At 69.7% G+C, this 57,671-nt stretch carries 52 protein-coding genes (1 of these 52 running past the window's edge); 25 read left to right on the top strand and 27 right to left on the bottom strand.

Annotated elements, in window-relative coordinates; genetic code table 11:
- Window positions 1-602 carry the 5' portion of a proteasome assembly chaperone family protein gene (locus tag J2S35_RS00260; RefSeq protein ID WP_309848535.1) on the bottom strand. Its footprint begins 346 nt before the window's first position, so only the first 602 of its 948 coding nucleotides appear in the window; its start codon is at window positions 600-602; its stop codon lies beyond the left edge, outside the window.
- Window positions 603-639: 37 nt separating this feature from the next.
- On the opposite strand from J2S35_RS00260, the gene J2S35_RS00255 reads away from it, so the two are divergent.
- The 15 genes from J2S35_RS00255 to J2S35_RS00185 all read left to right on the top strand — a co-directional run bounded on the left by J2S35_RS00255 (window position 640) and on the right by J2S35_RS00185 (window position 19,098).
- Window positions 640-1,335: an HAD family hydrolase gene (locus J2S35_RS00255; protein ID WP_309848532.1), complete on the top strand. Its 696-nt coding sequence runs from the start codon at window positions 640-642 to the stop codon at window positions 1,333-1,335.
- Entirely contained in the window at window positions 1,332-2,492 is a 1,161-nt protein-coding gene (locus J2S35_RS00250; protein WP_309848531.1) for a site-2 protease family protein, read from the top strand. The genes J2S35_RS00255 and J2S35_RS00250 overlap by 4 nt, the downstream gene beginning before the upstream one ends.
- A complete protein-coding gene (locus J2S35_RS00245; RefSeq protein WP_309848529.1) occupies window positions 2,489-3,595 on the top strand; it encodes a tRNA (adenine-N1)-methyltransferase in 1,107 nt (368 codons plus the stop codon). Before J2S35_RS00250 ends, J2S35_RS00245 begins: the two co-directional genes overlap by 4 nt.
- Window positions 3,592-5,283 carry a proteasome ATPase gene (gene arc, locus J2S35_RS00240; protein WP_309848527.1) on the top strand — a complete coding sequence of 564 codons (1,692 nt, stop codon included), beginning with the start codon at window positions 3,592-3,594 and terminating at the stop codon, window positions 5,281-5,283. Before J2S35_RS00245 ends, arc begins: the two co-directional genes overlap by 4 nt.
- The gene (locus tag J2S35_RS00235) at window positions 5,280-6,992 is read left to right on the top strand and encodes a proteasome accessory factor PafA2 family protein (RefSeq protein ID WP_309848524.1); all 1,713 of its coding nucleotides are present in this window, start codon (window positions 5,280-5,282) and stop codon (window positions 6,990-6,992) included. The genes arc and J2S35_RS00235 overlap by 4 nt, the downstream gene beginning before the upstream one ends.
- On the top strand, window positions 6,989-7,195 hold the full coding sequence (locus tag J2S35_RS00230; protein ID WP_309848521.1) for a ubiquitin-like protein Pup: 207 nt from the start codon (window positions 6,989-6,991) through the stop codon (window positions 7,193-7,195). The genes J2S35_RS00235 and J2S35_RS00230 overlap by 4 nt, the downstream gene beginning before the upstream one ends.
- 3 nt (window positions 7,196-7,198) lie before the next feature.
- Window positions 7,199-8,578: a Pup--protein ligase gene (pafA, locus tag J2S35_RS00225; RefSeq protein ID WP_309848518.1), complete on the top strand. Its 1,380-nt coding sequence runs from the start codon at window positions 7,199-7,201 to the stop codon at window positions 8,576-8,578.
- Window positions 8,579-8,684: 106 nt separating this feature from the next.
- A complete protein-coding gene (locus J2S35_RS00220; protein ID WP_309848516.1) occupies window positions 8,685-10,028 on the top strand; it encodes an FKBP-type peptidyl-prolyl cis-trans isomerase in 1,344 nt (447 codons plus the stop codon).
- Window positions 10,029-10,061: 33 nt separating this feature from the next.
- A complete protein-coding gene (locus J2S35_RS00215; RefSeq protein WP_309848513.1) occupies window positions 10,062-10,457 on the top strand; it encodes an FKBP-type peptidyl-prolyl cis-trans isomerase in 396 nt (131 codons plus the stop codon).
- Window positions 10,458-10,552: 95 nt separating this feature from the next.
- Entirely contained in the window at window positions 10,553-12,604 is a 2,052-nt protein-coding gene (locus J2S35_RS00210; RefSeq protein ID WP_309848510.1) for a helix-turn-helix transcriptional regulator, read from the top strand.
- Window positions 12,601-12,900: a Sec-independent protein translocase subunit TatA gene (gene tatA / locus J2S35_RS00205; protein WP_380083555.1), complete on the top strand. Its 300-nt coding sequence runs from the start codon at window positions 12,601-12,603 to the stop codon at window positions 12,898-12,900. Before J2S35_RS00210 ends, tatA begins: the two co-directional genes overlap by 4 nt.
- Window positions 12,901-12,905: 5 nt before the next feature.
- Entirely contained in the window at window positions 12,906-13,706 is an 801-nt protein-coding gene (gene tatC / locus J2S35_RS00200) for a twin-arginine translocase subunit TatC (protein WP_309848508.1), read from the top strand.
- Window positions 13,707-13,784: 78 nt separating this feature from the next.
- Entirely contained in the window at window positions 13,785-16,553 is a 2,769-nt protein-coding gene (locus J2S35_RS00195) for a DEAD/DEAH box helicase (protein WP_309848506.1), read from the top strand.
- 46 nt (window positions 16,554-16,599) lie between these two features.
- Window positions 16,600-18,264 (top strand): amidohydrolase, encoded by a 1,665-nt coding sequence (locus tag J2S35_RS00190; RefSeq protein WP_309848504.1) that lies wholly within the window; start codon window positions 16,600-16,602, stop codon window positions 18,262-18,264.
- Between the two features lie 78 nt (window positions 18,265-18,342).
- Complete coding sequence (locus J2S35_RS00185) at window positions 18,343-19,098, top strand: polyprenol monophosphomannose synthase (RefSeq protein WP_309848502.1); 756 nt, start codon at window positions 18,343-18,345, stop codon at window positions 19,096-19,098.
- A 198-nt stretch (window positions 19,099-19,296) separates the two neighbouring features.
- Here the strand turns inward: J2S35_RS00185 and J2S35_RS00180 are convergent, their stop codons facing one another.
- Together J2S35_RS00180 and J2S35_RS00175 are read right to left on the bottom strand one after the other, a co-directional pair.
- Window positions 19,297-19,662 carry an RNA polymerase-binding protein RbpA gene (locus J2S35_RS00180; protein WP_309848500.1) on the bottom strand — a complete coding sequence of 122 codons (366 nt, stop codon included), beginning with the start codon at window positions 19,660-19,662 and terminating at the stop codon, window positions 19,297-19,299.
- A 63-nt stretch (window positions 19,663-19,725) separates the two neighbouring features.
- Window positions 19,726-20,628 carry a methyltransferase domain-containing protein gene (locus J2S35_RS00175; RefSeq protein WP_343825744.1) on the bottom strand — a complete coding sequence of 301 codons (903 nt, stop codon included), beginning with the start codon at window positions 20,626-20,628 and terminating at the stop codon, window positions 19,726-19,728.
- A 23-nt stretch (window positions 20,629-20,651) separates the two neighbouring features.
- On the opposite strand from J2S35_RS00175, the gene J2S35_RS00170 reads away from it, so the two are divergent.
- Window positions 20,652-21,158, top strand: coding sequence for an HIT family protein (locus tag J2S35_RS00170; RefSeq protein ID WP_309848495.1), 507 nt, complete (start codon window positions 20,652-20,654; stop codon window positions 21,156-21,158).
- A 77-nt stretch (window positions 21,159-21,235) separates the two neighbouring features.
- Complete coding sequence (locus J2S35_RS00165) at window positions 21,236-21,739, top strand: DUF3054 domain-containing protein (protein ID WP_309848493.1); 504 nt, start codon at window positions 21,236-21,238, stop codon at window positions 21,737-21,739.
- Here the strand turns inward: J2S35_RS00165 and trpD are convergent.
- On the bottom strand, window positions 21,723-22,784 hold the full coding sequence (gene trpD / locus J2S35_RS00160; RefSeq protein WP_309848491.1) for an anthranilate phosphoribosyltransferase: 1,062 nt from the start codon (window positions 22,782-22,784) through the stop codon (window positions 21,723-21,725). The genes J2S35_RS00165 and trpD overlap by 17 nt on opposite strands.
- A gap of 139 nt (window positions 22,785-22,923) precedes the next feature.
- Between trpD and ctaE the strand changes: the two genes are divergently transcribed.
- From ctaE to qcrB, 4 genes are all read left to right on the top strand, one after another.
- A complete protein-coding gene (ctaE, locus tag J2S35_RS00155; RefSeq protein ID WP_309848489.1) occupies window positions 22,924-23,565 on the top strand; it encodes an aa3-type cytochrome oxidase subunit III in 642 nt (213 codons plus the stop codon).
- A 37-nt stretch (window positions 23,566-23,602) separates the two neighbouring features.
- Entirely contained in the window at window positions 23,603-24,400 is a 798-nt protein-coding gene (qcrC, locus tag J2S35_RS00150; RefSeq protein WP_309848486.1) for a cytochrome bc1 complex diheme cytochrome c subunit, read from the top strand.
- An 80-nt stretch (window positions 24,401-24,480) separates the two neighbouring features.
- Window positions 24,481-25,500, top strand: coding sequence for a cytochrome bc1 complex Rieske iron-sulfur subunit (gene qcrA / locus J2S35_RS00145; protein ID WP_309848481.1), 1,020 nt, complete (start codon window positions 24,481-24,483; stop codon window positions 25,498-25,500).
- 6 nt (window positions 25,501-25,506) lie between these two features.
- Window positions 25,507-27,183, top strand: coding sequence for a cytochrome bc1 complex cytochrome b subunit (gene qcrB / locus J2S35_RS00140; protein WP_309848479.1), 1,677 nt, complete (start codon window positions 25,507-25,509; stop codon window positions 27,181-27,183).
- A 602-nt stretch (window positions 27,184-27,785) separates the two neighbouring features.
- Here the strand turns inward: qcrB and J2S35_RS00135 are convergent.
- The 6 genes from J2S35_RS00135 to J2S35_RS00110 form a co-directional block, all read right to left on the bottom strand.
- Complete coding sequence (locus J2S35_RS00135; RefSeq protein WP_309848475.1) at window positions 27,786-28,556, bottom strand: GntR family transcriptional regulator; 771 nt, start codon at window positions 28,554-28,556, stop codon at window positions 27,786-27,788.
- Window positions 28,557-28,915: 359 nt separating this feature from the next.
- A complete protein-coding gene (locus J2S35_RS00130) occupies window positions 28,916-29,320 on the bottom strand; it encodes a cytochrome c oxidase subunit 4 (protein ID WP_309848471.1) in 405 nt (134 codons plus the stop codon).
- Between the two features lie 3 nt (window positions 29,321-29,323).
- Window positions 29,324-31,018: an aa3-type cytochrome oxidase subunit I gene (ctaD, locus tag J2S35_RS00125; protein ID WP_309848469.1), complete on the bottom strand. Its 1,695-nt coding sequence runs from the start codon at window positions 31,016-31,018 to the stop codon at window positions 29,324-29,326.
- An 11-nt stretch (window positions 31,019-31,029) separates the two neighbouring features.
- Window positions 31,030-31,887, bottom strand: coding sequence for an aa3-type cytochrome oxidase subunit II (gene ctaC / locus J2S35_RS00120; RefSeq protein WP_380083544.1), 858 nt, complete (start codon window positions 31,885-31,887; stop codon window positions 31,030-31,032).
- 249 nt (window positions 31,888-32,136) lie between these two features.
- Window positions 32,137-32,499, bottom strand: a complete 363-nt coding sequence (erpA, locus tag J2S35_RS00115) for an iron-sulfur cluster insertion protein ErpA (RefSeq protein WP_309848467.1) — start codon at window positions 32,497-32,499, stop codon at window positions 32,137-32,139.
- Between the two features lie 69 nt (window positions 32,500-32,568).
- Window positions 32,569-33,999: a dipeptidase gene (locus J2S35_RS00110; protein WP_309848464.1), complete on the bottom strand. Its 1,431-nt coding sequence runs from the start codon at window positions 33,997-33,999 to the stop codon at window positions 32,569-32,571.
- A gap of 37 nt (window positions 34,000-34,036) precedes the next feature.
- On the opposite strand from J2S35_RS00110, the gene J2S35_RS00105 reads away from it, so the two are divergent.
- Window positions 34,037-34,702: a DUF3043 domain-containing protein gene (locus tag J2S35_RS00105; protein WP_309848462.1), complete on the top strand. Its 666-nt coding sequence runs from the start codon at window positions 34,037-34,039 to the stop codon at window positions 34,700-34,702.
- A gap of 87 nt (window positions 34,703-34,789) precedes the next feature.
- Here J2S35_RS00105 and J2S35_RS00100 read toward each other — a convergent pair whose 3' ends face one another.
- The 12 genes from J2S35_RS00100 to hrcA all read right to left on the bottom strand — a co-directional run bounded on the left by J2S35_RS00100 (window position 34,790) and on the right by hrcA (window position 47,729).
- Window positions 34,790-35,854: a quinone-dependent dihydroorotate dehydrogenase gene (locus J2S35_RS00100; protein ID WP_309848460.1), complete on the bottom strand. Its 1,065-nt coding sequence runs from the start codon at window positions 35,852-35,854 to the stop codon at window positions 34,790-34,792.
- Window positions 35,855-35,902: 48 nt separating this feature from the next.
- Window positions 35,903-36,691 (bottom strand): isoprenyl transferase, encoded by a 789-nt coding sequence (locus J2S35_RS00095; protein WP_309848459.1) that lies wholly within the window; start codon window positions 36,689-36,691, stop codon window positions 35,903-35,905.
- Entirely contained in the window at window positions 36,688-37,425 is a 738-nt protein-coding gene (recO, locus tag J2S35_RS00090) for a DNA repair protein RecO (RefSeq protein WP_309848458.1), read from the bottom strand. The genes J2S35_RS00095 and recO overlap by 4 nt, the downstream gene beginning before the upstream one ends.
- Window positions 37,426-37,434: 9 nt before the next feature.
- Complete coding sequence (leuA, locus tag J2S35_RS00085) at window positions 37,435-39,192, bottom strand: 2-isopropylmalate synthase (protein WP_309848457.1); 1,758 nt, start codon at window positions 39,190-39,192, stop codon at window positions 37,435-37,437.
- Between the two features lie 166 nt (window positions 39,193-39,358).
- Window positions 39,359-40,924, bottom strand: coding sequence for an LCP family protein (locus tag J2S35_RS00080; RefSeq protein WP_309848454.1), 1,566 nt, complete (start codon window positions 40,922-40,924; stop codon window positions 39,359-39,361).
- A gap of 14 nt (window positions 40,925-40,938) precedes the next feature.
- Complete coding sequence (gene era, locus J2S35_RS00075; protein ID WP_309848453.1) at window positions 40,939-41,931, bottom strand: GTPase Era; 993 nt, start codon at window positions 41,929-41,931, stop codon at window positions 40,939-40,941.
- Window positions 41,928-43,229, bottom strand: coding sequence for a hemolysin family protein (locus J2S35_RS00070; protein WP_309848451.1), 1,302 nt, complete (start codon window positions 43,227-43,229; stop codon window positions 41,928-41,930). The genes era and J2S35_RS00070 overlap by 4 nt, the downstream gene beginning before the upstream one ends.
- Complete coding sequence (gene ybeY, locus J2S35_RS00065; RefSeq protein WP_309848449.1) at window positions 43,226-43,699, bottom strand: rRNA maturation RNase YbeY; 474 nt, start codon at window positions 43,697-43,699, stop codon at window positions 43,226-43,228. The genes J2S35_RS00070 and ybeY overlap by 4 nt, the downstream gene beginning before the upstream one ends.
- Entirely contained in the window at window positions 43,696-44,706 is a 1,011-nt protein-coding gene (locus J2S35_RS00060) for a PhoH family protein (RefSeq protein WP_309848447.1), read from the bottom strand. Before J2S35_RS00060 ends, ybeY begins: the two co-directional genes overlap by 4 nt.
- Window positions 44,699-45,547 carry a 16S rRNA (uracil(1498)-N(3))-methyltransferase gene (locus J2S35_RS00055; RefSeq protein ID WP_309848445.1) on the bottom strand — a complete coding sequence of 283 codons (849 nt, stop codon included), beginning with the start codon at window positions 45,545-45,547 and terminating at the stop codon, window positions 44,699-44,701. Before J2S35_RS00055 ends, J2S35_RS00060 begins: the two co-directional genes overlap by 8 nt.
- Entirely contained in the window at window positions 45,544-46,692 is a 1,149-nt protein-coding gene (gene dnaJ / locus J2S35_RS00050) for a molecular chaperone DnaJ (protein ID WP_309848443.1), read from the bottom strand. The genes J2S35_RS00055 and dnaJ overlap by 4 nt, the downstream gene beginning before the upstream one ends.
- Window positions 46,689-47,729, bottom strand: coding sequence for a heat-inducible transcriptional repressor HrcA (hrcA, locus tag J2S35_RS00045; protein WP_309852930.1), 1,041 nt, complete (start codon window positions 47,727-47,729; stop codon window positions 46,689-46,691). Before hrcA ends, dnaJ begins: the two co-directional genes overlap by 4 nt.
- 172 nt (window positions 47,730-47,901) lie before the next feature.
- Between hrcA and J2S35_RS00040 the strand changes: the two genes are divergently transcribed.
- Together J2S35_RS00040 and J2S35_RS00035 are read left to right on the top strand one after the other, a co-directional pair.
- Window positions 47,902-48,768: a DUF3097 domain-containing protein gene (locus tag J2S35_RS00040; protein WP_309848440.1), complete on the top strand. Its 867-nt coding sequence runs from the start codon at window positions 47,902-47,904 to the stop codon at window positions 48,766-48,768.
- 86 nt (window positions 48,769-48,854) lie between these two features.
- Window positions 48,855-49,268, top strand: coding sequence for a DUF4870 domain-containing protein (locus J2S35_RS00035; RefSeq protein WP_309848437.1), 414 nt, complete (start codon window positions 48,855-48,857; stop codon window positions 49,266-49,268).
- On the opposite strand, the gene hemW is transcribed toward J2S35_RS00035, so the two are convergent.
- Both hemW and lepA read right to left on the bottom strand, forming a co-directional pair.
- Window positions 49,265-50,497, bottom strand: coding sequence for a radical SAM family heme chaperone HemW (gene hemW / locus J2S35_RS00030; RefSeq protein ID WP_309848435.1), 1,233 nt, complete (start codon window positions 50,495-50,497; stop codon window positions 49,265-49,267). The two genes, J2S35_RS00035 and hemW, sit on opposite strands and share 4 nt — an antisense overlap.
- A gap of 5 nt (window positions 50,498-50,502) precedes the next feature.
- Window positions 50,503-52,362 (bottom strand): translation elongation factor 4, encoded by a 1,860-nt coding sequence (gene lepA, locus J2S35_RS00025; protein WP_309848432.1) that lies wholly within the window; start codon window positions 52,360-52,362, stop codon window positions 50,503-50,505.
- A 280-nt stretch (window positions 52,363-52,642) separates the two neighbouring features.
- Between lepA and rpsT the strand changes: the two genes are divergently transcribed.
- A complete protein-coding gene (rpsT, locus tag J2S35_RS00020; protein WP_309848430.1) occupies window positions 52,643-52,903 on the top strand; it encodes a 30S ribosomal protein S20 in 261 nt (86 codons plus the stop codon).
- A 106-nt stretch (window positions 52,904-53,009) separates the two neighbouring features.
- Here rpsT and holA read toward each other — a convergent pair whose 3' ends face one another.
- The 3 genes from holA to J2S35_RS00005 form a co-directional block, all read right to left on the bottom strand.
- On the bottom strand, window positions 53,010-53,987 hold the full coding sequence (gene holA, locus J2S35_RS00015; protein ID WP_309848427.1) for a DNA polymerase III subunit delta: 978 nt from the start codon (window positions 53,985-53,987) through the stop codon (window positions 53,010-53,012).
- 185 nt (window positions 53,988-54,172) lie between these two features.
- Window positions 54,173-56,515, bottom strand: a complete 2,343-nt coding sequence (locus J2S35_RS00010) for a ComEC/Rec2 family competence protein (RefSeq protein WP_309848424.1) — start codon at window positions 56,513-56,515, stop codon at window positions 54,173-54,175.
- A gap of 73 nt (window positions 56,516-56,588) precedes the next feature.
- On the bottom strand, window positions 56,589-57,341 hold the full coding sequence (locus tag J2S35_RS00005) for a ComEA family DNA-binding protein (protein WP_309848421.1): 753 nt from the start codon (window positions 57,339-57,341) through the stop codon (window positions 56,589-56,591).
- Window positions 57,342-57,671 lie beyond the last annotated feature (330 nt).

The following is a 57,671-nucleotide window of genomic DNA, read 5'->3' as shown; positions in this document are numbered from 1 at the left end:
GGGACGCCATGGCGTGCGAACGTCGAGCTCAGCACGCCGAGCATGCCTGTGGGGCCCTCGTACGTGGAGGCATCGAGGCCCATGAGCGTGCCGAGGCGCTCATCCTCCGTCGTCATGATGGTCGGGAACGGCCGCGAGTGCGGGACGTCCGCGAGCATCGCACCGAGGAGGACCACAGCATCCACGCCCTCGGCCGCCGTGAAGGCCATGACGCGCTCGGCGAACGTCCGCCATGCGAAGCTCGGCTCGTGCCCGTAGGCGACGATGACGCGGTCGCGCCCGGCGCCCGTGCCCACGTCGTAGAACCGGACCCCGGGCCAGCGGATGCTGCGCTCGCCCGAGGACGAGCGCGAGACGCGGGGCCGCAGCACCTGGTAGTCATAGAATCGCTCGTCCGTCACGGCTGAGACGAGGGGCGCGTTGGCTGCCGTGCGCGCCCTGCGAAGAACGCTCGAGGCGGCCTCGCCCGCGTCATTCCAGCCGCGGAACGCGATGAGGAGGACCGTCTTCGCCGCGTCCGGGTTCTCTCCCCGAGAGGCGGCCATGGTCCCCAGGGCGCGCATCAGGGTGGCGGGCTCGTGGCGGTCAGGGGTGTCGGTCATACACTCCAGCTTAGGTGCGAACCGTAGACTGGGTTTCATGTCTGCTTCCCCTGATGCCGCGCCGACCACTCGCCTCCCTGCCGCGATTCTGTGGGACATGGACGGAACCATCATCGACTCGGAGCCGTATTGGATGACGGCCGAGCGGGAGCTCGTCGAGCGCTTCGGGCTCACGTGGACCTCCGAGGACGCGATCCAGCTCGTGGGTCAGGCCCTGCCGACCTCCGCGGCGATCCTTCAGAGACACGGGATCGACCTGTCCGTGCGCGAGATTATCGACACCCTGACGAGGCGCGTCGTGGAGCAGTGCGCGGCCGGCGTCCCGTGGCGCCCCGGGGCGCGGGAGCTCCTCGCAGAGGCCCGCGAGCTCGGGATCCCGTGCGCCCTCGTGACGATGAGCGAGGGCCCTTTCGCGGAGGTCGTCCTCGCGCAGATGCCGGCAGGCGCGTTCCAGGCCGTCGTCACGGGGGACCGAGTGGCGCAGGGCAAGCCGGCCCCGGACGCGTACGAGCTCGGCTTCCTCGAGCTCAGCGAGACCGCCCCCGGTTTGGCCAAGGACGAGTGCGTGGCCATCGAGGACTCCTGGCCCGGCTACTGCTCCGCGACCAGCGCGGGGCTGACCACCGTGGCCGTGCCCCTCCACGCGGCCCTCCCCGAGGGCGAGGTCCGGATCGAGTGGGACGGCCTCGAAGGCCGCACCTGTGCGGACCTCGGACGGGCACTGACGCCATGACGCCCCCCGACGAGCCACAGCGCCCCCGAACGCCGCCGCACGCGCGGACGGAGCCCGGCATCACGGCTGGCCGGATCGGGGGCGTGCCCGTCGTGCTCGGGTATTCCTGGCTCGTCCTCATCGCCATCGTCCTCGTCGTCCTCGGCCCGCGGTTGGCCGCCTCGATGGGAGCCGCCGCCGGGTACGGGCTGGCGGCGGGCTACGCCGCGGTGCTTCTTGTCTCGGTCCTCATCCATGAGGCGGCGCATGCCGTCGTCGGAAACCGCGTGGGGCACCGCAGCGAGCGGATTGTCCTGACGTTCCTCGGCGGGCACACGAACCTCGCGGGACCCGCGAGCCGACGGCCGCGCAACCGGGACCTCCTGTTGATCGCCCTCGCAGGCCCGGCCGTCAACCTCCTCGCGGCACTCGCCGGGTGGCTCGTGCTCTGGGCGCTGGGGTCCGGGGCCCCCAGCCTGGGCGCCGACCTTCTGTGGGCGTTCGTCTGGTCCAATCTTCTCCTCGGCGTGTTCAACCTTCTGCCCGGCATGCCTCTCGACGGCGGCCAGATCGTCGAAGCGGCGGTCTGGCGGGCCACGGGGCGCCGCCGGACCGGAACCGCTGCCAGCGCGTGGGCCGGGATCGTCATCGGCTCCGGCATCCTCGCCGCGAGCCTGACGCTGCTCCTCGTCGGCGCGCCGATGTCGATGTTCCTCGGTGCCCTGGCCACAGGAGGGTTCATCGCCTACTCGGCGTTCTCGCAGCTCCAGAGGATCCCCGTCCTCGACTTCGTGGAGCGATGGGACGTCTTCGCCCGGACCCGCCCCCTCGCCGGCACCGTGCGGGTCACCGACCGAGTCCCGTCCGCCCGCACCGGCGCCCTCCTCGTCGTGGACGAGTCGGGGGCCCCGGTCGGCTGCCTCGACGAGTTCGCGGCTCCCGGCGCCCTCGCCTCTGACGAGATGCGCCTTGTCGGGCCGAGCGTCGAGCGATCCGCCGGAACGCCCGCAGCCGTCGAGGCGCTCACCCGGGAGGCCGTCTGGGCCATCCCGGTCGCAGAGGGCGGGCGAATCGTGGGAATCTTGACTCACGAGGACCTCGCCATCACGTCCGACGACGTCCGAGCCGCCACACACACCCCCGCGACAGCGAACCCAACCACGGAGAACCGCCGATGAGCCACGATCCCCAGTCCGCGTCTGTCCCCACCGACGGCGTCCCGGCCCCGCATGGGGCGGCCACGAGGCGGGGCCCGTTCCGGCCCGGGGACCGGGTCCAGCTCACGGACGAGAAGATGCGCCTGGCCACGATCACCCTCACGCCGGGCGGCGGCTACCACACGCACCGCGGCGTCCTCCAGCACGACGACATCCTCGGGCTGCCCGAGGGCTCCCGCGTGACGAACTCGGAGGGCTTCGCCTACCTCGCCATGCGGCCGCTCCTCAGCGACTTCGTGCTCTCCATGCCGCGAGGCGCCGCCGTCGTCTACCCGAAGGACGCGGCGCAGATCGTCACGATGGCGGACATCTACCCGGGGGCCCGGGTCGTCGAGGCGGGCGTCGGCTCCGGCGCGCTGACGCTGTCCCTCCTCCGGGCCGTCGGGGACGGGGGCCACGTGCACTCGATCGAGCGCCGCGAGGAGTTCGCGGACGTGGCCCGAGGCAACATCACGACGTTCTTCGGGGGCGAGCACCCCTCGTGGCGCCTGAGCATCGGCGACTTCCAGGACCGCGTCGTCGAACTCGAGGCGCCTCGCAGCGTGGACCGCGTCGTCCTTGACATGCTCGCTCCGTGGGAGTGCACGGACGCGGTCGCCACGGTCCTGGCGCCCGGCGGCGTCTGGATCAACTACGTGGCCACCGCGACCCAGCTCTCCCGCACGGCGGAGGCGATCCGCGAGGACGGCCGCTTCACGAACCCGGTGTCCTGGGAGTCCATGGTCCGCGGCTGGCACGTCGAGGGGCTCGCCGTGCGCCCGGACCACCGCATGGTGGCGCACACGGGCTTTCTCCTGGTCACGCGGCGACTCTCCGACGGGGCGAGCCCCATGTACCCCGCGAAGCGCTCGTCGAAGAGCGACTTCTCGCCGGCGGACGTCGAGACGTGGACCCCGGAGCGAGAGTGGGGCAATGAGGAGCTCGGCGAGCGCGGCGTCTCCTCGAAGAAGCTCCGCCGCGCGGCCAAGGACGCCGCCTCGATGGTCCAGCGAGGCTCGCTGCCCGCGACGGACCCGGACGCTGTTGGGGAGCACCGCCTGCCTCGCGGCGGGGCGAGCGAATGAGCCCCGCCGAGGCGGCGGGGGCCGCACAGGGCGCCCGGACGGGCCGTGACGGTGCCACGCCTTCCGAGAGCCAGATGGAGCGCCGCGTGGCCCTCCTCCAAGACCGCATCCGCCAGCTGGACCGCCAGCTCGCCCAGGCCACGACCTCCAACGAGCGTCTTGTGTCCGCGCTGGGCGTCGCACGAGACGAGCTGCGGCGCATCCGCGCCTCCCTCGAGCCGGACGACGACGCCACGCTGAGCTATGGCACCGTCGTCGCGGTCCGCCCCGCCGTGCCCGCGCCCCTCAACGGCCCGGTCACCCAGACGCAGGCCGCTCGTCGGCCCGGGGTGGACGTCATGCTCAACGGGCGCAAGATCCGCGCGCGGATGTCCCCGCTGCTCGCCCTCGAGGTCTGCAAGGACGGGGACGAGGTGCTCCTCGACGAGTCGCTGCAGATCGTCGCCGTGTACCCGGCCCCCGCGACGGGCCAGGTCCTCACCGTCAAGGAAGTGATGGGGGCCCGGAGCCTTCTCGTGGCGACGCGCTCGGACGAGGAGCGGGTGGTCGCCCGGGCCAGGAGCCTCGTGGGGGAGAGCATCCGGGTTGGCGACGGCGTCGTCGTCGACCTCAAGACCAACACCGCCTCGAGCCGAGTGGAGCGCCAGGAGGTCCAGGACCTCATCATGGAGGAGACACCGGACGTCAGCTACGCGGACATCGGCGGTCTCGGCCCGCAGATCGAGCAGATCACGGACGCGGTCGAGCTGCCCTTCCTCCACGCCGACGAGTTCCGGGCCCACCGTCTCACGCCGCCCAAGGGCATCCTGCTGTACGGCCCGCCGGGCTGCGGCAAGACGCTCATCGCCAAGGCGGTGGCCCGCTCGCTCTCTGACCGGGCCCGGGAGGCGGGGCGAGCGGAGGCGTCGCAGAGCTGGTTCTTCAACATCAAGGGCCCCGAGCTCCTCGACAAGTACGTCGGCGAGACGGAGCGCCACATCCGGACGATCTTCGCCCGCGCCCGGGAGCGGGCAGCGAACGGCAACCCGGTCATCGTCTTCTTCGACGAGATGGACTCGCTCTTCCGCACCCGCGGGTCCGGCGTGTCCTCGGACGTCGAGACGACGATCGTCCCGCAGCTCCTCGCCGAGATCGACGGCGTCGAGCGGCTCGACAACGTCATCGTCATCGGTGCCACGAACCGCGAGGACATGATCGACCCGGCGATCCTGCGCCCAGGGCGGCTCGACGTCAAGATCCGCGTCGAGCGCCCCACGCGGGCCGGTGCCCGAGAGATCCTCGGCAAGCACCTGACGCCCGAGGTCCCGCTCGCAGCGGGCCTGACGCGGGACGAGCTCATCGATGCCGCCCTCGAGTCCATCTACCGTGAGGGGCCGGACCGGGACCTCGTGGAGGTCGTCTTCGCGGGCGGGACCCGCTCCATCCTGCGTTTCTCCGACTTCATCTCCGGCGCCGTCCTGCGCAACGTCGTGGACCGGGCCAAGACGGCCGCCGTCAAGGACGTGGTCCGCGGCGCCGCGCGCGGCCTCACGGTCGAGCACATCCGCGGGGCAGTCGACCAGGAGTGCCGCGAGATCGAGGACCTGCCGAGCACGAGCAGCCCGGACGAGTGGGCCCGCGTCCTCGGGCGGCGCGGCGAGCCCATCGTCGCCCTGACCAACCTCGCCCACGCGGCGGAGCGGTCATGAGCGTGCGGCGCCCCATGGGCGGCGAGACCGAGTTCGGGCTGACCAGCGCCGGGCTGACGCAGTCCGCCCACACGTACCTCTCCGCGATCCTCGTGTCCGCCTACGCGGACGCGGAGGAGGAGCGAGCGGCGGCCGAGGGGCGGCCCGGCTTCCTGCCCTCGGGCGGCTGGGACTACTCGACGGAGCGGCCGCTTCGGGACGCCCGCGGGTTCACGGTTCCGCGCCGCCAGGCGCACCCGAGTCAGCTGACGGACGCGCCAGCCGTCGTCGACGCCCTGAGCGTGGCCGCCGCCGGGACGCCCCGCTCCTTGCGCTCCCAGCGCGCCCTGGCCGCGCGCGGGCGCGACGAGCTCGTGACCAACACCGTCCTCACGAACGGCGCGCGGTTCTACGTGGACCACGCCCACCCTGAGTATTCGTCTCCGGAGGTCATGACGCCGCGGGAAGCCGCGGTGTGGGACCTCGCCGGGGACGTCGTCGCCATGCGCGCCGCCGCCGCAGCCGAGGCCGCGGGCGCCCCGAGGATCGACCTCTTCAAAAACAACACGGACTCGAAGTCCAGCTCCTACGGCACCCACGAGAACTACCTCGTCGACCGTGCCGTGCCGTTCGAGTCGCTCGCCGAGGGGATCATGGCGTTCTTCGTCACCCGTCAGGTGCTCTGCGGCGCAGGCCGCGTCGGTGTGGGCGTCCCGGGCGGGCCCGTGGAGGCACGGCCGGGCTTCCAGATCTCCCAGCGCGCGGACTTCATGGAGGAGCTCGTCGGCCTCGAGACCACCCTGCGCCGCCCCATCGTCAACGCCCGGGACGAGCCGCACTCGGACGAGTCCCGCTTCCGCCGCCTCCACGTCATCGTGGGCGACGCGAACCTGCTCCCGTCCTCCATCACGGTGCGCTTCGCGGCCACCTCCCTCGTCCTGCGTCTCATCGAGGACGGGATCTGCCCGGACGTACGGCTTGAGGACCCCGTGGACGCAATCCGCTCCCTGAGTCACGACATTCCCCTCGAGGCTCCCTCGACTGCCGCGGCCCTCGCCGGCGCGTTCCGCTCGCCTCTGCGCTTGGATACCGGGGGGACGACGACGGCCCTGGCGGTCCAGCGGACCTATCTCGACGCGGCGCGGCGGGCCTACTCGGGTGCCGACGCCGAGACGGACGAGGCCCTGACCCTGTGGGGCCGTCTTCTGGACGGGCTGGAGACTGACCCGCTCTCGCTCGCTGCCGACGTGGACTGGATCGCCAAGTTCCGCCTCGTGGACGGGCTGCGCCGCCGGGATGGGCTCGCGTGGGACGACGTCAAGCTCCAGGCCGTCGACTTGCAGTACGCGCTGCTCGACGCGAGGCGCGGCCTCGGCCAGCGTCTGCGCGCCGCCGGCTCTGCGGCATCGCTCGTGTCGGTCACGGACGAGGAGGTCCTCGAGGCGGTCCACCGGGCTCCTGCCTCCACCCGTGCCGCCGCCCGCGGCCACGCCGTGAGCTCGTTCGCTGACTCGCTCGTCTCGGCCTCGTGGGACACGCTGACGTTCAGCTTCGCCTCCGCGTCCGCCCCTACGCGGATCGTCCTGCCCGACCCGTCGATCGGCGGCGCCGCGCTGGCGCCGGCCTTGGGGGCCGCGGATGCCGAGTCGTTCGCCGAGTCTCTCGCACGGGCTGTCGCCGCGCACACCACTGCCCTGTCTGCCGACCACCACGAAAGGAGCGCGCCATGAGCCGCACATCCATCAACGAGTCCGCCTCCGAGCACGAGGACGGCCCGTCGGCCGGAGACGTCTTCCCCGCCGAGGGCCGCGCCTCGCAGTCCCAGTCCGTCGATGCGGGGGGCCTTGACGACCTCCTCGCCGACATTGACTCGGTGCTCACCGCGAACGCCGAGGAGTTCGTCTCCGGGTTCGTCCAGAAGGGCGGTCAGTAGCCCGTGCAGCGCAGGATCTTCGGGCTGGAGACGGAGTTCGGCCTCGCCCACATGCCGTCGCGAGGCCCCCGCATGCTCCCCGAGGAGCTGGCCCGGGTCCTGTTCCGCCCCGTCATCGCGTGGGGCCGCAGCTCCAACGTCTTCCTCGACAACGCTGCGCGGCTCTACCTCGACGTGGGATCCCACCCCGAGTACGCCACGGCCGAGTGCGACTCAGTGCGCCAGCTCATCGCCCAGGACCGGGCTGGCGAGCGGATCGTCCACCGCCTTGCCCAGGACGCCGCCGCAGCCCTTGAGGCAGACGGGTACGAGCCGCGGGTCTACCTCTTCAAGAACAACGTGGACTCCGCCGGCAACTCGTACGGCAGCCACGAGAACTACCTCATCAAGCGCAGCCTGGAGATGACGCGCCTGTCCTCGTGGCTGGTGCCCTTCCTCGTCACACGGCCGCTGATCGCAGGCTCCGGCGGCGTGACGGCGGGGGAGCACGGCTCCGGCTTTGTTCTCTCGCCGCGCGCCGAGCACCTGTGGGAGCCGGTCTCCGGGTCCACGACGCGCTCGCGCCCCATGATCAACACGCGAGACGAGCCCCACGCGGACGCCTCCCTCTACCGGCGCCTCCACGTCATCTCGGGGGACTCGTCCATGGCGCAGGGGACCACCTTCCTCAAGATCGGGACCGCCTCTCTCGTCCTGCGCCTCATCGAGGCGGGGGAGCGGCTGCCGGACGTCTCTGTCGCCAATCCTCTTCGCTCACTCCGCGACGTTTCCGTGGCCGTGGACTCCCCGGCGCCTCTCGGCCTGGCGGACGGCAGGACCGCCACGGCCCTCGAGCTCCAGCGCACGTTCTACGCGCACGCCGCCGCCTTCTGCGAGCGGGAGGGCGCCACGGACGAGGAGCGGGACGTCCTCACTCTGTGGGACGCCGTCCTCACGGACCTCGAGGAGGGCACGGACACGGTCCTCTCCACGCATGTGGACTGGGCGGCGAAGCGCTCCCTCCTCACCGCGTACGCCGCGAAGAACGCACTGGAGCCGGGCGACGCCCGCCTGCGGCAGCTCGACCTCGCCTACCACGACATCGCCCCCGGCCGCGGACTGGCCTCGATCCTTGAGGCCTCCGGCCGGTTGGCCACCTTCGTCCCCGAGGCCGAGATCGAGGCGGCCGTGGAGCAGCCGCCGTCGACAACGCGCGCCGCACTCCGCGGGGCGTTCCTCAAGGCGGCCCGTGCGGGGGAGGTCCTCACGACTGTGGACTGGGTCAACCTGCGCGTCAACGCGGACCCGCACAGCCAGGTCGCGCTGAAGGACCCGTTCGAGACCGCGCCAGCCGCCGTCGCCCCCCTCATGGAGTCTGTGAGCCGGCTCAGCACCGCCTCCTGATCCCCCGGGGGAACCCATCTGCGCGCCGTCAGGTGCGACAATCGCGGGGTTGACCTGCGAGGATGGAAGATCGAGACCCGAGATTCCCAAGCAAAGGATTCCTTTCGTGCGCAAGAAGATCATCATCGCCACGGTGCCGCTGGCCCTGTTGCTCGCGGCCTGCTCCGGCCCGTCCACCCCCGTGGGAGACAAGGACGGCGTGAGCTCCCTCAAGGTGGACGTGAAGGCGGATGATCAGGTGCCTGACGTCAAGTTCGACACCCCGATCAATGTCAAGGAAGACACCGTCCAGATCGTCAAGGAGGGCTCGGGGGACAAGATCGCCGAGGGCGACCGCGTCATGTACCGCCTCGCGGCCGTCGACGGCAACACGGACAAGGTCGTCAACGAGACGTACACGAAGAAGAAGGACGCCCCCCTCATCTTCGGTCCCCAGCTCAAGCAGCAGGCCAGCGCGCTCTACGAGGGCCTCAAGGACCAGAAGAAGGGCGCCACGATCGCCTTCATCCCGAAGGCCGAGTCGGACGACCAGCGCGGCGTCATGGTCTTCACGATCACCGATGTCCAGAAGCCGCCGACCTACACGGACATGGCGCCCGGCGCGCAGTTCGGGGACAAGAGCGTCACAGACAAGATCGGCGTCAAGTGGGGCGCGGACAACTGGGCCCCGCAGGTCAGCATCGACAAGGCCCTCAACCCCACGAAGGCCGGCGCCCGCCTGTACGGCAGCCCCAAGGAGGACGGCGCCGTCATCACCGATGACATGAAGCTGTCCGTCAACACGGCGATCATCGACATCGCGACGGGCAACCAGACCCAGGACACGTACTCCCTCGACACCCCGACGAAGCCCATCATGGCGGACCTCAAGACCGAGATGCCGGTCCTCTACGAGGCTCTCAAGGGACAGAAGGTCGGCCAGACGGTCGTCTACGTGCCCAAGACGGCCCAGGGCCAGCAGGCCACGGCCCTCGTCATGACGGTTACGGGCGCCGAGAAGTACCACACGCCCACCCTCATGAAGCAGGACCAGGTCAAGAAGCTCCGCGACGAGGGGAAGCTCCCCACGGTCAAGGAGCAGGGCGCCAAGAAGGTCCCGGCCATCACGTTCCCGAAGGACACGAAGGCCCCCCAGGACCTCGTCTCGGAGACGATCAAGGAGGGCACGGGCCCCACGGTCAAGGACACCGACACGGTGACCGTGACCTACTCGGGCTGGGCGTGGGACTCCCACAAGAACTTTGACGAGAACTTCACCAAGAGCCCCATCCCGATGAGCCTCGACGGCGTGATCAAGGGCTGGAAGATGGGCCTCGCCGGCAAGAAGGTCGGCTCGACCGTCATGCTCGTCGTCCCGAAGGACCTCGCCTACGGCGAGACGCCCCAGGGCGACGCCGAGGGAGACCTCGTGTTCTACGTGAAGATTGAGAAGACGGCCGCCGCAAAGTAGGCGGCACATCCCCAACGTCACCCAGGAGGAGACATGTCCTTTGGACAGCGCGACTTTGATCGCACCAAGCCCGAGATCGACTTCCCCGGAGATGAGGCCCCCACGGACCTCGTCATCGAGGATCTCATCGAGGGCACGGGCACGGAGGCCACGGCCGGCAAGACGGTGTCCGCTCACTACGTGGGCGTCGCCCACTCGACGGGCGAAGAGTTCGATGCCTCGTGGAACCGCGGCGCGCCGCTCGACTTCACGGTCGGCGTCGGCCAGGTCATCCAGGGCTGGGATCAGGGCCTGCTCGGCATGAAGGTGGGCGGCCGTCGCAAGCTCGTCATCCCGCCGCACATGGCGTATGGGGATCGCGGCGCTGGCGCGGCCATCAAGCCGGGTGAGACGCTCATCTTCGTCGTCGACCTCATGGGCGTGCGCTGACGCCTCGCCTCCGCGTGGGGCGAGCGAGGGGCCCGTCGATCCTTCTGGATCGGCGGGCCCCTGCCGTCTCTGCGCGCGTCTTCTAGGCTTGAACCATGAACGTGGAGTCGGAGATGGCCGACGACGGCGCGCTGGCGCGGTCAGAGCCCGTCGTGGAACGGTCGATCGCGCTGTGGCGCGCCCTCCGGGCGGCACCGGACGGGCTGACCTGGCCCGAGATCGCTGCCGCCGTCCCGGGCTACGAGCTCACGCAGGCGAGCCGCAAGGCGTTTCAGCGGGACCGTGCAGGGCTCGAGCGCGCTGGCATCCGCTTTGTCCCGGGCGACTTCTCCGCGCCGCAGTACGTGTACGCCCTCGAGGCGGCTGGACCCCTGCCGGAGCTGACGCGGGACGAGCGGGCGGCGGTGTCCCTGGCGGCGTCCGCTCTCGGCCGCTCGTCTGCGGGACGCCAGGCCCAGCGCGCGGCGGAGCGCCTCGCCCTCACGCCGGACGAGCTCGAGGCCGCCCCGCGCCGCGCCTGGTCGCCGCTTCTGCCGCCGGATGGCGGCCTGCTTGGTCTGCTCTCGTCGGCGGCGGTCGAGCGACGGGCGGTGACTCTGAACTACGTGGACGCGGCGGGTGCCGCGACCTCCCGGACCGTGTGGCCCTGGACCGTTGTGGCCCGCGGCGGCCGGTGGGTCGTCATCGGGTACGACGAGCTCCGGGCCGCCGTGCGCTCGTTCAGGCTGGACCGGATCGAGACCCTGAGTCAGGCGGTCGCCGCGCCCGGGGGCGACCCTGTGCCCCTTGAGCAGCGTGCGTCTCACCTGTCCGAGCATGCCCTGGCCCCTGGTGGCCCTCGGGAGTGCGAGGTCGCGGTGCGCCCGGGCGCCGGCGCGTGGCTGCGGGCGGTGTCTGTCCCCTCGCCCTCCGGGCCGGCCGCGGCGCCGAGTGAGGCCGGAGCGTCGTCGCCCGCATGGGACCGGGTGCGGGTCCCGAGCCGCCTCTGGGAGGAGGCCGTTGCCGAGATCCTTGCCGCGGGAGGGGACGCCGTGCCTCTCGCCCCGGCCGCGTTTGTCGAGGACGTCGAGACGGCCGCGGCGGAGCTCGAGCGGCGGCACACCGGCCCCGCCCCAGCGGCTGCCACGGCGCCCAGGGCCCGCCGGGAGCGCATCCGCCCGGACGCCCACGCCCGCGTCTCCCGGGCCCTCGCCCTGCTTCGGCTGCTCGACGACGGCACGCCCCGGGAGGTCGCCGAGCTCGCCGACGCCCTCGGCAAGCCGGCCGAGACAGTCCTCGAGGAGGTCCTCGCCCTGAGCCTCGCGCACGGTGAGGACGCGGGGGAGGAGGGACGGGTCCATGTCTCGGAGGACGGCCGGTGGGCCACGCTCGCGGGAGGATCCGGCGTCACGGTGCCCGCCCCGACGCCCGAGGACGTCCTGCCGCTCCTCGTCGCCCTGAGGGAGTTGGAGGGCGTGCTCGGCCCCGACCACCCCGAGAGCGAGCCGCTCGCCGGCGCTCGCCTGAAGCTTCTCGCCTCGCTCGGGGACCCCGAGCTGGCGGCGACCCTGGAGGCGACGAGCCGCACCGAGGCCCCGGACGCGCAGGTCCGCACCGTCATGCGGGCGCTCGCCTCCGGCGGCTGGCTCACCTTTGTCTACGTCAAGGCGGACGACGACGCGCGCCGCCGCACGGTGCGGCCGATTCGCCTCATGGACGCAGGCGGGCGCCGGTACCTCGTGGGGGACGAGGCCGCGGCGCCCGGTGAGCGCGGCACCGAGAAGCACTTCCGGCTGGAGCGGTGCCACGAGCTCGAGGTGTGCGAAGCGCCAGGCACGGCCGCCGGCGGCGCTGCAACCCACGGCGAGACCCGCCTGCCGCGGTGGGGGACCGCCCGGACCTCGGGGCCCACGGCCGTGATCCTCGCTCTCGCGGGCCGTGCCCGCATGCCGGACGAGCGCCTCGACGACTTCGATGCCCGGGATCGCCGGCAGCTCGCCGACGGCGTCGCCGGAACCGTGACGCTCTTTGGGGACCGAATTGTGGGCGAAGTGCTGCGCTCCGCCGGGGACCTGGCCGTCCTGGAACCGCAGGCGGCCCGGACCGCGGTCGCCGCGGCCGCGGGACGAGTGCGACGATCCACAGGGTCCATGCGTAGAATCATGTGAGTACCCTGTTCTCACGAAAGGACAAGCACATGGGCTGGGCTCAGCCGTCCCACATCCTGATCGTCGTCGTTCTCGTTCTTCTCCTCTTCGGTGCCCCCAAGCTTCCTCAGCTTGCCCGCAGCGTCGGCGAGTCGATGCGCGTCTTCCGTTCCGAGGTCAAGCAGCTGAAGAACGAAGAGGAAGAGGACGAGGACAACCCCAAGACGCCGGGAACCGGCGCAGGCGCCACCGGCACGGGCTCGACCTCGGCCGACACCCCCGTCACCGGCCGCGTCATTGACGGGAACTCCAAGTAATCCCTATGGCCCGAGCACGTCGTAAGGACAACCCCGAGGGAAACATGTCCCTCGGGGAGCACCTGAAGGAAGCGCGAAACCGGTTCTTCGCCTCGGCTATTGCCATCGTCGTCTGCTCCATCGCGGGAGGCTTCTTCTGGAAACCCTTTGTCGGGCTCCTCACGGCCCCCGTCAAGGAGGCCGCCGGCGACAGGGGCACCATCAACTTCGGTACCCAGACGCAGGCCTTTGACCAGCTTCTCCAGGGGTCCCTCTTCCTCGGGTTCGTCGCCTCCAGCCCGTTCTGGCTGTACCAGGCCTGGGCCTACCTCCAGCCGGCGCTGACGAAGAAGGAGCAGCGCATGTCGCTCGGCTTCCTCTTCGCGGCCATCCCGCTGTTCCTCGGCGGCGTCTACCTGGCCTGGCTCATCTACCCGCACGCTGTGCGGGCGCTCTACGCGTTCGTCCCCGAGGGGTCCACGTACTACCTCGCCGCCGCGGAGTTCATCCAGTTCGTCCTCCGCCTCCACCTCGCGTTCGGCTTCGCCTTCCTCGTGCCCCTGCTCCTCGTCGGTGCCAACATGCTCGGGTTCGTGACGGGCAAGCGCGTCGCCAAGGCCTGGCGCATCGTCGTTTTCGTGTGCGTGGCGTTCGCCGCCATGGCCGCGCCGGGACCGGACCTCTTCCCGATGTTCGCCCTGGCTGCCCCGATGCTCATTCTCTTCTTCGTTGCAGTGCTCGTCTGCATGGTCAATGACAGGCGTCGGGCTCGTCGCACGATCGCGCACGCGACGACCGACGAAGTCCGCCCAGTGTCCGCGATCTGATCTGCCTGATCTGCGCGCCGCGAAAAGAAGGCCCCACGCCGCCCGGCCGGGGCCTTCTTGCTGTGTATCGTGGGATTCATGACCACCCCGGCCGAGCGCTACGAAGCGATGAGAATCCGACACGCCGAAGCAGCGACGGAGCTCAGCCGATTCGCAGCGGCGCAGCCGTTCCCCCTCGACGAGTTCCAACGCGAGGCCTGCCGAAGCATCGAGGCCGGCCGCGGTGTGCTCGTAGCGGCCCCGACGGGCGCCGGCAAGACGATCGTCGGCGAGTTCGCCGTCCATCTCGCCCTCGCTAGGGGCCAGAAGGCCTTCTACACCACGCCCATCAAGGCGCTCAGCAATCAGAAGTACCACGACCTCTGCGAGGCGCTCGGCAGCCACAGGGTGGGTCTCCTGACGGGGGACACCTCGATCAACGGTGAGGCGGACGTCGTCGTCATGACGACTGAGGTCCTCCGCAACATGCTCTATGCGGGCTCGAGCACCGTGGCTTCCCTCGGGTTCGTCGTCATGGACGAGGTCCACTACCTGGCAGACCGCTTCCGCGGTGCCGTGTGGGAAGAGGTCATCATCCACCTGCCCGAGTCGGTCACGGTCGTCTCCCTCTCGGCCACCGTCTCCAACGCCGAGGAGTTCGGGGCGTGGCTTGGCACGGTCCGCGGGGAGACCGACGTCGTCGTCTCGGAGCACCGCCCCGTCCCGCTGACCCAGCACGTCATGGTGAGGGACCGCCTCGTGGACCTCTTCGAGGGGCACGTGGCCTTCGACGAACTCGCGCAGTCCGGCGGGACCCCGCATGTGAACCCCGAGCTCATCAAGTTGGCGCGTTCGAGCGGGCCGAGCGGATTCGGGCGGGGACGGCGCGGCTCCGGACCCCGTGGCAAGCGGCCCTCCCACTCGGGCCACGGCGGCGGCGGGCCCTCGCGCGCCTCACGGCCCAGGATCATCGCGAGCCTCGCTGAGCAGGGTCTCCTGCCGGCGATCGTCTTCATCTTCTCTCGCAAGGGCTGCGAGCAGGCGGTTCGGCAGTGCGTCGAGCACGGGGCCGTCCTGACGACGGCGAGCGAGCGCACCGAGATCCAGCGCGTCGTGGACCAGGTCGCTTCCCTCCTGCCGCCTGAGGACCTCGATGTCGTGGGATTCTGGTCGTGGCGCGAGGGCGTCCTCAAGGGCTACGGCGCCCACCACGCCGGGATGCTGCCCGTGGTCAAGGAGGCCGTCGAGGCGCTCTTCGGGGCGGGCCTCATCAAGGCGGTGTTCGCCACGGAGACGCTCGCGCTCGGCGTCAACATGCCGGCGCGCAGCGTCGTGCTGGAGAAGCTGGACAAGTTCAACGGCGAGTCTCACGTGGCCGTGACCCCGGGGGAGTACACGCAGCTCACGGGCCGCGCCGGCCGGCGGGGCATTGACGTCGAGGGCCACGCCGTCGTCCTCTGGGACCGGGATGCGGACCCGGCGCAGATCGCGGACCTCGCGTCGACGCGCACGTACCCGCTCAACTCGAGCTTCGCGCCGACCTACAACATGAGCATCAACCTCGTGGCCCGCTTCGGCCTGGACCGGGCGCGCAGCGTCCTCGAGTCCTCGTTCGCGCAGTTCCAGGCGGACCGGGGCGTCGTCGGTCTGGCCCGCCAGGTGCGGGAGCGCGAGCGCGCCCTCGCCGGGTTCGAGGAGTCCATGCGCTGCGAGCGGGGGGACGTCGCGGAGTACCTGCGGCTGCGCAGGGAGCTCAGCGAGGCCGAGAAACGGGCCCGTCGCCACTCGCGCAAAGCCCAGTCGTCCGCCGTGGCGGCGTCCCTCGAGCGCCTTCAGATCGGCGACGTCATCGAGGTCCCGTCAGGCCGCCTCAAGGGCAAGGGCGTCATCATCGATGCTGACGCGGTGAGCCTCCACCCGCGCCCCTCGATCCTCACGCTCCAGCGCACCATCCGTCGCATCTCGGTGGATGACCTTGCCGAGCCGGTCGAGGTCGTCACCACGATGAAGGTCCCGCGGCGCTTCACTGGCCGCTCGCCGAAGGAGCGCCGGGACCTCGTCTCGGCCCTCAAGGCCGCGCTGGACCGGGCCGGCTCCGCGCCTCGTCGGAGTCCTCTCTTCTCCACCGCCAAGGGGGAGGACGACGCCTCGCCTGCGGCCGAGGTGCGCCGCCGGCTTCGCGCCCACCCGGTTCACGGCTGCCCCGAGCGGGACGAGCACGTCCGCTGGGGAGAGCGGCACGCGAAGCTCGCCCGTGAGACCTCGACCCTTCGGGCCAGGATTCGTGGCCGCACCAACACGATCTCCCGCCAGTTCGACAAGGTCTGCGACGTCCTCCGCGCCACGGGCTACCTGACGGAGCAGTCTGAGGTCACGCCCCAGGGCGCGGTCCTCAGCCGCATTTACGGGGACCGGGACCTGCTCACCGCGCAGATGCTCAACAGCGGAGAGCTCTCGGGGCTGGAGCCCGCCGAGCTGGCGGCCCTTGTCTCCCTCCTCGTCTACCAGGGCAAGCGGGAGCACACGCCGGGGCACATCGTGATGCCCACGGAGGACCTGCAGGAGCGCTACCGTTCCCTCGTGCGGATCTGGTCCCGCGTCACGGACGAGGAGGAGCGCGCCGCCGTGCCTCTGACGCCTGATCCCGACCCGGGCCTCATGCGCCCGGTCTGGAGATGGGCTCAGGGGGCTACCCTCAGACGGGCCCTCGAGGGCTCCGACCTCGCGGCGGGCGACTTCGTGCGCTGGGCCAAGCAGGTCGTGGACTCCCTCGACCAGTTGCGCGCAGCGAGCGGCGACCCCTCGGTGCGAGGCTGCGCCGAGGAGGCCATGGACGCCCTGCGCCGCGGCGTCGTCGCCGCCGGCTGAAGCCGCCCTGAACTCTTCTTGACCGCACTTTCGACAAAGGACCATTGTGCCCAGCACCCTCTATCTCAACGGCCCCATCTACTCCTCCGCGTCCCCGGCGGCGGACGCCATGCTCGTCACCGACGGCCTCGTCGAGTGGGTCGGGGATTCGAGGTCGGCCCCACGGCCGGCGGGAGCGAGCATCGTCGATCTCGACGGCCGCTTCGTCGGCCCCGGCTTCGTCGACTCCCACACGCACGTCATCGGCCTGGGCCGCACGCGCGTCGAGGTGGACCTCCGTCACGTCAGGAGCGCGGGGGAGCTGCTCGATGCCCTCGCCGCCCGGGCAGCGGGCCTTCCAGAGACGGAGCTTGTGCGGGCCTGCGGGTGGGACGAGACCCTGTGGGCCGACCCGGCCCTGCCGACGCTCGCGCAGTTGGAGCGCGCCGCCGGTGGGCGGGCTGTCTACGCAGCACGCGTGGACAGCCATTCGGCGCTTGTGACGCGCGCGGCGTACGCCTACGCGCAGATGCAGGTCCCCCTCGACGCGGAGCCGGACGAGCCGTGGCTCATCGACGGACAGGCCCGTACGGACATGGCCGCCGTCGTCAACGCTCTCTCGAGCCGCGAGGCGGCGGAGGCCGCTCGGCTCGGCCTGGACGAGTTCGCGCGGACGGGCCACGTGGCCGTCGTCGAGAACGCGGCACCGCACCTGGGCGGCGTCTCGGACGTCGTCACCCTCAAGCAGGCCTCGCTCGATGCCGCCTCGCCTGAGGTGTTCGTCCTCTGGGGCGAGCTCGTGGACACGGCCGAAGCGGCCCTGGCGCGAGTGGCGGAGATGGAGGGCGGCCTGGACGGCGGGGACGTCGACCCCTGGGTCCTCGGTCTCGCGGGCGACCTCAACGTCGACGGGTCCATCGGGTCCCGGACCGCGGCGCTGCGCCAGCCATACGACGACGACCCTGCCAGCGGGACTGGCATCGCCTATCTCTCGCCGGAGCAGGTGCGGGACCACTTCGTGGCGACGACGAACGCACGGCTCCAGGGCGGCTTCCACGTCATCGGAGACCGCGGCATGGACATCGCGCTGGACGGCGCCCAGGCCGCCGTGGAGATCGTCGGTGCCCGGGCTTTCGCGGCGCGCGGCCATCGCCTCGAGCACGCGGAGATGACGGACGACGACGCGCTGGCGCGGATGCGGGACCTCGCTCTGACGTCCTCGTCCCAGCCCGGATTCGACGCAGCCTGGGGCCGGGAGGGGGAGCTCTACGGCGTCCGCCTCGGCCATCGCCGGCTCGGCATGAACCGCTTCGCCACGATGGCGCGTCTCGGCGTGCCGCTCGCATTCGGCTCGGACGCGCCCGTCCTGCTGCCGGACCCCTGGTGGCAGGTCGCGGCGGCCATGAATCACTCCAACCCGGCCGAGTCCCTCACGGCTCGAGGGGCGTTCACGGCCCACACGCGCGGGGCGTGGCGCGCCCTCAACAGGCACCGCTCCGGCGGGCCGCGCCACGGCGAGGGCCAGCTCATCCCCGGTGCTCCCGCCTCGTTCGCCGTCTGGGAGATCGAGGAGCTGGCCATCCAGATCCCGGATCCGACGATCAGCGCCTGGTCCACCGACCCGCGCGCCCGCGTCCCGATGCTCCCGGCCCTCGACACCGAGGTGCCGCCGCGGGCCGTGCGCACCGTCGTCAACGGTGACGTCGCCTTTGATTCAGGCGACCTCGCTTAGAATGTTTCAGAGCAAGGTAAGGGGGCTGCCCGTGGGAGCGGTCCGAGATGCGTGTCCCACGCTGGCGAGAGGCTTCAAGTGCGAGTACTGACGATTATCCCGACCTACAACGAGATTGAGTCTCTGCCCAAAACGGTGGCGCGCCTGCGCGCGGCCGTGCCGGATGCGGACGTGCTCGTGGTCGACGACGCCAGTCCCGACGGCACCGGCCAGTGGGCGGATGAGGCCGCAGCTGCCGACGAGCGCGTCCACGTCCTCCACCGCACGGGAAAGAACGGCCTCGGCGCCGCCTATATCGCGGGCTTCGAGTGGGCCCTTGAGCGAGACTTCGAGATCATCGTCGAGCACGACGCCGATGGCTCCCACCAGCCCGAGCAGCTCCCTCTCCTCATCCAGGCGGTCGAGGACGGGGCGGACCTCGCGATCGGCTCCCGCTGGGTCCCGGGCGGCCGCGTCGTCAACTGGCCGCTGTCCCGCAAGCTCATCTCGCTCGGCGGGTCGTTCTATTCGCGGACCATGCTCGGCATGCCGCTGAAGGACATCACGGCCGGCTACCGCGCGTATCGGCGCACTGCCCTCGAGGCGCTGGACTTCTCGCAGATCGAGTCTGTGGGCTACGGGTTCCAGGTCGACATGACCTTCCGCATGCACAAGCTCGGCATGAAGATCGTCGAGGTGCCCATCACGTTCATTGAGCGCGAGCTCGGAACGAGCAAGATGAGCGGCGGGATCGTCCGCGAGGCCATGCTCAACGTGACCAAGTGGGGTCTCGCCGAGCGCGCGTCCCAGGTTCGCGGCGCGGTGGACTCCCTCCGCGGGCGGCGCCAGCGCTAGGCGCCAGCCGACGTCGTCGGCCGCTGCTGCGGCGTGACAGCCCGCTGCAGCCTGACAAGCACAAAACGCCCGGCGCGTGGCCTCCAGGGGGAGGGCACGCGCCGGGCGTTCGCGTCAGGGGCAGGCGGGGGACGCGCAGGGCCGCCGCGCTGTCACAGCGGGCGGGCTCGCGTCTGGCCTGAACCGGGGGAGCGGAGGCTACTTCTTCTTCGCCTTGCCGGTGGAGACGGACTCTCCGCGGCGCTCGCGCAGGACGGTGAGGCGGTCCTGGAGGATCACCTCAAGCTCTTCGACGCTGCGGCGCTCAAGCAGCATGTCCCAGTGGGTGCGCTGCGGCTTCTCGTTGCCCGCCTCGGGCTTCTCGCCGTTGACGATGACGGCTTCCTTGCCGGTCTTCGTGGTCCACACCGGGGGGACGTCAGCTTCGGTTGAGAACGTCACAAAGACAGACTCGCCGTCTTCCGTGCGGTACTCGATGTGCTGGCGGGGCGCGGGCTCAACGCCGGCCTCGGTCTCCATGGACTGCGATCCGAGTCGCATTCCTCGCAAGCTGCGATCACTCACGTCATCCTCAATTCGTCGTGCGGATCGGGTGCGGGCGCAGTTGACACGCCCAAAATCATTATTCTATCGCGTTGCGGCCGGAGCGGGGGACCCGAAGACGGCGAGATCGAAGACGGCCGTGACCTGGCCCCGCTCCGGCTGCGAGGCATGCGCACGCCCGCGGGCCTCCTCGAGGGTCATGTGGTGGCCCGCGGGCCCCATGAACGCGAGGTCGGCGACATCGTCGGGGGAGAGGCTGAGGCTGAGCTGCAGCGTCTCGCGGTGCGCCAGCTCGAACCCAGCCCGCGCGGCCTTCGCGTCCAGCGCCTCGCGCTTGCCGGCGGCCTGCCCCAGCGTCAGCCCGGCGTCGGCCAGCTCTCTCAGGTGCCCCTTGCCTGAGGTGACGACGACGATGGAGCCGCCCGGCTTGAGTACGCGGGCGAACTCGTCCATGTTGTGGGGCGCGAAGACGTTGAGGACCGCCTCGACGGACGCGTCGGCCAGCGGCAGGGGGCGCCAGGCGTCCCACACGAGGGCCAGAGTCCGCGGAAGACGGGCCGCTCGGCGTGCGGCGGCAGGGGAGAGGTCGATGGCCACAAGTTCCGAGTACTCAGATCCGGCGGAGTAGTACCCGGTGCCGCAGCCGACGTCGACGACCGTTCGGGACGAGAGGAACTCAGTGAGCCGGCGGGCGAGCGGCGCGTAGTGACCGGCGGACTGGAAACGCTCCCTGGCGAGGATCATCGCCGAGGTGTCCGGCGTAAAGGGTGTCCCGGCGCCCACGAGGAGGTTGACATAACCTTGACGCGCGGCATCGAAGCGGTGGGACTCGCGGCAGACGAGGGGGCCAGAGCCGGGGCCGTCCGGGCGCGACACAGGGCTCCCGCACAGCGGACACAGGACGCAGCCTTCGTCAAGAAGACTCAGGGATGATGGAGACACGCGTGCAACGTTACCCGTGGGCCGACCGAGCCCGCCGGGGCGCATGCCGCAGGCGAGAGGAGAAACACGTGACCGAGACCCACGCAGCCCAATCAGGCGACGACTGGAAGGCCGACCGGATCGGCGCCGCGATCATCGGAGCGAATCCGATGGTCATGGCGCGCCTCCCGCAGTCATTCGCCGTCATCGGCGACGTCCAGTGGCTGCCTGGCTACAGCGTCCTGTTGACCGACACGCCAGGCGTCGAGCGCCTCACGGATCTCGAGCGGACCGAGCGGCTCGAGTTCCTCAGCAGCCTGGACCGGCTCGCGGAGGCGGTCGAGGCGGCGTGCTCCGAGGCCGACAGCGACTTTCTTCGCGTCAACATCGAGATCCTCGGCAACAAGGATCCCTTCCTGCACGCCCACGTGTGGCCGCGCTACGCCTGGGAGCCGGACGATGTGCGGGCCAAGCCCGTGTGGCTGTACCCGCCGACGAACTGGAGCGAGCCGGCGCACGCGTACGGGCCCGCCAGTGCAGGCCTCCGTGAGGCCATCACGCGGCGCCTCAACGCCCCTCTCGGCCATGACGGATAAAGCGCCGATAATATACATTATGTCAACTAACTCTTCGGGGGCCGTCCCCCGGGGCCGATCCAACCCTCAAGGAACCCATGAGTCACCAGAACGCCGAACGCACGACCGCACACCCGGGCACTCAGCAGGACGCCGCGACCACTGCACCGCGCGAGTCAGACCCGCGCCGCGGACAGCAGCAGCCCACTCCGGCCCAGCGATCGAAACGCGACTCAGACGCCCGGCGCTCAACCCCCGCAGCCCAGGCCGTCCTTGACGCGGCGCTCGTGGTGGCGTTCGCCGTCGTCGGACGCGCATCCCACAGTGAATCGCTCGACCCGGCCGGAGTGCTGACGACGGCCTGGCCGTTCCTCGCCGGGCTGGGTCTCGGATGGCTCGCGGTGCGCGCGTGGCGGCACCCGCACCGGCTGGCGCCTCAGGGGCTCATCGTCTGGGTCGTCACCGTCGCCGCAGGCATGGGCCTGCGCGTCGGCACCGGCGGCGGATTCGCCGTCGCGTTCCTCGTCGTCGCCTCCCTTTTCCTGGCGCTGACGATTCTCGGAGGGCGCGCAGCCCTCGGTGCCGCTACTCGGCGGAGGTGAGCTGAACCCAGCGGTCCAGGCGCTGGGCAGCGGCGCCGCTGTCAATGGCCTGGGCCGCCTGGGCAATGCCTGCCGTCAAGCGCTCGACGACGCTGCCGTCCGCAGCGGACGAGAAAGCCACGAGACCGGCCGCTGCGTTGAGGAGCACCGCGTCGCGCGCCGCACCGGGCCGACCCTCGAGGACCGACCGCACAACGCTCGCGTTGTGGTGCGCGTCCCCACCCGTCAGGTCCGCCACCGTCCACCGCCGCAGGCCGACCTCCTCCGGGGTGACCGTCTGGCGCGTGATCTCGCCGTTGCGGACCTCAAGGACCGTGCTCGCATCGGTGACTGTGAGCTCGTCGAGACCGTCATGACCTCGGAAGACCAGTCCCCTGCTCCCCCGACGCGCCAGAACGCCCGCAATGAGATCCGCGGACTCCTGACGGGGGGCTCCAATGGCCGACGCCGCAGGGGCCGCGGGGTTGGTCAGCGGCCCGAGAAGGTTGAAGACCGTGGGCACGCCGATGGCACGGCGGGCCGGGGCCGCGTGGCGCATGGACGGGTGGAAGGCCTGGGCGAAGACGAAGGCGAGGCCGATCTGATCGAAGGTCGACTCGAGCCGCTCCATGGGCGCCGCCAGGCGGACACCCAGGGCCTCCAGGACATCCGCAGAGCCAGACATGGAGGTCGCCGAGCGGTTGCCGTGCTTGACGACAGGCGCACCCGCCGCGGAGGCGACGATGACCGACATCGTCGAGATGTTCACGGTGTTGAGCTGGTCTCCCCCGGTGCCCACGATGTCGAGAGACTCGGCGGGCAGCTTGAGGGGCTCGGCGCGCTCGCGCATGACGTCCGAGAAGCCGGCGACCTCGTCAACCGTCTCCCCCTTGATGGCGAGCCCCATGAGGAGTGCGGCCAGCCGGGCCTCCCCCGCTTCGCCGCTCATGACCTCGGACATCGTCCAACGGGCCTGCTCATAGCTGAGCGAGTCACCGTCCTTGAGGGTGCTCAGGATCTGCGGCCAGGAGTACTGCGGGGCGTGCTGCGGGGGCTGAACGTTCACTCCTCAAGGCTACAACTACGAGTCGTAGAAAATCTTTTGGGGCCCGGATCCGCGCCAAACCAACGATCCGGCCCCCACGACACGACCTCCCACCGTGTTGGAGTGGGATTCACAGAGAACTTTTAGACATAATGGCAGGGTGACATCTGCGACTCATACCCCAGCCCCCGCGGCTCAGGCGACGCTCAACCGGCCCAACATGGTCTCCGTCGGAACCATGGTGTGGCTGGCGAGCGAGCTCATGTTCTTCGCGGGCCTCTTTGCCATGTACTTCTCCCTCCGCGCGGCCCTGCCGCACGAGTGGGCCACGGAGTCAGCCAAACTCAACGTGCTCTTCGCCTCGATCAACACGGCGATCCTCGTCTCCAGCTCCTTCACCGCCCAGTTCGGCGTGTGGCGTGCTGAGGAGATGAAGCCTCGCCGCTCGGGGCCGATCTACGCCCTGCGGCAGTGGGGCATGATCGAGTGGTTCTACCTCACGTTCGTCCTCGGCGCCATCTTCGTCGGTGTCCAGGCCTACGAGTTTGCGACCCTCGTCTCCCACGAGGACCTCGCCATCTCCACGAACGGCTACGGCTCCGTCTTCTACATCACAACCGGTTTCCACGGCCTCCACGTCGTCGGCGGACTCATCGCGTTCCTCCTCATCATCGGGCGCGCAAACCTCGCCAAGCGCTTCGGGCAGTTCGAGGCCACCGCGGCCATCGTTGTGTCGTACTACTGGCACTTCGTCGACGTCGTGTGGATCGCCCTCTTCGCCATCATCTACTTCCTCAAGTAGATCGCCCGAGACCGAGAACCACAGTTAGGAAAGTTTCGTGAAGTCACGATCACTGAATCGGCGTCATCCGCTCGCCATCTTCGCGTTGCTGGTGCTGGCGCTCGTCCTCACGGGCGGCACCTATGCGCTCGTCACCAAGAACAACGAGGCACAGGCCCAGGCCACGGCAAGCTCGCAGGACGTCGAGGACGGCCAGAAGCTGTTCGCCGCCAACTGCGCGACGTGCCACGGCATGAACGCACAGGGCACCGCAACGGGCCCCTCCCTCATCGGTGTGGGCGCCGCATCGGTCGACTTCCAGGTCGGTTCCGGTCGCATGCCCATGCAGATGCAGGGCCCGCAGGCGCTCCGCAAGCCGCCGCAGTTCGACGACCAGCAGATCCGCCAGCTCAGCGCCTACGTGGCGTCCCTGGCCCCGGGGCCGGCAGTCCCCACCGAGAAGGAGCTGGACTACAGCAAGCTCTCGGATGAGGAGATCGCCGAGGGCGGCGAGATCTTCCGCACCAACTGCGCCATGTGCCACAACGCGGCCGCAGCCGGCGGTGCTCTCACCCGCGGCAAGTTCGCGCCCACGCTGGATGGCGTCTCGCCGAAGCACATCTACGAAGCCATGGTCACGGGCCCGCAGAACATGCCGGTCTTCTCTGACTCGAACATCTCCCCCGAGCAGAAGACCAAGGTCATCGCCTTCCTCAAGACCAGCGAGGAGCAGGGCTCGGCCGGTGGCGCGAAGCTCGGCTCGCTCGGACCGGTGGCGGAGGGTCTCTTCATCTGGACCGCAGGTCTCGGAGCCGTCATCGGCTTCACGATCTGGCTGACGTCCCGCTCCCACTAGCACCAGACCAGGCCCTAGGCCTCACTAGAGGATGACGAAACACGTGAAAAATCAACTCGACAACATGGATTGGAGGAACCGTGAGCTCGCATAAGGATTCGTCCGGCGCAGTCGTCGCGCAGAAGGACACTGCGGACCGCTTCGCGGACCCGGGAATTCCCCCTCACGGTGACAGGGTCACAGACATCGACCCGCGGGCAGCGAAGTCCGCGGAGCGGCTCGTGGCCTTCTTCTTCGTGCTGTCCATCGTAGGCACCCTGCTGTTCTTCTTCGGATACTTCTTCATGAAGCCGAGCCCGGAAGACCACATCGCGGGTGTACGGACGCAGAACCTCCTGCTCGGTCTCGGCACGGCATTCGCCATGTTCGGCATCGGCATCGGCATCGTCCAGTGGGCCAAGAGCCTCATGCCGGACCACGAGATCGCCGAGGACCGCCACGAGATCCGCCCCGAGGAGGACCGCCGCGACGCCGCCGCCATCATCAACCAGGTCCTGGACGAGTCCGGCGTTGCCCGCCGTCCGCTCATCCGCAACACCTTGATTGCCGCTGGCCTCCTGGCCCCGCTCCCCGCCATTGCGATTTTCCGGGACCTCTCCCCCAGCGTCGACGTCGACGTTCTCCGCCACACGCTGTGGGCCAAGGGCGTCAAGCTCGTTCGCGACCCGGATGGCACGCCCATCCGCGCTGCGGACGTTCAGCTGGGCTCGGCGTTCCACGTCATCCCGGAGAACCTGGAGTCGGCTGAGCACAAGCTCAACGAGAAGGCCAAGGCCGTCGTCCTCCTCATGCGCCTCGACCCCGCGAAGATGAAGATCTCCGAGGGGCGCGAGAACTGGCATGTGGACGGCATCGTCGCCTACTCCAAGATCTGCACGCACGTCGGATGCCCCGTTGCTCTGTACGAGCAGCACACGCACCACCTGCTGTGCCCCTGCCACCAGTCGACGTTCGACCTCACCCAGGAGTGCAAGGTCATCTTCGGCCCGGCGGGTCACGCCCTTCCGCAGCTCCCCATCGAGGTCGACGCCGACGGCTACCTTGTCGCGCAGTCCGACTTCCACGAGCCCGTCGGCCCGTCGTACTGGGAACGAGGTTAAGAAGTCATGTCGAATACTCCCAACGACTCGTTCGTCCCGGCCACGAAGCTCGGCCGCGTTGCGAACTTCGTGGACTCCCGCACCGGTGGCTCTGCCATGGTCAAGGAGTTCGGGCGCAAGATCTTCCCGGACCACTGGTCCTTCATGTTCGGCGAGGTCGCCCTCTACTCGTTCGTCATCCTGCTCCTCTCGGGCACGTTCTTGACGTTCTTCTTCGACCCCTCAATGGCCGAGACCCACTACAACGGGTCCTTCGTCCAGCTCAAGGGTGTGGAGATGTCGGTGGCGTACCAGTCGTCGCTCGACATCTCGTTCGACATCCGCGGCGGCCTCTTCATGCGTCAGGTCCACCACTGGGCCGCGCTCATGTTTGTGGCCTCGGTGTCCGTCCACATGCTCCGCGTGTTCTTCACGGGCGCTTTCCGTCGCCCGCGTGAGCTCAACTGGGTTGTCGGTGGCGTGCTGCTCGTGCTCGCCATGGCTGCCGGCTTCACCGGCTACTCCCTCCCGGATGACCTCCTCTCGGGCAACGGCCTTCGCATCATCGACGGCGTCATCAAGTCGATCCCGATCGTCGGCACGTACATCTCTCTCTTCCTCTTCGGTGGCGAGTTCCCGGGTACGGACATCATCGGCCGCCTCTACGTGCTCCACATCCTCCTGGTGCCGGCCATCATCCTCCTGATGATCGTCATCCACCTCTTCATGGTTGTGGTGCACAAGCACACGCAGTACCCCGGCCCGGGTCGCACCAACGAGAACGTTGTCGGCTTCCCTGTCGGCCCTGTGTACGCAGCGAAGGCCGGCGGCTTCTTCTTCATCGTCTTCGGCATCATCGCGGTTCTTGCAGGCTTCTTCACGATCAACCCGATCTGGAACTACGGCCCGTACGATCCCTCCCCCGTGTCCGCCGGTACGCAGCCTGACTGGTACATCGGCTGGGTCGATGGCGCACTCCGCCTCATGCCGGGCGTCCTGGGCGACTTCAGCTTCGAGCGCAACGTTCGCTTCCCGTGGGGCGCGAACACGTTCGTCCTGAACGTTCTCCTGCCGGCCCTCGGCCCCGCTCTCCTCATCCTCGGCCTTCTCTTCACCTGGCCGTGGATCGAGCGGTGGGTCACGAAGGACAACCGCGAGCACCACGTGCTGGACCGCCCGCGCAATGCACCGTTCCGCACGGCCGTCGGCGTTGCCGGTTTCATCTTCTACTGCACGCTTTGGGCAGCAGCAAGCTCTGACCTCATTGCCACGCACTTCCGCGTGTCCCTCAACGATGTGACCTACTGGCTTCGGGCGCTGTTCTTCCTCGGCCCGATCCTCGGTTTCATCATCACCCAGCGCGTCTGCCTCTCCCTGCAGCGCAAGGACCGCGAGATCGTGCTCCACGGCCGTGAGACGGGTCGACTCGTTCGGCTCCCCCACGGTGAGTACCAGGAAATGCACGAGGCACTTGACCCCTACAAGCGTCACCGCCTCGTTCACTTCAACTCGTACGAGGTCATCCCGGCGACGCCCGACATCGACGGCAACCTCACCCTCAAGGAAAAGCTCCGCGGACGCCTGTCCCGCCTCTTCTTCGAGGACCGAGTTCTCCCGGTCACCCCGGCCGAGCTCGAGGCCGCCCACCACGGGCATGCCGCCGAGGTCGAGTCCGCTGGCTCGCACAAGGCGATCGGCCACTAGTCTGGGCGCCACATCGGCCAGCTGACCAGCTGACCGTATCGAGAAGGGCCCGCTGCGCATCACGCGCGGCGGGCCCTTCTCGCATTCTCAAACACGCCTGGCGCATCCACAGCGGGGTTGGCGTGGTGCGGTGGCGCCGCCTAAGGGACCGCAGGAACTGCGCGACCAGCCAGCGCCGACCTCTGGGAGCCCCTGACGCGAGCTGGGTGGCGGGTCCCCGTGGCCCAACGGTGTCGGTCGGCGGCATGAACGACACAGCCACGTCTGGAACGACGCCCGATGTCACCGAGGAGAACCCGGAAAGGTGGCGTGGTTCGGCCGAAGCAGCCGCGTTTCGCGGCCGCGAGTCTCGCACCAGGCTCCAGAGTGAACAGGCGTCCTCAGCTGGCGGGCCTCGGGGAACAACGGCAGTTGCCCCCTGCTCCCCCAGTCTCGCGTCTGGCCGCGTCTGGCCGTGACGTGGGCGCAGGTAGCACCGCCACGTTGGTGGCCCGAGGTCCCGTGCAGGACGAGCCGGCCCATGTCTGGCCGTTGTGGGGCCCGTGGACGCCTTCTCGCGATGGCTATGGGGATAGACGCGGCCGCGCCGTCGTCCAGTGCCCCTAGCGCGGCCCCAGGGGGCTCTGCGTGACGCGCGGGGAGTAACGCCGCTGTCCAGGGCGCCTCAGGGGCACAGAAATGCTATAGCGGTCCGCGCGATAGTAGGAGACGGAATAGTCGACGAGGCTCTCGCGAACGTAGGCGCGGCGCTGGACCCTGAGGAGCGGAGCCCCGAGCTCGACGCGAAGCTGCCTCGAGAGCGTCGCTGTCGCGGCGGAGGCCGTGATCGTGTCCTCGCCCCAGTCCATGTGGAGGCCGTAGTCCTCGCTGAGGATGCGGTACAAGGAGGTCGGTGCAGGGCCCTGGAGGATGCCGGGCACAAGGCGGAGGGGGATGAAGTTCTCGTCCACGGTCATGGGGGCGCCGTCAGCCAGCATGAGGCGCTTGTAGCGCACGAGCGGCGCGCCGGCGCCCAGGCCCATCTCACGCGCAAGCGCCATGGGTGCGGGGACTTGGTCGAACGCAAGCAGCTCCGAGTCAGGCTCCATGCCGCGGCGACGCATCTCCTCCGAGTAACCGGTCAGCTTGGGTTCAAGCGCGGTCTTCTCTGGCAGGGCAAAGGTGCCCTTGCCGACGATGCGGACGACTCGGCCCTCCTCGACGAGGGCGTCAATGGCCTTCCGAAGGGTCATGCGGGCCACACCGAGTTCGGCAGCCAGTTGGCGCTCCGAAGGCAGGGCCATGTCCACACTGTCGCCCAGGCCGTCGAGGAGATCGAGCAGATGACGGCGGACGGACTCGGGCTTCGACTGGACTGTTTTCCGCTCCACCATGCTTTCTATCCTACGGACGCGAACCAGCTTGCCTGAGCCGTGACGTGAACGCATGGCCTCGACGGCGTGAATCTTCCGCACGCGAACCGGAGATGTCGCACGTGGGCCTCGTGGAGGGGTGGCTTGAGTGGGGCGCGTGGAGGGGCCGCGTGGACGGGCGGCGTGCGGCGCGCGCGTGCAGAGGTGGCATGCGGGGCCGCGCTAGGGGCTGTAAGGGCTACACGCATTGCTCGCAGCGCCGCTGGCCCCCAAGCGCGACCCATGGCGCCATTGGGGATGCACGGCGGAGAGACGGGGCGAGGCCCCCACCCGGATCATCCGGATGAGGGCCTCGCATGCTGACTAGAGCCAGCAGGTGACTAGTGCGCGTGGTCGCCGCGGCTGTACTCGTACACCCAGCCGATGACGCCGACAACGCCGATGCCAGCGGCGATGAAGAAGACCCACCAGCCCATGGCCAGGCCAAGGAAGGCGCCAGCGGCACCGAGGGCCAGGACGAGCGGCCACCACGACCAGGGGCTGAACAGACCCTGCTCGCCGGAGCCCTCGTGGATCTCGGCGTCGAGGCGGTCCTCCGGGCGGAGGCCGTCCAGACGGCGAGCGTTAGAACTCAGGTAGAACCCGATCATGAGGGCCATGAGGCCCGTGACCGGGATGGCCAGCATGCCGACCCACTCGGTCCACTCGGTCATGAAGCCGTAGACAACGCCCACAACCAGGAAGAACGGGACGAGGAAGAGGAAGATGTTGGATTCGATCTTCATGGACTAGCCATCCTTCCGGTCATCGGCACCGTGACCCACCGGAATGAGCTCCGGGTGGTGCAGGTCAAGGGCGGGACGCTCCGAGCGGATGCGCGGCAGCGAGGTGAAGTTGTGTCGCGGCGGCGGGCAGGACGTTGCCCACTCGAGCGAGGCACCGAAGCCCCACGGGTCGTCCACTTCCACCTTGGGGGCGCTCGTGGCCGTCTTCCAGACGTTGATGAACCAAGGAACCATCGACAGGCCCAGGATGATCGAGAACACCGTCGAGAGCTGGTTCATGTCGGTGAACCCGTCCTCAGGCAGGTAGTCCGCGTAGCGGCGCGGCATGCCCATGACGCCCAGCCAGTGCTGGATGAGGAAGGTGCCGTGGAAGCCCACGAACAGGAGCCAGAAGTGGATCTTGCCGAGGCGCTCGTTGAGCATGCGCCCGGTGAACTTGGGCCACCAGAAGTAGAAGCCCGCGAACATCGCGAACACGACCGTACCGAAGATCACGTAGTGGAAGTGAGCCACGACGAAGTACGTGTCCGAGAGGTGGTAGTCCATCGGCGGGGAGGACAGGATGACACCGGTCAGACCGCCGAAGAGGAACGTCACGAGGAAGCCGAGGCTCCACAGCATGGGCGTCTCGAACGTGATGGAGCCGCGCCACATGGTGCCGATCCAGTTGAAGAACTTCACGCCGGTCGGAACCGCGATGAGCATCGTCATGAACGAGAAGAACGGCAGCATGACCGCGCCCGTCACGTACATGTGGTGCGCCCACACGGTGACAGAGAGGGCGGCGATGGCGAGCGTCGCGTACACGAGGCCCTTGTAGCCGAAGATCGGCTTCCGGGAGAAGACCGGGAAGATCTCCGAGACGATGCCGAAGAACGGCAGGGCGATGATGTACACCTCGGGGTGGCCGAAGAACCAGAAGAGGTGCTGCCACAGGACGGCTCCACCGGACTCCGGGTCGAACACGTGACCACCGAAACGGCGGTCCATGCCGAGCGCGAAGAGCGCCGACGCGAGCGGCGGGAACGCCATGAGGATGAGGATGCCCGTCACGAGGGTGTTCCAGGTGAAGATCGGCATGCGCCACATCGTCATGCCCGGTGCGCGCATGCAGATGATCGTCGTGATGAAGTTGACGCCACCGAGGATGGTGCCGAAGCCGGAGAGGCCGAGGCCGAAGACCCAGAGGTCACCGCCGAGGCCAGGCGAGTAGGTCGTGCTCGAGAGCGGCGCGTACGCGAACCATCCGAAGGAGGCCGCACCCTGCGGGGCGATGAAGCCGGCGCAGGCGATGATCGAGCCGAAGAGGAAGAACCAGAAGGCCAGCGCGTTGAGTCGCGGGAAGGCGACGTCGGGTGCGCCGATCTGCAGCGGCATGATGATGTTCGCGAAGCCAGCGAAAAGCGGCGTGGCGAACATGAGCAGCATGATCGTGCCGTGCATGGTGAAGAGCTGGTTGTACTGCTCCTTCGTCTGAAGGATCTGCATGCCGGGCTCGAAGAGCTCGAAGCGGATGAGCAGAGCCATCACGCCGCCGAAGCAGAAGAAGATGAAGGAGGCGATCAGGTACATGTAGCCGATCGTCTTGTGATCAGTCGAGGTGATCCAGTTGACGAGGATGCGGCCCTTGGACTTCGGGACCACGCGCGGGGCGTCGACAGCAGCCCCCGAATGCCCCCTGTATTCATACGTTGTCATGCGAAGCTCACCTAGTTCGAGTTCGTGGTGGTCGGCTTGCGGTTGTACTCTTCGCCAACCTCGCCCTTGGGCAGCTCAGCCATCTTGGCCTTGAACTGGTCCTCAGGAAGGACGACGACGTTGAAGAGCATCTCAGAGTGGTACTCGCCGCAGAGTTCGGCGCACTTGCCCTGGTACGTGCCGGCCCGCTGCGGGGTCAGCGTGATGTAGTTCGTGTGACCCGGGATCATGTCACGCTTCTGGAGGAACTGCGGGATCCAGAACGAGTGGATGACGTCGCGGGACTCCAGCTGGAACTCGACACTCTTGTTCTCGGGCAGGTACAGCGTGGGGAGGGTCTTCTCGACGCCCGTCTCGCCCGTGGGAGACAGGTGCGCCTGGGTGCCCTGGAAGTAGTGCTTCTCGCCCTGGTAGTCGTAGTTGAAGTCCCACGCCCACTGCTTGCCGAAGACCTTGACCTTCACGTCAGGGTTCTCGACGCGAGCGTCCACCTGGCGCTGCGTCTTGTCGGTGAAGTAGAAGAGGACGAAAACCATGAACAGCGGCAGGGCCGTGTAGAGGATCTCGAGGGGAAGGTTGTAGGAGATCTGGCGCGGGAAGCCGACGTCGTTCTTGCGACGCCGGTACGCGACGAGGCACCACAGCAGGAGGCCCCAGGTGATGAGGCCGACCGCCAGCGCGGCAATCCACGAGTGGACCCACAGCGACGTCAGCGCGTCCGTGTGGTTGGTCGTGCCCGGCTCTGCCGGCATCCACCCGCGCTTGGCCTCTTCGGTGCAGCCCGAGAGCGCGAGCGCAGCGAGGGGCATGACTGCCGCGATCTTGAGGAGCTTGCGGCCTCCGCGCTCCGTACGTTCTTGCGAACCCACGTAACGGCCCTTTCTGTTGAAGTTCCCGCCGTCTCTACCAGTGCCTGGAGGCAAACCGGGGAGTGCGGGCCGAAAGTCACAGGACTTTCACGGTCTATTACTACTCATCGTAGAGCTTACCCGGCTTGGGCCCGGATTGTGCACTTAGTTCAGCGTGGCGCGGCTGTCGGCCCTGACCGCCCTGCACATGACAAAGCCCCTCCCCGCTGCGGCGAGGCGGCGGGGAGGGGCTTTCGGAGAGGGGCGTCCCTAGTGGAACGAGTCTCCGCAGGCGCAGGATCCCTCAGCGTTGGGGTTGTCGATCGTGAAGCCCTGCTTCGAGATCGTGTCCTCGAAGTCGATGGAAGCGCCCGAGAGGTAAGGAACGCTCATCTTGTCGACGACGACCTCGACGCCGTCGAAGTCGCGGACCGCGTCTCCGTCAAGGATGCGCTCGTCGAAGTAGAGCTGGTAGATGAGGCCCGAGCAGCCGCCCGGCTGAACGGCCACGCGGAGGCGGAGGTCGTCCCGGCCTTCCTGGGCGAGGAGGCTGCGGACCTTCTCAGCCGCAACGTCGGAGAGGGCGACCTCGTGGGTCGGCATCTCGGTCTTCTCGGAAACGTCAGTGCTCATGGGCACTCCTTTCCCTGCGGCGCCGTGGTTCGGCGGCAAGTGTCGTCGTCGTCTTCTCCAGTCTATCTGTCAACGCTCCGAAGGCCCCGATTCTTCCCGGACGCTTGCAGCGCGCGCGAGGAGGAGCGTCTCCGCGACGATGGCCTTGCGGAAGTCCCCGAGATCGAGGGACTCGTTCGCGGAGTGAGCACGAGAGTCCGGGTCCTCGACGCCGGTCACGAGGATCTCGACGGCCGGGTAGACCTCCTTGAGGTCCGCAATGAAGGGAATGGATCCGCCGAGGCCGGTCTCGACGGCATCGGTTCCGAACGCCTCCCCGAGGGCGGACAGCATGGTCTGCGCGTAAGGCGCGGAGGTGTCCGTCTGGAAGGGCTGCCCGGCCTCCCCCGGCTCGAACGCAATCTCCGCACCGAAGACGTCGAGCGCCTCAATGTGGGCGGCGAGGGCCTTCATGGCCTGCTCAGGCCGCTCCCCCGGCGCGATCCGCAGGCTGAGCTTGGCCCGTGCCTCGCTCAGGAGCGTATTGGACGCGACAGCGACGCTCGGAGCGTCGATCCCGATGACCGAGAGCGCGGGCTTGTTCCACAGGCGCGAGGTCAGCGCGCCGGAGCCTGCGAGACGGGAGGAGCCGAGCAGCCCGGCGTCCCGAGCGAAGTCCGCCTCTGGGTACTCGACGCTCGCCTCCGCCTCCCGCACGTGGAGTCCCTTGACGGCGACGTCGCCATTCTCGTCGTGGAGGCTCGCGATGACCCGGCCCAGCACGGTCAGCGCGTCGAGAACCGGCCCGCCGAACATGCCCGAGTGGGACGCGTGCTCCGCAACGCGCACGCGAACGACACCGTCGACGAGCCCGCGCAGGGAGGTCGTCAGGGCGGGGGTGCCCACCACCCAGTTGCTGGAATCGGCGACGACAATCGCGTCCGCCCGGAGCTCGTCCCGGTGCTCGTCGAGGAAGGCCCGGAAGGTCGGGGACCCCGCCTCCTCCTCTCCCTCGACAAAGAGGGTCACGCCGACGGGCAGTCGACCGCCGAAGTGCTTGAGGAGGGTGCGCACGGCGGCGATGTGGACCATGATCCCGGCCTTGTCATCCGCGGCGCCGCGCCCGTAGAGGCGGCCGTTCTTCTCCGTGGCCACGAAGGGCTCGGTGTCCCAGAGCGCGCGGTCCTGCGGCGGCTGGACGTCGTGGTGTGCGTAGAGGAGGACGGTCGGTGCGCCTTCGGGCGCGGGAATCGTCGCGATGACGGCCGGTCCGCCGGTGAACGGCTTGCCGTCAAGTGTGGTCTCGGCCCTGTGGATGGCGACGTCGCTGAAACCCGCCTGGCGCGCGAGCTCGGCGACGGCCTCGGCCGAGCGCCCGAGATCAGCAGGATCGAAGGACTCCCAGGCGATGCCCGGGATGGCCACGAGGTCCTTGAGCTCGGCCAGGACAGAGTCGAACTCCCGGTCCACGAGTTCTTGCGCCTGGGCCGCTGAGAGGTCAGAAGAGGAAGAGTGAGTCATGTCTCCCAGGGTATCCGCCGGCGGTAGAATGGGAAGGGTGTTCCGACAGAAGAAGACCCCTGACCTGACGGGCTCCAGCGAAAGCGAGCCCTCGACTCCGGCGACCCACGGCTCCACGGCCGCGCCTGCGGCCCCCTCCGCGGGCACGTCCCCGGCCGTGGCCTCCGCGCAGACGGAGCCCTCCGCGCCGCAGCGCCAGCGGCACCCGCAGGAGAAGAAGGGCGTGCGCACGCCCACGCGCAAGGAGCGGGAGGCCGCCCGCAAGCGCCCCCTCGTGACGGATCCGGACGAGGCCAAGCGCCAGCGCCGCGAGGCCCGGGCCCGGGAAGCCGAGAAGATGCGCGAGGCCCTCAAGACAGGCGACGAGCGCCACCTGCCGCTCAAGCACCGCGGCCCCAATCGGCGCCTCATCCGCAAGGTGGTGGACGAGCGCTTCCGCATCTCGGAGCTGCTCATGTTCGTCACGCTGCCCTTCCTCGTCGTCAGCCTCGTCTTCGCCTCCAACCTCGAGCTGCAGCGCATGATTGGCTGGTTCTTCTACGCCTACGTGCTCGTCATCATCGTCGAGTTCATCTTCCTCACGCGCCAGGTCCGCGCCCGCCAGGCGGCCGCCGGGATGACGCGGCAGCCGGGAGACGTCCGCTACATCATCGAGAGGGCCATCCTGTTCCGCAAGATGCGCCTTCCGGCCGTGGGCGTCTGAGGCCCCACCGCCCACATGCGAGCAGCGCGCCTGACTCCCCCAGACGGGGGCGGCAGGCGCGCTGTTCGTTGGTGAGGCCGCAGTGGCCTAGCTGCGGCGGGCGAGGCCCCGGTTGATGCGCCACGCCCAGAACGGCCCCTCGTAGAGGAAGGCCGTGTACCCCTGGACAAGCGTCGCCCCCGCTTCCAGGCGAGCGCGGACGTCCGCCGCGCTCGTCACTCCGCCGACGGCGATGACCGCCGGCCCCTCGCCCAGTTCCGCCCGGACGAGCCGCAGCACCTCCAGGGACCGAGCCGCGAGAGGCGCGCCAGACAGGCCCCCTGCGCCCATGTCCTCGACCTCGCGGGCAACGGTCGTCAGTCCGTCGCGGGTGATCGTCGTGTTGGTGGCCACCACGCCGGCCAGTCCGAGGGTCGTGACGAGGCGGGCCACGGCGGCCACGTCGTCGTCCGCAAGATCCGGCGCGATCTTCACGAGGAGAGGCATATCCCGCCCCGCCGCCGCGGTGGCCTCCTCCTGGACGGCCCGCAGGATGGGCTCAAGCGCCTCGACCGACTGGAGCTGCCGCAGGCCCGGCGTGTTGGGCGAGGAGACGTTGACGACCATGTAGTCGGCGAGCGGCGCCAGTCGCCGCGCCGAGGCCCGGTAGTCCTCCACTGCGTCCTCGAGAGCCACCACCTTGGTCTTGCCGATATTGATGCCGACGACGGGGCGGGCGCGGGGGAAGCGCCGCTCCAGGGCCTCCTTGAGCGGTGCGAGACGGCGTGCGACGGCCTCGGCGCCGTCATTGTTGAACCCCATCCGGTTGATCACGGCCCGGTCCTTGACCAGCCGGAAGAGGCGCGGGGCCGGGTTGCCCGGCTGGGGCTGGGCCGTGACGGTGCCGACCTCGATGTGGCCGAACCCGAGGTCAGCGAGGGCCGAGACGCCGGCGCCCGTCTTGTCGAAGCCCGCGGCGAGGCCGAACGGGGACGGGAAGCGGACGCCGAAGGCCTCCGTCTCCAGAGAGGGGTGCGGGGCGGTGAGGCGCCGCAGGACCGAGCTGACGCCGGTCGATTCGGCGAGGCGGATCATGCGGAAGCCGATCTCGTGAGCCCGCTCGGGGTCCATGCGCGAGAAGACGACCTTGAAGAAGAGGGGGTAGATGTTCACGCTTGTAGCCTATGCGAACGGGCGCCCGCGCCGGCGGAAGCGCGAGCCTCAGCCCTGGGCGACCTTGTCCACCGCGCCGCCGTAGCGCCGGTCCCGCTGCGCGTACTCCTCCACCGCTCGCCACAGTGTCGTGCGGTCCACGTCCGGCCACAGCTCGTCGAGGAAGAGCATCTCCGCATAGGTCGACTGCCACGGGAGGAAGTTGGACGTGCGCTGCTCCCCCGAGGTGCGCAGGAAGAGGTCCACGTCCGGCAGGTCGGGAGAATAGAGGAACCTCTCCAGGGTTGACTCGCGGATGGAGCCCGGGCGCAGCCGCCCCGCGGCCACCTCGGCGGCGAGCTGGTTGACGGCGTCGAGAATCTCCGCCCGGCCGCCGTAATTGACGCACATGTTCAGGTTGGGCCCCGTGTTGCCTCGCGTCAGGTCCTCCGCAGCCTTGAGCTCGCGGATAACAGACTTCCACAGGCGCGGCTCCCGCCCCGACCAGGTGATGCGCACTCCCCACTCATTGAGGGTGTGGCTGCGGTCCCGGACGACGTCGCGAGAGAAGCCCATGAGGAAACGGACCTCGTCCGGGCTGCGCTTCCAGTTCTCCGTCGAGAATGCGTAGACGGAGACGTGCTGGATCCCCAGCTCGACGGCGCCGGCCATGACCTCCATGAGAGCGCGCTCCCCCGCCTTGTGCCCCTCCGTCCGAGGAAGGCCCCGGGCGTTGGCCCAGCGCCCGTTGCCGTCCATGACGATGGCGACGTGCTTCGGGACGAACTGGCGGGGGATCCGGGGCGGGCGGGCACCCGACGGGTGCGGCGGGGGCGGGACGAGAGAGGGGGTAGTCATGTCTGCCGATCGAATCGCGAGAGTGAGGACATGGTCCGCTCCAGGTGCCAGCCGAGGAAGGACTTCGTCAGGCCGTGAGCCTGGCGCCGCGCCGCCTCGTCTGAGCCGAGGGCCGAAGACCAGTCACCCGATTTTAGCGAAGACAAGAGCTCCCGGGTGCCGGGCCGCAGCGCGGAGGCGCCGGGCACGCGCGCGGCGATGACGCCGCCGTGGCTCGGTGAGAAGGCGTTGAGCCCCTCGACGCTGCCTGTCACCGCGCACGCGTCCACGCTCATGTCCCAGCCGGCGCGGGCGAGCGCCCTGATCGCGAACGCGTCGAAGATCAGCTGAGGCGGGTATGCGGCGCGTGCGAGGGCCGCGAAGGCTCCAAGCAGGAGGTCGTAGAGCGGCACGGACGCGTCCCCCTCCCCCAGGACCTCCGCGAGTTCCGCGATGGCCGAGGCGAAGAGGAACGCGTCCATGTCCTGCACGATCCCCACGCCGTAGCCGGCCACCGAGACGGCCTGCGTCACCGTGTGCAGGCCGCGGCCCTCCGAGGCCTGGATGTCGGAGACCATGAACGGCTCAAGCCGGGCGCCGAAGCGGCTCGAGGGCTTGCGGACCCCCTTGGCCACCGCCCGGACCAGGCCGTGCTCCCGCGTGGCGAGCACGACGATCCGGTCGGCCTCGCCGAGCGGGTGCGTCCGCAGGACGATCGCGCGCGTGGAATACGTCTTGGAACGGGCTCGACTCACCCGTCCAGACTACCGATCCGCGTCCTCGGAGGCCTCCAGGCGGCAGGCCCGGTTGACGGCGGAGACAATCGCGTTGAGGGACGCCGTCGTCGTGTTGTCATGGATCCCGACGCCCCACAGAACCCGGCCGCCCACAGCGCACTCGACGTACGCGGCCGCGCGGGAGTCGCCGCCGGCGCTCAGCGCGTGCTGCGCGTAGTCGAGGACGCGGACGTCCACGCCAACCTCCGCGAAGATCGACAGGAGAGCGTCAACCGGGCCCGTGCCGTGGCCGAACCTCGTCGAGACCTCACCTGCATCGTCGAGTCGCAGCTCGAGGGTGAAAGGGTGCTCCCCGTCCTCTCGCGTGCGCACGTTGCCGATGCGGAAGCGGCCCCAGCGGTCCGCCCCCTCCCCGGCGGCTGGCAGGTACTCGTCCGTGAAGATGGCCCACAGCTCCTGGCCGGTGACCTCGCCGCCGACCGTGTCGTTGCGGTGCTGGACGACCTTCGAGAACTCGATCTGTGCGCGGCGCGGCAGGTCCAGCTGGCGCTCGTTCTTCAGCAGGTACGCCACGCCTCCCTTGCCGGACTGCGAGTTGACGCGGATGACCGCGTCGTAGCTGCGGCCCAGGTCCTTCGGGTCGATGGGCAGGTACGGGACGGCCCAGGGGATGTCATCGATGCCCACCCCGGCGGCCGCGGCGTCCGCCTCCATCTGCTCGAGGCCCTTCTTGATGGCGTCCTGGTGGGAGCCGGAGAAGGCGGTGAAGACGAGGTCTCCGCCGTACGGCGAGCGCTCCGGCACGGCGAGCTGGGTGCAGTGCTCGGCGGTCCGGCGGATATGGTCCATCTGGCTGAAGTCCAGCTGCGGGTCGATGCCCTGGCTGAACATGTTGAGTCCCAGCGTCACGAGGTCGACGTTGCCGGTGCGCTCGCCGTTGCCGAACAGGCAGCCCTCGATGCGGTCCGCGCCGGCCAGGTAGCCGAGCTCAGCCGCGGCCACACCCGTGCCGCGATCGTTGTGCGGGTGCAGGGAGAGGATGACGTTCTCGCGGTGCGGCAGGTTGCGATGCATCCACTCGATGGAGTCCGCGTAGACGTTGGGCGTGGCCATCTCGACGGTGGCGGGCAGGTTGACGATGACGGGCCGGTCGGGACCGACCTCGAAGATCTCGGCGACCTCGCCGCAGATGCGGGCCGCGAAGTCGAGCTCCGTGCCCGTGAAGGACTCGGGCGAGTACTCGTACACGACGTTCGTGCCGCGGAGCTCCTCCTCGAACTTGCGGCACAGTCGGGCGCCCTGGGTGGCGATGTCGACGATGCCGTCCTGGTCCTCCCGGAAGACGACGCGGCGCTGAAGGACGGACGTCGAGTTGTAGAGGTGAACGATCGCGCGATCAGAGCCGCGCAGGGACTCGAAGGTCCGCTCGATGAGGTGCTCTCGCGCCTGCGTCAGGACCTGGATGTGGACGTCGTCCGGGATGCGGTCCTGCTCGATCAGCTCGCGCACGAAGTCGAAGTCCGTCTGAGAGGCGGCCGGGAACCCGACCTCGATCTCCTTGAAGCCCATGTCGACGAGCAGGTCGAACATCTCGAGCTTGCGCTCGCTGTCCATCGGGTCGATGAGCGCCTGGTTGCCGTCGCGCAGGTCCACGGCGCACCAGCGGGGAGCGACGTCCCTGCGGCGGTCCGGCCATGTGCGGTCGGGAAGGCTGACGGCGATCTGCTCGTGGAAAGGCGTGTACCGAGAGAACGGCATGCCCGAGGGCTTCTGGAGGTTCTTCAACGCGGCTCCTTGCAGTCGCCGGGCGAGGTTCGGCTTCCGCCGCCCGCCCGTGGTCCGGGGCGCCATCCGGCGCATGTGTCCTAAGAACGTAACACTCGCGCGGCGGCGAGGTCTCAGCGACTGGACAGGGCATTCCACATGGTGGACATCCGCCGCGAAGGTGGGCCTACTCGCTCGGATTGCCCTGCTGGCACGTGACCTGGTTGGCCGTCTGCCCCGAGAGCCCGCCGCCGACGGTGTCTTTCGCGGAGGACACCGTCGTGCCCTGCGCGAAGTCCTCGCCGACCAGCACCTGAACGCTCACCACGGACGCGGTCTTGACGAGCTGGGCGTTGTTGACCTTGAGCTTGGCGGCCAGGTCCTTGGCCACCTCCTCGTACCCGTCCGTGTAGAGGATCTGCGTGGCGGGCACCGTCGTGTCCCCCTTGCCGCCGTCCTCGGCCGACGTGTATCCGGCCTTCTTGAGGATCCTCACGACCTCGGCGGGCCGGCCCGTGTCCCCGAGCGCGTTGATGACGTAGACGGGGATGCCCGCGCGCTGGAGCGCGGGCTCCGTGGCGGTCGGGCTCGGGGTAGGCGTCCTGCTCGCGGACGGCTTCTGCGTGTCTGTGGCGGACGGAGACGGGGCGGGCGACGACGGGGCTGGCGCGGCGGGGCGCTCCGTGACATCGCCGTCGCGACGAAGGACGTCGAAGAGACGGCTCGCCTTGGACTCGTCCACCGCAAGCCGGTTCGGGTCCGGCTCGTAGGTGATCGTCGGCAGCGTCACGAAGGCGATGTCCCCGAGGTCGGCGTCGTTCATGTTCTTGGCCACCGCGATGAGGGTGGGGATGTTCGAGAGCCCCTCGTCCACCGTGAGGTTCTGCGTCATGGCGTCCGCGATCCGGTAGAGGCGCGGCAGGTTCGTCAGCGTGTTCTCGCTTTTGATCTTGCGGGTCAGCGACGCCATGAACGCCTGCTGCGCGCGGATGCGGCCAATGTCGCCGCCGTCCGAGAAGCCATGGCGGGTCCGCAGGTAGGCCAGGGCCGAGTCGCCTTTCACGGACGAGACGCCAGCAGGCAGCTTGAGGCCGCTCATCGGGTCCGTCACGGCAGAGTTCAGACACACGTCGACGCCGCCCACGACGTTCGAGATCTCCTTGACCGCCGTGAAGTCCGCCATCATGAAGTGATCGATGTTCAGACCCGTCAGCTTGTTGATGGCTGCGACCGTGCATCCGGGCCCGCCGTAGCTCAGCGCGTAGTTGAGCATCGCGAGGTCCTGAGCCGGGTAGGTCTTGCCCGTGTGCGGGTCCGTGCAGGCGGGCAGCGGGACGAGCGTGTCGCGGGGGAAGCTCACGACCGTGACGCGCTTTCGGTCCGCCGACATGTGCATGAGCATCATGACGTCGGAATGCCCCTCGCCCGTCGTGAACTCCGATCCGCCGTACTTCGCGTTCTCAGCCGAGCGCGTGTCCGTGCCGAGCAGCAGGATGTCGAGCGGCCCGTCGTCGAGCGTTCCCCCAGCCCCCAGGGTGAGGGGCGCCGTCTGGACATTTCCCCGCAGCTTGGCCACGAAGCCGCCAGCGACGACGAGCGCCAGCACGAGCACGCAACTCGTCACACGCATCGCGAGGCGCCTGCGGCGGTCCTTCGCGACGACCGCCGGGTCCCGCTCCACAACGGACCGGCGGTACCACCGCCCGCGCACAGGGCGCGGCTCGGCGGAGTCCTGGGGCAAGGAAGAGGGCATGGTCGACGTACCTTCTAGAATCCGAGTCGGTTGAGCTGCTTCGGGTCCCGCTGCCAGTCCTTGAGGACCTTGACGTGGAGATCGAGGTGAACCTGGCTGCCGAGGCGGCGCTCGATCTCCGGGCGGGCCGTGGCCCCGATGTGCTTGAGGCGGGAGCCGCCCTTGCCGATGATGATGGCCTTCTGGCTCGGCCGCTCCACGTAGACAGTCACCCGGACGTCCAGAAGGGGACGGTCTGCGGGGCGGCCCTCCCTGGGCAGAATCTCCTCCACGGTGGCGGCGAGGGAGTGCGGCAGCTCGTCCCGGACGCCCTCGAGCGCCGCCTCGCGGACGAGCTCCGAGACGATCTTCGCGTCCTCGTCGTCCGTGACCGAGCCCAGGGGGTAGAGCGGCGGGGACACGGGCATGTGCTGCGCCAGGACGCGGGCGACCTCGTCCACCTGGAACCCTGCCGTGGCCGACACCGGGATGATCTCGGTCCAGCCCTCGCCGTCCGTCACGGACTCGCCGAGCTTCTGGACGGCGAGCAGCTGCTCCCCCAGGGCCTGGCGGCTCACACGGTCAGCCTTCGTCACAATCGCGATGAGCGGCTTGCGACCCATGTCCCGGATGTGCTGGGCGATGAAGCGGTCACCGGGGCCGATCGGCTCGTCGGCGGGGATGCAGAACGCGATCGCGTCGACGTCCGCGAGCGTCTGGGCCACGAGCTCGTTGAGGCGCTTGCCGAGCAGAGTCCGGGGCCGGTGCAGCCCGGGCGTGTCCACCAGGACCAGCTGGAAGTCACTTCCGTGGACGATGCCCCGGATCGCGTGGCGCGTGGTCTGGGGCTTGTTCGAGGTGATGGCGACCTTGTCCCCCACAAGGGCATTGGTCAGCGTGGACTTGCCCGCATTGGGGCGGCCGACGAACGAGAGGAAGCCGGCCCGGAAGCCCTCGACGGGCTCCGCGAACTCCTCCCGCTCGGCCTCAGCGCGATGGGGGGCGGCGCCCCGGTTCTCGTTGCTCATGCGTCTTCTTCCGTCGCGGCCTCGTGCGAGGGCCGATAGTGCACCACAAGGTGCGAAATTCGGTTGCGGCGGCCCTCGCTGCGCGTGGCCACCAGGTCAAGGCCAAGGATCTCGCCGCGGCTGCCCACGATGGGAACGCGGCCGAGGGCCTTCGCGAGGAGACCACCGGCGGTCTCGACGTCGTCGTCCTCAATCTCCGCCCCGACCAGGTCACCGAGGTCATCGAGGCTCATGCGGGCCGGGACCTCCCAGCCGCCGTCCTCCGTGGGGACAGGGACGATGTCCTTGGCATCATACTCGTCGACGATTTCGCCGACGATCTCCTCGAGGACGTCCTCGAGGGTGACGAGGCCGGCCGTTCCGCCGTACTCGTCGACGACGATGGCCACATGGATGGACTCCCGCTGGAGCTGGCGGAGCAGCTCGGCGGCCTGCATCGAGTCCGGCACGTAGCGCGCCTCCCGGGCCACGTCCTCCGCGGTGAGGCTCGCAGGGTCCACGTGGGAGCCGCCGCCCCGATGCGGGCCGTGAAGCCGCGCCGCGACATCCTTGAAGTAGAGCATGCCGACGACGTCGTCCGCCGACTCGTTGATGACCGGGATGCGCGAGAAGCCGGAGCGCACGAAGAGGCGGACCGCCTTCTCGAGCGGCTCCTCACGGTGGATCGTGATCATGTCCGTGCGGGGCACCATGACACCCGCCACGAGCGTGTCGCCCAGGTCGAAGACCGAGTGGATGAGCTCGGCCTCCTCATCCTCGATGTAGTCAGCGTCCGAGGCGCGGTCGACGAACTCGCGGAACTCCTCCTCGGTGAAGAACGCGTCATCGACGGGCGCAGACTCCCCCGCGAGCTTGCGGCCAGCATCGGCGAGCCAGCGCGGGATGGGACCGAGAAGGCGGCACAGGAAGCTCACGGTCGGCGCCGTGGCCACGACGACGGCCGACGAGTGGGCACGCCCGAACTGCCGCGGCGAGACGCCGACGATGACGAACGAGAGGGCCGCCATGACCACCGTGGTCACAAGGCCCGCGATCCAGAGCGACTCGATGAGCTCCACGGCGATGAAGGCGACGGCCGTGGCGGCGCTCATCTCGAAGAAGATCCTCAGGAAGCGCACGCCGTGCAGGTGGCTGTGGGGGTGCGCCAGGATCCGCTGGATCGAGGCGCCGTGCCGCCCCCTGCCGAGGCGTTCCGCCTCGGAGCGCGGCAGGTAGCTCAGGGCCGACTCTGCGGCCAGGAGGACCGCCGCGAGGGAGATCGCGATGGCGAAGAGGATTCCGAGAAGAAGGTAGGTCACGCAGTCGTCGCCTTCGGAGCGGGGCGGCCCAGGAAGGACGTCAAGAGCTCGTCCTGGAGGGCGAACATCCGGGCGCGGGCTGCGTCGTCGTCGTGGTCAAAGCCCATGAGATGCAAGAGGCTGTGGGTCAGCAGGAGGAGGACCTCGTCGTCGAGAGAGTGCCCCTGCGCCGCAGCCTGCTCGGCCGCGACCGCGGGGCAGATGGCGACGTCGCCGAGGACGCCGACACCCGTGACGGACCCCGGCGAGCCGGGACGCAGCTCGTCCATGGGGAAGCTCATGACGTCCGTGGGGCCCTCGAGATCCATCCAGTCGAGGTGGAGGCGCTCCATCTCCTCCGGGGAGATGAGGGTGATGGCGACGTCCGTCTCCGGGTGCAAGTGCATGCGCTCGAGGACAAAGCGCGCGCAGGCGAGAACGGCCGTGACGTTGACCTCCGCGTCCGTCTCGTTGATGAACTCGACGCTCATGCGCGGCCCCCGTTCGCCCCGCGCTCATCCCAGACGCCGTAGGCGTTGACGATGTCGCTGACGAGGCGGTGCCGGACGACGTCCCCCGCCGTGAGGTGGACGAAGTCGATGTCATTGACCCCGTCCAGGATGGACTCAACGACCGCGAGGCCGCTCTTGGACCCGGTGGGCAGGTCAACCTGGGACGAGTCGCCCGTGACGACCATCTTCGACGCGAAGCCCAGGCGAGTCAGGAACATCTTCATCTGGTCGGCCGTCGTGTTCTGTGCCTCGTCGAGGATGATGAACGCGTCGTTGAGCGTTCGCCCGCGCATGAAGGCGAGCGGGGCGACCTCGATCGTGCCGGCCTCCATGAGGCGCGGGATCGACTCGGGGTCCAGCATGTCGTGGAGCGCGTCGTAGAGGGGGCGGAGGTACGGGTCGATCTTGTCGCTCAGGGTGCCCGGCAGGTACCCCAGCCGCTCCCCCGCCTCGACGGCGGGACGGGTCAGGATGATCCGGTTGACTTCCTTGCGCTGGAGGGCCTGGACGGCCTTCGCCATGGCGAGGTACGTCTTGCCTGTTCCCGCGGGGCCCAGGCCGAAGACGATGGTGTTCGCGTCGATCGCCTCGACGTACCTCTGCTGGTTGAGGGTCTTGGGGCGGATGCTCTTGCCGCGCGAGGACAGGATGTTGGTCGTGAGGACCTCGGAGGGCGCCGGCACCGCGCCGGGCTCGTCCCCGCGCGCGTCGAGCATGCTCACGACCTGCCCGATGAGGTGCTCGGTGACAGGGGTGCCGCGGCGGGCGACGCCGCGCAGCTCCCCCAGGAGGTCTTCGGCGCGGCGCAACGCGGCCGCGTCAGGGGCGGACACCCGCAGGCTCTCACCGCGGGGCGTCAAGACCACGCCGGGCAGCCGGCTCTCGACGAACCCGATGGTTCGGTCCCCTGGGCCTAGGACCCTCAGGGCTTCTTCGGACGACCCGAAGGTCAGGACGGACTCGGCCGGCTCACTGTGATCAGTCATCGACGTCCATTTTAGGGGCCTGCCCTGAGTGCTTCCGGCGAGCCGCCCCCAGTCCCGCCAGCTCAAGGGCCTCCGTCACCGCCTGAAGCGCTGCCATGGCCACCGGCGCGGCCGACGACGACCGGAGCACGCGGGGGCCCAGCCCCGCCAGCGCGGCTCCGGCCCCGGTCAGCGCCTCGGTCTCTCGGGGCGAGATCCCGCCCTCCGGCCCGACGATGAGCCACACCTCCGGCACGGGCCATGCGTCCGCGTTCCGCCAGGCGACGTCGACCAGTCCCTCCGGCGCGTCCTCATGAAGGACGACCACGAGGGCGCCCGAGGCGACGGCCTCCCTGACCCGTCCCGCGAGGACCTTGGTCTGCGCGAGGGGCTCGAGGAGGGGCGTCCACGGGTTGCGCGACTGCTTGGCGGCCGCCTCGAGCGTGTTGCGCCACTTGGCCGCCGACTTCTCCGCCTTCGCCTGGGGCCAGCGGGCCACGGACCGCTCCGCCTCCCACGGTGTGACCCAGGCGGCGCCCAGCTCGGTGCACGTCTCGATCGAGGCGAGGTCCCGGTCCCCCTTGGCGAGGGCCTGCACCACCCGGACGGGCGGAGCGAGCCGCGGCACTGAGAGGATCTCTTCGGCCACGACGACGAGGCGCGGCTCCTTGCCGCGCATCGAGTCACCGCTGACAGGACCGACGACGACCCGCCCCTCCCCGTCAGAGATGCGCACGTGGGCGCCGTCAGCGAGACGGTGGACGGTCAGCGCGTGCTTGGCCTCACCGCCCTCGACGACGACGCGGCCGCCGAGCTCAGCCCCCGCAAGGGACCGCCCGGCCGCGAACTGGTGCAGGGTCACGCGTGCCCGCCGCCGAACTTGCCGCGCAGGCGAGAGAACACGCCCCCGGCCTGGGCGTCAGCGCGGACCGTGCCGGAGCGCTTGTCCTCGCCGCGCAGGCGGGCGAGCTCCTCGAGGAGCTCCCGCTCGCGCCCCTTGACCTTGGTCGGCGTCTCGACGTTGATGACCACGCGCAGGTCGCCACGGTCCTCCGTGGCGACGCCGTTGCGCAGCCGCTTGGCCCCGAGGCCGCGGAGCGTGCGGACGGTGCCGCTCTGGGTGCCCGCCTCGACGTTGACCGTCTGCGGTCCGTCGAACGTGTCGATCGTCAGCTCAGCGCCGAGCGCGGCCGTCGTCATCGGCACTGCGATGTTCGTCGTGAGATCGTCGCCGTCCCGCTCGAACGCCGAGTCTGGCTTGACCTTGATCTCCACGTAGAGGTCTCCCGCCGGGCCTCCGGCCACGCCGGCCTCGCCCTCGCCGCGGAGCTGAATGCGGTTGCCCGTGCGAATGCCGCCAGGGACCTTGATCGTGATGCTGCGGCGCTCCTGGACGCGGCCCTGGCCCTGGCACGTGACGCAGGGGTGCTTGATGACGGTGCCGAATCCGCGGCAGGAACCGCACGGGGCGGCCGACTGCATGCGGCCGAGCGGTGTGACGACCTCCTGGGCGATCTGACCCGAGCCCCGGCAGACGTCGCATGTCGTGGGGCGCGTGCCGGGCTCGCAGCACGATCCGTTGCACGTCTCGCAGACGACGGCCGTGCGCACGTCGATGGAGCGCGTGACACCGAAGACGGCCTCCTCGAGGGTGACCTGGACGCCGATGAGCGCGTCCTGGCCGGCCTGAGCGCGCGAGGCGGGGCCGCGCTGTCCTCCGCCGAAGAACGAGCCGAAGATGTCGCCGAAGTCGAAGCCTCCGAATCCGCCGCCGCCGCCGAAGCCCGGGGCGGCGTTGCCGTTCGCGTCGCCGAAGCGGTCGTAGTTGGCCCGCCGCTCGCGGTCGCTCAGCACCTCGTAGGCGTGCGAGACCTTCTTGAACTGCTCAGCCGCGTCCTCCCCCGGATTGATGTCCGGGTGATACTTGCGGGCGAGCTTCTTGTAGGCCCGCTTGATCTCTTCGTCGCTCGCGTCCTGGGCGACGCCAAGCGTCTCGTAATGGCTCACTGCGGGAGAATCCTTTGTTCGTCTGAGTGAAGAATGCGTGTGATGTAGCGGGCCACGGCCCGCACTGCCGCCATGGAGGCGGCGTAGTCCATGCGCGTGGGCCCAATGACTCCCAGCCCACCCTCCGGTGAGTCCGGGCTTCCGTAGTGGGCGACGACGACGGCCGCCTCGGAGAGGGGCCCGGCGTTCTCGCTGCCAATGCGCACTTCGAGATCCCGCTCCTCGAGGGAGATCTCCGAGAGCAGGCGCAGCAGCACCACCTGCTCCTCGAGGGCCTCGAGCACCGGCGTGACGGAGGAGGCGAAGTCTCGCCGGGAGCGGGCGAGGTGGGCCGTGCCACTCATCGCCAGGCGGGAGACCCGGAACGAGTCGCAGATCTCCGCAGCGGCCACGAGGATGGTCCCCACGGCACTCGGCGGACCCGGGGGCCCCTCCAGCGGGACGGCGGCGCGCGCCGAGGCGCCCGCCGATTCCAGGGGGAGGCCGACCAGCAGGGCCCGCGCGCTGTCCCGGGCGGCCTCGACCTCTGGCCGTGCCAGGCCCGGCAGCGCCACCGTCCGCTGCGACACCTGACCCGAGCTCGTCACCAGGATGACCAGCGAGATCGTCTCGCTCAGCTCCACGACCTCGATGGCCTGAACGCTCGCAGCGGAGCTCACCGGATACTGGATCATCGCCGCCTGCTGCGTCAACTGGCTCATGAGCCTCACGCTGCGCAGCATGACGTCGTCGAGATCCTCAGCCCCATCCAGGAAGGTGCGGATGGCGTTCCGCTCCGCCGCAGAGAGGGGCTTGACCTCGGAGATCCGGTCCACGAAGAGGCGGTAGCCGCGGTCCGTGGGGATGCGGCCTGCGCTCGTGTGCGGGGCCGTGATGAGGCCCTCTTCCTCGAGGACGGCCATGTCGTTGCGGATGGTGGCCGGGGAGACCCCGAGATGATGGCGGTCCGCCAGGGCCTTCGACCCCACGGGCTCGCGCGTGCACACGTAGTCTCCGACAATGGCGCGGAGCACGGCGAGGCGGCGCTCGTTCGGCACGCTGGCTGACACTCGCTCTCCCCCGTGGCGTCTCGATGGCTGGTTCCGTGCGGAGATCCCGCCGCCGCGCGCTCCCGGCTGGCAGTCACTTCGCACAAGTGCTAACTCTAGTATGGCTAGTCACCGGCTCACCCTGAGCGAACACGCCCACCCATCTCACCCGGAGGACCCCGTGCCGCAGTTCGACTATTCGTGGGGTCCCACCCGTCTCACCAAGCCCGTCAAGAAGGCGCTGCCCCGCGTGCCCGTGGAGCGGGACATGGTGCTGGAGGACCCGCTCTCGGGGTTCGTGGGCGCCGTGGTCCGGATCGAGAAGTCCGGAGGCGCGATCCTCATCGAGCTCGAGGACCGCCACGGCGCGATCCGCGCCTTCCCCCTCGGGCCAGGACTCCTCCTCGACGGCCAGGCCATCGACCTCACTCCCCCCGCGCCGACCGCCCCCAAGGGGCCCCAGCGGACGGCGAGCGGGTCCGTCAAGGTCGCCGGCCAGCGCGCGCGGACCGCCCGGGCCAGCCGAATCTGGGTCGAGGGCAAGCACGACGCGGAGCTCATCGAGAAGGTCTGGGGCGACGACCTGCGCGTGGAGGGGATCGTCGTCGAGCCCCTCCACGGCGTCGACGACCTCGGCGCAGCCATCGCGGACTTCGCTCCGTCCCCCACGCGCAGGCTCGGCATCCTCGTCGATCACCTCGTCGACGGCACCAAGGAGAGCCGGATCCGCGACGCGGCCATGCGCACTCCGGGCGCGCGGGGCAATGTCCTCATCGTCGGACACCCCTACGTGGACGTGTGGCAGACGGTCAAGCCCGGCGTCCTCGGACTCGCTGCGTGGCCCACTGTTCCGCGCGGCCAGGACTGGAAGACCGGCATCCTGCGCGGCCTCGGCTGGCCTCACGCCTCCCAGGCCGACGTCGCGAACGGCTGGCGCCGCATCCTCGGAGCCGTGACCACCTATGCGGATCTGGAGCCGAGTCTGCTCGGGCGCGTCGAGGAAGTGATCGACTTCGTCACCGTCCCACCCGGCGCCGGACCCGCCTGAGGGCGACCGGCGCGCCGATTGGCCGCTAGAATTGCCATACCCGCAAGACCCCACCCCCACTCGAGCGAATCAGGTAACAGCACCCCGTGGCACACGCTTCTTCTGAGCACGATCCCCGCGAGTCCGAGACGGACCGGTTCGAAGGCGCCCCAGCCTCTGCCCTCCCGCTGACCGCGGCGCAGGACCGCCAGTGGGCCACGCTCGCCCACTTCGGCGGCGTCCTCATGTGCGTGCCCTCGCTCCTGATCTTCCTCGTCTTCAAAGACCGCGGCCCGTTCACCGCCCAGGAGTCCAAGGAGGCGCTCAACTTCACGCTGCCCCCCACGATCCTCGCGCTCATCGCGCTGGCCCTGTCCCCGCTGCCGGGGATCGGCGGCTTCTTCGCGGTCGTCCACGCCATCATCTGGGTGATCGTCACGATCTTCTCGGTGCTCGCGGGCATCGAGGTCGAGCGCGGCCGCCCGTACCGCTACGACTTCAACCTGCGCCTCATCCGCTAGTCGAGAAGCTCGCGAACCACCGCGTCCGCCATGAGCCGGCCCCTGAGGGTCAGCACGAGCCGCCCGGCGAACGCCGCCTTCGGCTCAACCAGCTCGCGGGCGATCAGCCCCGCGACCTTCTCACGGCCCGCCGGCCCCACGACGGCGAGGTCCAGCCCCTCCCGCATGCGAATCTCCAGGAGCACGCGCTCCACGTGTCGCTGCTCCTCGGTGAGGACCTCCCGCCCCACACTCGGGCTCTCCCCCGCGAGCAGCCGCTGGGCGTAGGCCGTGGGGTGCTTCGCGTTCCAGAAGCGGACGCCCCCGACATGCGAGTGCGCACCGGGGCCGACGCCCCACCAGTCTGATCCAAGCCAGTACGCCTGGTTGTGGCGGGAGCGCTCTGCTTCACTCTTCGCGAAGTTGCTCACCTCGTACCACTCAAAGCCCGCCGCGGTGAGGAGCGAGTCGGCCAGCTCGTACTTGTCCGCGGCCTCGTCGTCGCTCGGGTAGGGCAGCTCACCGCGCCGCATCCGGGCCGCGAGCTTCGTGCCGTCCTCGATGATGAGCGAGTACGCCGAGACGTGCTCCGTCTCGAGCGCAATGGCCTCCTCGAGGGAGCGCCGCCAATCCCCGAGGCTCTCGCCCGGTGTGCCGTAGATGAGATCCACGCTCGCCGACAGGCCCAGCTCCCGCGCCCACGCCGTCACAACGGGCAGACGTTCCGGCTCATGCGTGCGGTCCAAGGTGCGCAGGACGTGCGGGACGGCGGACTGCATGCCGAAGGACACGCGAGTGAGGCCCTCCGCGGCCATCGCCTCGAGCATCTCCCGGGTGACCGAGTCCGGATTGGCCTCCATCGTCACCTCGGCCCCTGGCTCAAGCCCGAACCGTTCGACCGCCGCACGGAGAATGGCCGCGAGATCCTCGGCGGGCAGCTGCGACGGCGTCCCCCCGCCGAAGAAGACCGAGTGCAGCGGCCGACCGTCGTCGGCCTCTTCACCGGCGCCGAGAACCCGGCGCGCGAGATCCAACTCCCGCACCGCCTGACCCGCGTACTCCGCCTGCGCGCCCCCGCCGCCGAGCTCGGTGGCGGTGTACGTGTTGAAGTCGCAATAGCCGCAGCGCACCGAGCAGAACGGCACGTGGACGTAGAGCGAGAGAGGGCGGCCCGCCGAGCCCTCCAGGGCGGACGGGGGCAGCGAGCCGTCGAGGGGAGGCTTCTCGCCGAGGGGCAGTGAAGGAGCCACGCGGGCTACTTCTTCTTGTCCTTGGAGTCCTTCGACTCATCCGACGAGAGCGCGGCGATGAACGCCTCCTGCGGGACCTCGACGCGGCCCACCATCTTCATGCGCTTCTTGCCTTCCTTCTGCTTCTCGAGCAGTTTGCGCTTGCGGCTGATGTCGCCGCCGTAGCACTTGGCGAGCACGTCCTTGCGGATGGCGCGGATGTTCTCGCGGGCAATGATGCGCGAGCCGATCGCCGCCTGGATGGGGACCTCGAACTGCTGGCGCGGAATGAGCTCCCGGAGCTTCGCCGTCAGGCGGGTGCCGTACGCGTAGGCCTTGTCGCGGTGCGTGATCGCGGAGAACGCGTCCACCTGCTCGCCCTGAAGGAGGATGTCCACCTTGACGAGGTCAGCGACCTGCTCGCCGTCCGCCTTCCAATCGAGGGAGGCATAGCCGCGCGTGCGGGACTTGAGCACGTCGAAGAAGTCGAAGACGATCTCGGCGAGCGGGAGCCAGTAGCGGATCTCCACGCGCTCCTCCGAGAGGTAGTCCATGCCCTTCAACTGGCCGCGACGGGACTGGCACAGCTCCATGATGGCCCCCACGAACTCATTGGGCGCGAGGATGGTCGCCGAGACCATCGGCTCCTTGACCTCCGTCACCTTCCCGGAGGGGAACTCCGAGGGGTTGGTGACGACGACGCGCGAGCGGTCCTCGAGCTCCACCTCGTAGACGACGTTGGGCGCCGTCGAGATGAGGTCAAGGTTGAACTCGCGCTCGAGCCGCTCGCGGACGATCTCCAGGTGGAGCAGCCCAAGGAAGCCGACACGGAAGCCGAACCCGAGCGCAGCACTCGTCTCCGGCTCGTACACGAGGGCCGCGTCGTTGAGCTTGAGCTTGTCCAGCGCGTCGCGGAGCACCGGGTAGTCCGTGCCGTCCAGGGGGTACAGGCCCGAGAAGACCATGGGCTTGGGGTCCTCGTAGCCGGCAAGCGTGTCCTCGGCGGGCTTGGCGAAGTTCGTGACCGTGTCGCCCACCTTGGACTGGCGCACGTCCTTCACGCCAGTGATGAGGTATCCCACCTCGCCGACGCCGAGGCCCTGGGTGGGGATCGGCTCCGGGGAGACGACGCCGATCTCCAGGAGCTCGTGCGTGGCGCGGGTGGACATCATGACAATCCGCTCGCGGGGGCTCAGGGAACCGTCGACGACGCGCACGTACGTCACAACGCCGCGGTACGTGTCGTACACCGAGTCGAAGATCATGGCACGCGCCGGGGCGTCCGGGTCGCCGACCGGGGCGGGGATGTCACGGACGATCTTGTCGAGCAGCGGCTCCACGCCCACGCCCGTCTTGCCGGAGACCTTGAGGACGTCCGCGGGGTCTCCGCCGATGAGCGACGCGATCTCCTCCGCGTACTTCTCCGGCTGAGCGGCGGGGAGGTCGATCTTGTTGAGCACGGGGATGATCGTCAGCTCGTTCTCCATGGCCAGGTAGAGATTGGCCAGGGTCTGAGCCTCGATGCCCTGCGCGGCGTCGACGAGGAGGACGGCGCCCTCGCACGCCGCCAGCGAGCGGGAGACCTCGTAGGTGAAGTCCACGTGGCCCGGCGTGTCGATCATGTTGAGCGCGTAGGTTGTGTCGTCCAGCTCCCACGGCATGCGGACGGCCTGGGACTTGATCGTGATGCCACGCTCCCGCTCAATGTCCATGCGGTCCAGGTACTGCGCCTTCATGTCACGCGGCTGCACGACCCCGGTGAACTGCAGCATCCGGTCCGCGAGGGTGGACTTGCCGTGGTCAATGTGGGCGATGATGCAGAAATTGCGGATGAGCTCCGCGGGGGTCTGCGCGGGCGTCAGCGCGTTGAGGGCCTTGGGCGACACGGGTACGAATTATCCTTGCGAAGAGTGGAGGCAGGGCAGTGATTCATTCTCCCATGAAGACGGCTGTCCCGCGCGTCGTCCGCGCGGCGAACTCCCCGCGCGACACGGCGGCGGTCAGGAATCGGGCGATCCGCCGCATGTTTGCTAGACTGTGTGGTTGTGTGTCCGCGCAGGTCGACGGGCACCCCGTCAGGTGATCCCCGCGGTACCCCACGCCGCTCAGTCGTCACCACGGCGGGACACCCTCACCGACCAGTTCTCCATCAGTGAAAGAGCAGTTGTGGCCAACATCAAGTCCCAGAAGAAGCGCATCCTGACGAACGAGAAGGCTCGTCAGCGCAATGCGGCTGTCAAGAGCGAGCTGAAGACGCTCGTTCGCTCCGTCAACGAGGCTGTCGCCTCCGCCGACAAGGAAGCAGCGACCACCGCCCTCGCCGCCGCGAGCCGCAAGCTCGACAAGGCCGTGAGCAAGGGCGTCATCCACCGCAACCAGGCGGCCAACCGCAAGTCGGCCATCTCCAAGAAGGTTGCGGCGCTCTAAGCGAGTCCGTCTGCCGCGGCATTGACCGCGTCTGCCTCAGCCCCGGTGCACTGTGCACCGGGGCTGAGGTTTTTCTGTGCCCGGGCGGCCGGGCTGCACCGGGGCGTCAGCGCCGGGACAGCAGGCGCCCGATCTCGATGATGAGCCGCTCGACGACGAAGGCGGGGTTCCGGGTCCCGCCTTTGACGTTGTAGTCCGCCTCGCCGACGGCGGCCACGGCCTGACGGAGCGTCTGCGTGCTCCACCGGCGCGAGTCCGCCAGGGCGTTCTTGGCCTGCCACGGCGCCATGCCGAACGCCTTCGCCGCGTCCCCCGGGCCGCCTCGGTACTCGAACACGCGGGCCGTGCTGCGGACCTTGGCCCCGATGGCGGCGACGAGCGGCACCGGGTCCGTGCCCGTGTTCATCGCCGCTCGGGCAATCCCGAGCGCGTGGGCCGTCTGCCCCGCCAGGGCGGCGTCGGCCACCTTGAACGCCGTGGCCTCCACCCGACCGCCGTAGTAGGTGTCCACGGTGGCGGCGTCCACGTCTCCCGGGACGTCCTGGATGAGCTGCGCGCACGCGGAGTCCAGCTCCGCGAGGCTCGTCCCCACGGCGGCGACGAGCGCGGTGACCGCGTCCGGCGAGATGCGCCGCCGGGCGGTTCGGAACTCGTGCAGGACGTATGACTGCTTCTCGGCGTCCTTCTTCGGCGTGGCGCAGTCGTAGACCACGGCCGAGCGCTTGAGCTGGTCGAGGAGCTTCTTGCCCCGGTTGCCCCCCGCGTGGTGCATGACGAGGGCGACCTCGGGCGCCGGGTTGGCCAGGTAGGCCAGGGCATCCTCGAGGAAGGCCTCGGTCATGGCCGCGAGGTTCTCCACCTCGACGTAGGCGGCCGGGGAGAAGAGCGACGCCTGCGTGGCCGCGTCCAGCTCTCCCCCCGCGCTCGTGGACGCGTCGAGGCGGTGGATCTCTGAGTCCGGGCTCTGGGACTGTGCCTGGGCGCGCAGCTTCGGCGAGTACTTGCGGAAGAGGAACTCCTCGGGCCCGAGGAACAGGACGAGCGGGGCGAGCTCGGCCTCACGCGGGCTGCGAACGTCTGCCATGGGTTCCACTCTCCTGGGTCGGGGGCCGGAACCATCGTATCGGGCCGGGCCAGGGCGCGGCTCCGGTGCCCCGTGAGGCCGCCGTGGCGGCTCCCAGCTCAGAAGTCCCGGCAGCGCGTCCTGCGGAGGTCTGCCCCTCGCTGTCGCCCCTCGGCCTCCCCTGCCCTGTGTCTGCCGGAGCCGCCTCACCGCTGGCTCCTGACCTCGAGGTCGGCGCCTCGCTTGCGCACCGTCACCGTGCCGGACTCGTCGGTCCTCCGGACCGCGATCCCCCGCTGCCCGAGTTCGCGGAGGGTCGCTGCGTGGGGGTGCCCGTAGGGGTTGGCGCGGCCCACGCTGATGAGCGCGAGGCGCGGCAGCGCGGCATCGAGGTAGGCCCGCGTCCCGTTCTTCGCCCCGTGGTGGGCTGTCTTGACGAGGTCGAGCCGCTCGCCGTGGAGCTCTCCCCGGAGGGTCTCGGCCACGCCGTGATCCTGACCCGTCTCGAGGTCCCCAGTGAGGAGAAGAGTCAGATCGGAGCCGTCGCGCGAGGAGCGCGCGAGGAGAACGAGGCTCTCGGCGTTCTCGTTGGCACCCGAGGCGGCCGGTGGGGAGGCTCGGATGAGGGTGAGCCGGAGGCCGCCCTGGTCAAAGAGCACGTCTCCGGGCGCGAAACGGGACCGGTCCGCCCGGGTAAGGCGATCGGGTGCCACTCGCGCCCGCGCCTGGAATCGCTCGCTCCCCTCCGGCTCCCCGACGACGACGGCTGGCGCGCCGAAGTCCCCCGCCAGATCCGCAAGCCCCCCGAAGTGGTCGGCATGCCCGTGGGTGATGACCACGAGATCCAAGGCCCGGACGCCCAACTCTCTCAGGCACCCCGGCAGTCCCCCGCCGGGCGGGCCCGCGTCCACGAGGACGGCCCGGTCTGCACCCGTGCGGAGAAGGACGGCGTCCCCTTGCCCGACGTCGCATGCGGCAGCCTGCCACTCCCGGAGGACCCCGCGCTCGGGCGGGGCGAGGAATGCGGCCACGAGGGCGGCGGGCACGGCCCACACCGCAGCCCGGCCGCGAGCAAGGGCAGGATGCCGGGCGAGCCACGTCTCGCGCTGCCGTGGCGGGGCTCCGGCGCGCCAGGTGACCGCAGCGGCAAGCGCGAACGCCAGCACCGAGCCCGCCGCTCCGACAGGCAGGTCCGTTTCGTTGAGGTGGCTTGACGACGCGGTCCGCGCCACCCAGACAATGGCGTCGGCACTGCGGTTAGGCACCCATGCCATGGCTGCGGCAGCCCCGGCATGCAGCGGCGCCAGGAGCACAACGCCGGTGCCGAGGAGGGTGACGATGGGCACGAGGGGCGCGACGACGACGTTGGCCGCCGGTGAGAGTCCCGGTACGTTGTCGGTGATGAGCGCGAGGATCGGCTGGCACGCGAGCATCGCCGAGAGCGTCATCGCCAGCGGGGACGCCAGCCAGGCGGGCAGCACGGTGGCGAGACGCTCCGTCATCCATGACGACCACAGGAGGATGCCGGCTGTGGCTGCCGCGGAGAGGCCGAACCCGATCTCAAGAGCGATCCAGGGGTCCGCAGCCAGAAGGACCAGAATGGCAACGCCGAGGAGCGCGAACGGAGAACGACCTCGCCCCACGAGCGCCCCGATGGCACCGACGGATCCCATCGCGGCGGCCCGAAGGACGGTGGCGTCCGGCCCGCACAGGGCCACAAAGGCCACGACGGAGGCGAGAGCCGAGCCCGTCTGCACCGCCAAGCCCACTCGGCACAACCGCGCCGCCATGACGGCGGCGGCGACGAGGACGGCGCAATTGGCCCCGGAGACTGCCGTGAGATGGCTGAGTCCAGCAGCGCGCATCGCTGCGTGGGCGCCCGGGTCCCCCGCCTCTCCCCCGTACACCATGGCCGCCGCCACCCGGCCGCTTCCGGCCCCGGCGCTGACGGCGAAGGCAGCCTCGGCCGCGCGGCGCGCTTGCCTGATCGCGGCGAAGGACGACCCCTCCACTGTCTCGACATGCTTCAACGTCAGTGTCACGGCGTGCCGCTGGGGCTGGCCCCGGGGCGGTGAGACGGATCCAACCCTGCCCCGCACGACGTCCCCGGCACCGGGCGCATCGGCACCGCCCGCACAGGGCGTTCGCACCAGGGCCACCGTCCCGTCCGCCCACGTCGGCTCGACGATCCGCGCCTCTGCCTCACAGAGCCCCACCGCCGCCCGCGCCCCGCCGCTCCGCGCGGCGGGGGTCTGACCCTCGCGAGCCGGACTCGTGCGGTCCTCGGCACGATCTGGCAAGCGGCGCCCGAACGCCGCGTGCGGCTCGCTTCTCAGCCGGAGCGTCACCTCACGGCCGTCGCGCCCATGGGCCAGCAGGGCCTCGCGGGCGCGCGGCTGTCCGCTGACGTCCCCCACCACAGCCAGGACGACGACGCCGACCGCCGCAGTGGCCGCCGCCCGATAGGCCAGCCCCGCCGGGTGGCGAAGGGCCGCGAGGAAGGCGCCCGCGGCGCAGAGCAGCGCCAGTGACGCCCGGCCGTGGTGCAAGGCAGCTGTCCCCGCCCAGAGGGCTGCCGCGCACACAAGGATCGTGGAGGTCTGTCGGAAGCGTCGCCACCGCTCAGCGATCGAAGACCACACGGCCCGCGATTCCCTCCCGGATGGACGGCCCCAGACCCTTGACCCGGCCGAGGTCCTCCAGTGAGGCGAAGGGGCCCCGCGCCTCGCGGTCGTCGACGATCCGCCGTGCGAGGACGGGACCGATGCGCGGGAGAGTCTGGATCTCCGCCACACTCGCCCCGTTGATCCGGACGGGGGCCCCGGCGGAGGTCTTCCCGGCATCCGAGCCTCCGCGGCTGGCCTCGCCGCCTCCAGGGGCCGGGGCCGCGGGGCCGGGAAGCTGAGGGGGCCCGGCCGGCTCGCCGACCCGCGGCACGGTGATTTTGGCGCCGTCGGCGAGCAGTGCGGCCCGATTGATCCGGTCCTCGTCCGCATTGGCCGCGAGGCCGCCGGCCCGGTCAATCGCCTGGGCGACCCGCGCGGGAGCCGGCAGTGTGTAGACGCCCGGCTTCTTGACGGCGCCAGTGATGTCGACAGTCACCTCGGACGCGGCCCCGCCTGGACTCGGCGGCCGGGTGCCAGCGGGTCCGCGGCCGCGGGCGGGCGTCGGGGTGGGCACCGCCACGGGGTGCCCGCTCTGGCCCCCGCCGGTGGCTACTGACTGGGCAGACTCGTCTCCTCGGAGCGTAGAGGTTCCGGCGGCCGGCGAGTACTTCCAGAGAAGGAGGCCAGCGAGGGCCAGGAGCGCGGCCACCACGGCCACGGCACGGCGCACGGACACGGGCCACCGCTCGGCGAGTCGCCGTGTGAACACCCCGTTCCCCCCGTGCCGGTCAGCTGGATCCGCGTTCCCGCCACGCGGCTCCGTGCCCCCGCTCCCAAGCCCTGTCCCAGCCCCCGTGGCGGCTTCGGTGCCGCCCGGCTCCCGGCGCCGCTCCGCGCTCCTCAAGCGCGCGAGGAAGGCTGCGCTGGCCCCTTCCGTCTGTCCTTCTCGATCACCCATGCACCCAGGGAACCGCATCGGCGCTCGCGCCGCGCCGGACCCTCGGCAAACGTGGACAACTCGTTGAGGAGGAGCCTCTCGCGCCTACGTGCGGGCAGCGGAGCCCATGGCGCTCACGACGAACGCTCCCGCACCCAGGTG

This window comes from Falsarthrobacter nasiphocae (genome assembly GCF_031456275.1).
GTDB classification, from domain to species: domain Bacteria; phylum Actinomycetota; class Actinomycetes; order Actinomycetales; family Micrococcaceae; genus Falsarthrobacter; species Falsarthrobacter nasiphocae.
Note: the sequence above shows the minus strand (reverse complement) of the source record. Positions and strands in the feature narration are given on the sequence as shown.

Bases quoted from the DNA above. Each gene is read 5' to 3' on its own strand.
- J2S35_RS00255 (WP_309848532.1), top strand. From the start codon at position 640: ATGTCTGCTTCCCCTGATGCCGCGCCGACCACTCGCCTCCCTGCCGCG.
- J2S35_RS00250 (WP_309848531.1), top strand. From the start codon at position 1,332: ATGACGCCCCCCGACGAGCCACAGCGCCCCCGAACGCCGCCGCACGCG.
- J2S35_RS00245 (WP_309848529.1), top strand. From the start codon at position 2,489: ATGAGCCACGATCCCCAGTCCGCGTCTGTCCCCACCGACGGCGTCCCG.
- arc (WP_309848527.1), top strand. From the start codon at position 3,592: ATGAGCCCCGCCGAGGCGGCGGGGGCCGCACAGGGCGCCCGGACGGGC.
- J2S35_RS00235 (WP_309848524.1), top strand. From the start codon at position 5,280: ATGAGCGTGCGGCGCCCCATGGGCGGCGAGACCGAGTTCGGGCTGACC.
- J2S35_RS00230 (WP_309848521.1), top strand. From the start codon at position 6,989: ATGAGCCGCACATCCATCAACGAGTCCGCCTCCGAGCACGAGGACGGC.
- J2S35_RS00215 (WP_309848513.1), top strand. From the start codon at position 10,062: ATGTCCTTTGGACAGCGCGACTTTGATCGCACCAAGCCCGAGATCGAC.
- J2S35_RS00210 (WP_309848510.1), top strand. From the start codon at position 10,553: ATGAACGTGGAGTCGGAGATGGCCGACGACGGCGCGCTGGCGCGGTCA.
- tatC (WP_309848508.1), top strand. From the start codon at position 12,906: ATGGCCCGAGCACGTCGTAAGGACAACCCCGAGGGAAACATGTCCCTC.
- J2S35_RS00195 (WP_309848506.1), top strand. From the start codon at position 13,785: ATGACCACCCCGGCCGAGCGCTACGAAGCGATGAGAATCCGACACGCC.
- J2S35_RS00175 (WP_343825744.1), bottom strand. From the start codon at position 20,628: ATGCGCCCCGGCGGGCTCGGTCGGCCCACGGGTAACGTTGCACGCGTG.
- J2S35_RS00165 (WP_309848493.1), top strand. From the start codon at position 21,236: ATGAGTCACCAGAACGCCGAACGCACGACCGCACACCCGGGCACTCAG.
- qcrB (WP_309848479.1), top strand. From the start codon at position 25,507: ATGTCGAATACTCCCAACGACTCGTTCGTCCCGGCCACGAAGCTCGGC.
- J2S35_RS00135 (WP_309848475.1), bottom strand. From the start codon at position 28,556: ATGGTGGAGCGGAAAACAGTCCAGTCGAAGCCCGAGTCCGTCCGCCGT.
- J2S35_RS00130 (WP_309848471.1), bottom strand. From the start codon at position 29,320: ATGAAGATCGAATCCAACATCTTCCTCTTCCTCGTCCCGTTCTTCCTG.
- ctaD (WP_309848469.1), bottom strand. From the start codon at position 31,018: ATGACAACGTATGAATACAGGGGGCATTCGGGGGCTGCTGTCGACGCC.
- erpA (WP_309848467.1), bottom strand. From the start codon at position 32,499: ATGAGCACTGACGTTTCCGAGAAGACCGAGATGCCGACCCACGAGGTC.
- J2S35_RS00110 (WP_309848464.1), bottom strand. From the start codon at position 33,999: ATGACTCACTCTTCCTCTTCTGACCTCTCAGCGGCCCAGGCGCAAGAA.
- J2S35_RS00095 (WP_309848459.1), bottom strand. From the start codon at position 36,691: ATGACTACCCCCTCTCTCGTCCCGCCCCCGCCGCACCCGTCGGGTGCC.
- J2S35_RS00080 (WP_309848454.1), bottom strand. From the start codon at position 40,924: ATGCCCTCTTCCTTGCCCCAGGACTCCGCCGAGCCGCGCCCTGTGCGC.
- era (WP_309848453.1), bottom strand. From the start codon at position 41,931: ATGAGCAACGAGAACCGGGGCGCCGCCCCCCATCGCGCTGAGGCCGAG.
- ybeY (WP_309848449.1), bottom strand. From the start codon at position 43,699: ATGAGCGTCGAGTTCATCAACGAGACGGACGCGGAGGTCAACGTCACG.
- J2S35_RS00060 (WP_309848447.1), bottom strand. From the start codon at position 44,706: ATGACTGATCACAGTGAGCCGGCCGAGTCCGTCCTGACCTTCGGGTCG.
- holA (WP_309848427.1), bottom strand. From the start codon at position 53,987: ATGGCAGACGTTCGCAGCCCGCGTGAGGCCGAGCTCGCCCCGCTCGTC.